General features: G+C 39.2%; 52 protein-coding genes and 1 riboswitch (1 of these 53 running past the window's edge). Of the genes, 30 read left to right on the top strand and 22 right to left on the bottom strand.

The annotated features are described in order from the left end of the window. On the bottom strand, positions 1-661 hold the 5' portion of the coding sequence (aceK, locus tag ESZ39_RS04000) for a bifunctional isocitrate dehydrogenase kinase/phosphatase (protein WP_146878502.1). It extends 1,070 nt beyond the left edge of the window; only the first 661 of its 1,731 coding nucleotides appear in the window; the start codon lies at positions 659-661; its stop codon lies beyond the left edge, outside the window. A 223-nt stretch (positions 662-884) separates the two neighbouring features. On the opposite strand from aceK, the gene queA reads away from it, so the two are divergent. The 5 genes from queA (at position 885) to secF (ending at position 6,570) form a co-directional block, all read left to right on the top strand. After that, complete coding sequence (gene queA, locus ESZ39_RS03995) at positions 885-1,937, top strand: tRNA preQ1(34) S-adenosylmethionine ribosyltransferase-isomerase QueA (RefSeq protein ID WP_146878501.1); 1,053 nt, start codon at positions 885-887, stop codon at positions 1,935-1,937. Positions 1,938-2,049: 112 nt separating this feature from the next. Further along, positions 2,050-3,192: a tRNA guanosine(34) transglycosylase Tgt gene (tgt, locus tag ESZ39_RS03990; protein ID WP_146878541.1), complete on the top strand. Its 1,143-nt coding sequence runs from the start codon at positions 2,050-2,052 to the stop codon at positions 3,190-3,192. Between the two features lie 56 nt (positions 3,193-3,248). Next, complete coding sequence (gene yajC, locus ESZ39_RS03985) at positions 3,249-3,584, top strand: preprotein translocase subunit YajC (RefSeq protein ID WP_146878500.1); 336 nt, start codon at positions 3,249-3,251, stop codon at positions 3,582-3,584. Positions 3,585-3,758: 174 nt separating this feature from the next. Continuing rightward, positions 3,759-5,606 (top strand): protein translocase subunit SecD, encoded by a 1,848-nt coding sequence (gene secD / locus ESZ39_RS03980; RefSeq protein ID WP_146878499.1) that lies wholly within the window; start codon positions 3,759-3,761, stop codon positions 5,604-5,606. A 16-nt stretch (positions 5,607-5,622) separates the two neighbouring features. Further along, positions 5,623-6,570, top strand: coding sequence for a protein translocase subunit SecF (gene secF / locus ESZ39_RS03975; RefSeq protein ID WP_146878498.1), 948 nt, complete (start codon positions 5,623-5,625; stop codon positions 6,568-6,570). Positions 6,571-7,402: 832 nt separating this feature from the next. Here secF and bfr (ESZ39_RS03970) read toward each other — a convergent pair. From bfr (ESZ39_RS03970) to ESZ39_RS03960, 3 genes are all read right to left on the bottom strand, one after another. Then, a complete protein-coding gene (bfr, locus tag ESZ39_RS03970) occupies positions 7,403-7,870 on the bottom strand; it encodes a bacterioferritin (RefSeq protein ID WP_146878497.1) in 468 nt (155 codons plus the stop codon). 37 nt (positions 7,871-7,907) lie between these two features. Beyond that, positions 7,908-8,372, bottom strand: coding sequence for a bacterioferritin (gene bfr, locus ESZ39_RS03965; protein WP_146878496.1), 465 nt, complete (start codon positions 8,370-8,372; stop codon positions 7,908-7,910). A 155-nt stretch (positions 8,373-8,527) separates the two neighbouring features. After that, positions 8,528-8,722, bottom strand: a complete 195-nt coding sequence (locus ESZ39_RS03960) for a bacterioferritin-associated ferredoxin (protein ID WP_146878495.1) — start codon at positions 8,720-8,722, stop codon at positions 8,528-8,530. 306 nt (positions 8,723-9,028) lie between these two features. Between ESZ39_RS03960 and ESZ39_RS03955 the strand changes: the two genes are divergently transcribed. The 3 genes from ESZ39_RS03955 to arsJ all read left to right on the top strand — a co-directional run bounded on the left by ESZ39_RS03955 (position 9,029) and on the right by arsJ (position 11,770). After that, positions 9,029-9,379, top strand: coding sequence for a metalloregulator ArsR/SmtB family transcription factor (locus ESZ39_RS03955; protein WP_146878494.1), 351 nt, complete (start codon positions 9,029-9,031; stop codon positions 9,377-9,379). A 77-nt stretch (positions 9,380-9,456) separates the two neighbouring features. Next, positions 9,457-10,494 carry an ArsJ-associated glyceraldehyde-3-phosphate dehydrogenase gene (locus ESZ39_RS03950; protein WP_146878493.1) on the top strand — a complete coding sequence of 346 codons (1,038 nt, stop codon included), beginning with the start codon at positions 9,457-9,459 and terminating at the stop codon, positions 10,492-10,494. A gap of 31 nt (positions 10,495-10,525) precedes the next feature. Continuing rightward, entirely contained in the window at positions 10,526-11,770 is a 1,245-nt protein-coding gene (gene arsJ, locus ESZ39_RS03945; protein ID WP_146878492.1) for an organoarsenical effux MFS transporter ArsJ, read from the top strand. A 26-nt stretch (positions 11,771-11,796) separates the two neighbouring features. Here arsJ and ESZ39_RS03940 read toward each other — a convergent pair whose 3' ends face one another. Together ESZ39_RS03940 and can are read right to left on the bottom strand one after the other, a co-directional pair. Beyond that, positions 11,797-12,444 (bottom strand): sulfotransferase, encoded by a 648-nt coding sequence (locus ESZ39_RS03940; protein WP_146878491.1) that lies wholly within the window; start codon positions 12,442-12,444, stop codon positions 11,797-11,799. Positions 12,445-12,543: 99 nt separating this feature from the next. Further along, positions 12,544-13,146 carry a carbonate dehydratase gene (gene can / locus ESZ39_RS03935; protein ID WP_146878490.1) on the bottom strand — a complete coding sequence of 201 codons (603 nt, stop codon included), beginning with the start codon at positions 13,144-13,146 and terminating at the stop codon, positions 12,544-12,546. Between the two features lie 192 nt (positions 13,147-13,338). Between can and ppiC the strand changes: the two genes are divergently transcribed. Then, positions 13,339-13,617, top strand: coding sequence for a peptidylprolyl isomerase PpiC (gene ppiC, locus ESZ39_RS03930; RefSeq protein WP_146878489.1), 279 nt, complete (start codon positions 13,339-13,341; stop codon positions 13,615-13,617). A 121-nt stretch (positions 13,618-13,738) separates the two neighbouring features. Here ppiC and ESZ39_RS03925 read toward each other — a convergent pair whose 3' ends face one another. From ESZ39_RS03925 to ESZ39_RS03895, 6 genes are all read right to left on the bottom strand, one after another. Continuing rightward, positions 13,739-13,906 carry a DUF2897 family protein gene (locus ESZ39_RS03925; RefSeq protein ID WP_146878488.1) on the bottom strand — a complete coding sequence of 56 codons (168 nt, stop codon included), beginning with the start codon at positions 13,904-13,906 and terminating at the stop codon, positions 13,739-13,741. Positions 13,907-14,115: 209 nt separating this feature from the next. After that, positions 14,116-15,009: a cobalamin-binding protein gene (locus ESZ39_RS03920; RefSeq protein WP_146878487.1), complete on the bottom strand. Its 894-nt coding sequence runs from the start codon at positions 15,007-15,009 to the stop codon at positions 14,116-14,118. A gap of 37 nt (positions 15,010-15,046) precedes the next feature. Next, positions 15,047-15,652 (bottom strand): cob(I)yrinic acid a,c-diamide adenosyltransferase, encoded by a 606-nt coding sequence (cobO, locus tag ESZ39_RS03915; protein WP_146878486.1) that lies wholly within the window; start codon positions 15,650-15,652, stop codon positions 15,047-15,049. Between the two features lie 5 nt (positions 15,653-15,657). Continuing rightward, positions 15,658-16,665 carry an iron ABC transporter permease gene (locus ESZ39_RS03910; protein WP_223270223.1) on the bottom strand — a complete coding sequence of 336 codons (1,008 nt, stop codon included), beginning with the start codon at positions 16,663-16,665 and terminating at the stop codon, positions 15,658-15,660. Then, complete coding sequence (locus tag ESZ39_RS03905; RefSeq protein ID WP_146878485.1) at positions 16,662-17,531, bottom strand: ABC transporter ATP-binding protein; 870 nt, start codon at positions 17,529-17,531, stop codon at positions 16,662-16,664. Before ESZ39_RS03905 ends, ESZ39_RS03910 begins: the two co-directional genes overlap by 4 nt. A gap of 201 nt (positions 17,532-17,732) precedes the next feature. Further along, a riboswitch (cobalamin riboswitch) is annotated at positions 17,733-17,876 on the bottom strand. 514 nt (positions 17,877-18,390) lie between these two features. Next, positions 18,391-20,457 (bottom strand): M13 family metallopeptidase, encoded by a 2,067-nt coding sequence (locus ESZ39_RS03895; RefSeq protein WP_146878483.1) that lies wholly within the window; start codon positions 20,455-20,457, stop codon positions 18,391-18,393. A 972-nt stretch (positions 20,458-21,429) separates the two neighbouring features. On the opposite strand from ESZ39_RS03895, the gene ESZ39_RS03890 reads away from it, so the two are divergent. Both ESZ39_RS03890 and ESZ39_RS03885 read left to right on the top strand, forming a co-directional pair. Next, on the top strand, positions 21,430-22,488 hold the full coding sequence (locus ESZ39_RS03890) for an efflux RND transporter periplasmic adaptor subunit (protein ID WP_146878482.1): 1,059 nt from the start codon (positions 21,430-21,432) through the stop codon (positions 22,486-22,488). Then, on the top strand, positions 22,488-25,595 hold the full coding sequence (locus ESZ39_RS03885; RefSeq protein ID WP_191321697.1) for an efflux RND transporter permease subunit: 3,108 nt from the start codon (positions 22,488-22,490) through the stop codon (positions 25,593-25,595). The genes ESZ39_RS03890 and ESZ39_RS03885 overlap by 1 nt, the downstream gene beginning before the upstream one ends. Positions 25,596-25,901: 306 nt before the next feature. Here the strand turns inward: ESZ39_RS03885 and ESZ39_RS03880 are convergent, their stop codons facing one another. Together ESZ39_RS03880 and ESZ39_RS03875 are read right to left on the bottom strand one after the other, a co-directional pair. After that, positions 25,902-26,765, bottom strand: coding sequence for a sulfite exporter TauE/SafE family protein (locus ESZ39_RS03880; RefSeq protein ID WP_146878481.1), 864 nt, complete (start codon positions 26,763-26,765; stop codon positions 25,902-25,904). Between the two features lie 4 nt (positions 26,766-26,769). Continuing rightward, positions 26,770-27,084 (bottom strand): hypothetical protein, encoded by a 315-nt coding sequence (locus tag ESZ39_RS03875; protein WP_146878480.1) that lies wholly within the window; start codon positions 27,082-27,084, stop codon positions 26,770-26,772. 487 nt (positions 27,085-27,571) lie between these two features. On the opposite strand from ESZ39_RS03875, the gene ESZ39_RS03870 reads away from it, so the two are divergent. From ESZ39_RS03870 to lolE, 3 genes are read left to right on the top strand one after another with little or no spacing between them, the layout of a single operon-like run. Further along, complete coding sequence (locus ESZ39_RS03870; RefSeq protein WP_146878479.1) at positions 27,572-28,792, top strand: lipoprotein-releasing ABC transporter permease subunit; 1,221 nt, start codon at positions 27,572-27,574, stop codon at positions 28,790-28,792. Beyond that, on the top strand, positions 28,785-29,615 hold the full coding sequence (gene lolD / locus ESZ39_RS03865; RefSeq protein WP_223270222.1) for a lipoprotein-releasing ABC transporter ATP-binding protein LolD: 831 nt from the start codon (positions 28,785-28,787) through the stop codon (positions 29,613-29,615). Before ESZ39_RS03870 ends, lolD begins: the two co-directional genes overlap by 8 nt. Then, entirely contained in the window at positions 29,616-30,881 is a 1,266-nt protein-coding gene (gene lolE, locus ESZ39_RS03860; protein WP_146878478.1) for a lipoprotein-releasing ABC transporter permease subunit LolE, read from the top strand. A gap of 71 nt (positions 30,882-30,952) precedes the next feature. On the opposite strand, the gene ESZ39_RS03855 is transcribed toward lolE, so the two are convergent. Then, positions 30,953-31,468 (bottom strand): DUF2062 domain-containing protein, encoded by a 516-nt coding sequence (locus tag ESZ39_RS03855; RefSeq protein ID WP_146878477.1) that lies wholly within the window; start codon positions 31,466-31,468, stop codon positions 30,953-30,955. 47 nt (positions 31,469-31,515) lie between these two features. On the opposite strand from ESZ39_RS03855, the gene ESZ39_RS03850 reads away from it, so the two are divergent. The 8 genes from ESZ39_RS03850 (at position 31,516) to ESZ39_RS03815 (ending at position 41,154) form a co-directional block, all read left to right on the top strand. After that, entirely contained in the window at positions 31,516-34,053 is a 2,538-nt protein-coding gene (locus ESZ39_RS03850; protein ID WP_146878476.1) for a DNA internalization-related competence protein ComEC/Rec2, read from the top strand. 168 nt (positions 34,054-34,221) lie between these two features. Continuing rightward, entirely contained in the window at positions 34,222-35,985 is a 1,764-nt protein-coding gene (gene msbA / locus ESZ39_RS03845; protein WP_146878475.1) for a lipid A export permease/ATP-binding protein MsbA, read from the top strand. A 38-nt stretch (positions 35,986-36,023) separates the two neighbouring features. Further along, the gene (gene lpxK / locus ESZ39_RS03840; RefSeq protein ID WP_146878474.1) at positions 36,024-37,109 is read left to right on the top strand and encodes a tetraacyldisaccharide 4'-kinase; all 1,086 of its coding nucleotides are present in this window, start codon (positions 36,024-36,026) and stop codon (positions 37,107-37,109) included. A 105-nt stretch (positions 37,110-37,214) separates the two neighbouring features. Then, positions 37,215-37,397 (top strand): Trm112 family protein, encoded by a 183-nt coding sequence (locus ESZ39_RS03835; protein WP_146878473.1) that lies wholly within the window; start codon positions 37,215-37,217, stop codon positions 37,395-37,397. A gap of 63 nt (positions 37,398-37,460) precedes the next feature. Beyond that, positions 37,461-38,225 (top strand): 3-deoxy-manno-octulosonate cytidylyltransferase, encoded by a 765-nt coding sequence (gene kdsB / locus ESZ39_RS03830; protein ID WP_146878472.1) that lies wholly within the window; start codon positions 37,461-37,463, stop codon positions 38,223-38,225. 201 nt (positions 38,226-38,426) lie between these two features. Continuing rightward, the gene (locus ESZ39_RS03825) at positions 38,427-39,191 is read left to right on the top strand and encodes an AzlC family ABC transporter permease (RefSeq protein WP_146878537.1); all 765 of its coding nucleotides are present in this window, start codon (positions 38,427-38,429) and stop codon (positions 39,189-39,191) included. Beyond that, positions 39,188-39,505 carry an AzlD domain-containing protein gene (locus ESZ39_RS03820; RefSeq protein ID WP_146878471.1) on the top strand — a complete coding sequence of 106 codons (318 nt, stop codon included), beginning with the start codon at positions 39,188-39,190 and terminating at the stop codon, positions 39,503-39,505. Before ESZ39_RS03825 ends, ESZ39_RS03820 begins: the two co-directional genes overlap by 4 nt. Positions 39,506-39,717: 212 nt before the next feature. Next, positions 39,718-41,154, top strand: coding sequence for an aminopeptidase 1 (locus tag ESZ39_RS03815; protein ID WP_146878470.1), 1,437 nt, complete (start codon positions 39,718-39,720; stop codon positions 41,152-41,154). Between the two features lie 96 nt (positions 41,155-41,250). Here the strand turns inward: ESZ39_RS03815 and ESZ39_RS03810 are convergent, their stop codons facing one another. Continuing rightward, positions 41,251-42,354: a 1-acyl-sn-glycerol-3-phosphate acyltransferase gene (locus ESZ39_RS03810; RefSeq protein ID WP_146878469.1), complete on the bottom strand. Its 1,104-nt coding sequence runs from the start codon at positions 42,352-42,354 to the stop codon at positions 41,251-41,253. A gap of 1,028 nt (positions 42,355-43,382) precedes the next feature. Here ESZ39_RS03810 and hpf point away from each other — a divergent pair. Both hpf and arfB read left to right on the top strand, forming a co-directional pair. Beyond that, positions 43,383-43,739 (top strand): ribosome hibernation-promoting factor, HPF/YfiA family, encoded by a 357-nt coding sequence (gene hpf / locus ESZ39_RS03805; RefSeq protein WP_146878468.1) that lies wholly within the window; start codon positions 43,383-43,385, stop codon positions 43,737-43,739. A 287-nt stretch (positions 43,740-44,026) separates the two neighbouring features. Next, entirely contained in the window at positions 44,027-44,443 is a 417-nt protein-coding gene (gene arfB / locus ESZ39_RS03800; RefSeq protein WP_146878467.1) for an alternative ribosome rescue aminoacyl-tRNA hydrolase ArfB, read from the top strand. Between the two features lie 311 nt (positions 44,444-44,754). On the opposite strand, the gene ESZ39_RS03795 is transcribed toward arfB, so the two are convergent. The 3 genes from ESZ39_RS03795 to ESZ39_RS03785 all read right to left on the bottom strand — a co-directional run bounded on the left by ESZ39_RS03795 (position 44,755) and on the right by ESZ39_RS03785 (position 47,163). Beyond that, positions 44,755-45,546: a peptidylprolyl isomerase gene (locus tag ESZ39_RS03795; protein ID WP_146878466.1), complete on the bottom strand. Its 792-nt coding sequence runs from the start codon at positions 45,544-45,546 to the stop codon at positions 44,755-44,757. 217 nt (positions 45,547-45,763) lie between these two features. Continuing rightward, positions 45,764-45,937, bottom strand: a complete 174-nt coding sequence (locus ESZ39_RS03790; protein ID WP_223270226.1) for a S26 family signal peptidase — start codon at positions 45,935-45,937, stop codon at positions 45,764-45,766. 611 nt (positions 45,938-46,548) lie between these two features. Beyond that, positions 46,549-47,163: a hypothetical protein gene (locus tag ESZ39_RS03785; protein WP_411266852.1), complete on the bottom strand. Its 615-nt coding sequence runs from the start codon at positions 47,161-47,163 to the stop codon at positions 46,549-46,551. Positions 47,164-47,630: 467 nt separating this feature from the next. On the opposite strand from ESZ39_RS03785, the gene ESZ39_RS03780 reads away from it, so the two are divergent. The 6 genes from ESZ39_RS03780 (at position 47,631) to ESZ39_RS03755 (ending at position 52,335) form a co-directional block, all read left to right on the top strand. Next, positions 47,631-48,149: an RNA methyltransferase gene (locus ESZ39_RS03780; protein ID WP_146878464.1), complete on the top strand. Its 519-nt coding sequence runs from the start codon at positions 47,631-47,633 to the stop codon at positions 48,147-48,149. 271 nt (positions 48,150-48,420) lie between these two features. Then, complete coding sequence (locus tag ESZ39_RS03775) at positions 48,421-48,630, top strand: cold-shock protein (protein WP_077287100.1); 210 nt, start codon at positions 48,421-48,423, stop codon at positions 48,628-48,630. Positions 48,631-48,726: 96 nt separating this feature from the next. After that, positions 48,727-49,881 carry a cell division protein ZapE gene (gene zapE / locus ESZ39_RS03770; protein ID WP_146878463.1) on the top strand — a complete coding sequence of 385 codons (1,155 nt, stop codon included), beginning with the start codon at positions 48,727-48,729 and terminating at the stop codon, positions 49,879-49,881. 223 nt (positions 49,882-50,104) lie between these two features. Further along, positions 50,105-50,917 (top strand): DUF2884 family protein, encoded by an 813-nt coding sequence (locus ESZ39_RS03765; RefSeq protein ID WP_146878462.1) that lies wholly within the window; start codon positions 50,105-50,107, stop codon positions 50,915-50,917. Positions 50,918-51,037: 120 nt separating this feature from the next. Further along, positions 51,038-51,802: a tRNA-uridine aminocarboxypropyltransferase gene (locus ESZ39_RS03760; protein WP_146878461.1), complete on the top strand. Its 765-nt coding sequence runs from the start codon at positions 51,038-51,040 to the stop codon at positions 51,800-51,802. A gap of 95 nt (positions 51,803-51,897) precedes the next feature. Then, a complete protein-coding gene (locus ESZ39_RS03755) occupies positions 51,898-52,335 on the top strand; it encodes a DUF3010 family protein (RefSeq protein ID WP_146878460.1) in 438 nt (145 codons plus the stop codon). 96 nt (positions 52,336-52,431) lie between these two features. On the opposite strand, the gene ESZ39_RS03750 is transcribed toward ESZ39_RS03755, so the two are convergent. The 3 genes from ESZ39_RS03750 to ESZ39_RS03740 all read right to left on the bottom strand — a co-directional run bounded on the left by ESZ39_RS03750 (position 52,432) and on the right by ESZ39_RS03740 (position 57,272). Next, on the bottom strand, positions 52,432-54,579 hold the full coding sequence (locus tag ESZ39_RS03750) for a M3 family metallopeptidase (RefSeq protein WP_146878459.1): 2,148 nt from the start codon (positions 54,577-54,579) through the stop codon (positions 52,432-52,434). A gap of 427 nt (positions 54,580-55,006) precedes the next feature. Continuing rightward, positions 55,007-55,483 carry a TlpA family protein disulfide reductase gene (locus ESZ39_RS03745; RefSeq protein WP_223270221.1) on the bottom strand — a complete coding sequence of 159 codons (477 nt, stop codon included), beginning with the start codon at positions 55,481-55,483 and terminating at the stop codon, positions 55,007-55,009. Positions 55,484-55,637: 154 nt separating this feature from the next. After that, the gene (locus ESZ39_RS03740; RefSeq protein ID WP_146878458.1) at positions 55,638-57,272 is read right to left on the bottom strand and encodes a GMC family oxidoreductase; all 1,635 of its coding nucleotides are present in this window, start codon (positions 57,270-57,272) and stop codon (positions 55,638-55,640) included. Between the last annotated feature and the right edge of the window lie 399 nt (positions 57,273-57,671).

The raw sequence follows: 57,671 nt of genomic DNA, 5'->3' as shown, positions 1-57,671 counted from the left end.
TTTCACCGCCAGGGGAAATTACCCGGCCAATAATGTAAGCACCTTTATTACGGTAGAAAACAGAATCTAAAATGTCAAATTGCAAATCGGATAACTGGTAATGGGTTTTATCTGCGTATTGACGAAATTTTGCTATCAGAATATTGATGTCTTTTTTCAAATGTGTAAACGGCACTGAAAAATTTTGGCTATTCATAATGTGATTGATGGTTTGAAACAATCCTTGTTTAGCAGGAAAGTAACTGGTGAATATTTTTGGTGTCGGCAAGGTGTCTAAGCGTGTGGCGGTTGATTGTACGAAAATATAGGCATTATGATAATATTCACGCTCAAACAGGTGACAAAATATTGAGTTATAAAAACTCTCAGCTAACTCTGGTTGCGGGTGTTTACTGAGCAGTTCTATATAACAACTTTTAACATATTGCCAAAGCTCATCATTTAATTCAGTAACCAGAAAGTCGTGTTTAATAGTAGTGAGTGTTTCTTCTATACGTTGATCATAAAAGTCAGTACGGGCTTTAGCGGCTAATTGTATGTCATGCCAGCGGTGTTGCTCAAAACGCTGTTTTGCTGTTTTTGTTATTTCACTATAAAGATAAATATGTCGCTCAAAACCATTAATAATAGTTTTTGCGATAGCGAAAGCAAGATTTTTCATGTGCTTACCTGACCAAGTTATTTGCTTTCAGCATACGCCAAAATATAGCTTTTAGGTGATTAATTTTAAACTATAGTCACTATTTATTACTGTGATATCAGCTAGGTGCTTAGGTGATATTTCTGTCGTCAAGCCAGTTTAGTTTTACAAGTTAATACTTGCTATTCGTGCCGTGCAGCACTAAAATTACGCGTTTTTTAACCTTTGAACTAGTTTATTTACCATGCGTGTTGCTGATTTTTCATTTGATTTACCCGAAGAGCTTATCGCTCGATACCCAAAAGCTAACCGTTCAGCCAGCCGTTTAATGACCTTAAATGGTAATAGTGGTGCGCTTAACGATGAAAGGTTTACTGACCTTGTTGCCCATGTTGAAGCGGGGGACTTGTTAGTTTTTAACAATACGCGGGTTATTCCTGCGCGTATGTTTGGCCAAAAGGCCAGTGGTGGCAAGTTAGAGGTTTTAGTTGAACGTTTACTTGATGAACACCGAGTGTTAGCACACATTCGTTGTAGTAAATCACCAAAACCGGGTAGCGAAATACTATTAGAAGGTAAAGTTAAAGCAACCATGGTGGCAAGACATGACGCCTTGTTTGAGCTTGAATTTCATGGTGAACAATCAGTATTATCAATATTAGATGACGTTGGCCATATGCCATTACCGCCTTATATTGACCGGCCTGATGAAGACAGCGATCGTGAACGCTATCAAACCGTTTATAATGAAAAGCCCGGTGCGGTAGCCGCGCCAACCGCTGGTTTGCATTTTGATGATGCACTAATGGCACAACTCAAAGCTAAAGGTGTAGATTTTGCTTTCGTGACTTTACATGTTGGTGCAGGTACCTTTCAACCAGTAAAGGTTGATGAAATTGCTGACCATATTATGCATGCTGAATATGTTGAAGTGCCAGCGAGCGTGGTCACTCAAATTGAGCAAACTAAAGCCAATGGCGGTAAAGTTATTGCGGTAGGTACCACGTCAGTTCGTTCACTAGAAAGTGCCGCTCGAGTTGCTAAAGAACAAAGTAAAACCTTTAGTGAGTTTTATGGCGATACCGATATTTTTATTACCCCAGGTTATGAATTTCAAATTGTTGATAGTTTAATTACTAATTTTCACTTATCGGAATCAACCTTACTGATGTTAGTCAGTGCCTTTGCCGGTTACGACAATATTATAGCGGCTTATCAACATGCGGTTGCACAGCAGTATCGTTTTTTCAGTTATGGTGATGCCATGCTGTTAACGAAAAAAGATCACAATACTTAAGAGTAAAAAATATAAATTGGCTAAGTTATAGCCACTTAAACGTAAAAGCAGCTAGCCTGTTTCGCTAGTGGGCGAAGGATGAAATATGACAGATAAAACAGAAAAAAACGCTATGCAGTACGAGTTACTCACCACCGATGGTAAAGCTCGGCGTGGTCGCTTAACCTTTGACCGCGGTACAGTAGAGACCCCAGCGTTTATGCCAGTCGGTACTTACGGCACAGTAAAAGGCATGAAAGCTGAAGAAGTAGCCGAAACAGGTGCCGAAATTCTTCTAGGTAATACCTTTCACTTAATGTTGCGCCCAGGCACCGAAATTATCGAACAACACGGTGGCTTACATGGCTTCATGAATTGGGATAAGCCTATTCTAACCGACTCAGGTGGCTTCCAAGTATTTAGCTTAGGTAAAATGCGTAAAATCACCGAAGAAGGGGTGAAATTTAGCTCGCCCGTTAACGGTGAGAAAATTATGCTAACACCTGAACGTTCAATGGAAGTTCAGCACAGTTTAGGCTCAGACATTGTGATGATTTTTGACGAATGTACACCTTATCCTGCCAGTCACGAAGAATCAAAAGTCTCAATGGAACTTTCATTGCGTTGGGCGCAACGTTCAAAAGATGCCCATAAAGGTAACCTCAATGCTTTGTTTGGTATTGTACAAGGCGGCATGTATGAAGATTTACGTGAAGTCTCTGTTAATGGCTTAACCAGTATTGGTTTTGATGGCTATGCCATTGGTGGTTTATCGGTTGGTGAGCCCAAAGAAGATATGATTCGAATATTAGATCATACCGCGCCCTTGATACCAGAAAATAAACCCCGATATCTTATGGGTGTTGGCAAACCTGAAGATTTAGTTGAAGGTGTGCGCCGCGGTATTGACATGTTCGATTGTGTGATGCCGACACGTAATGCCCGTAACGGACATTTATTTGTTACTAACGGTGTTATCAAAATTAGAAATGCTCGTCACAAAACGGATACTGGCCCGCTAGATCCACAATGTGATTGTTATACTTGTAAGAATTATTCGCGCGCTTATTTGCATCATTTAGATAAATGTAATGAAATTTTAGGATCGCAATTAAATACTATGCATAACTTACGTTTTTACCAACGTGTAATGCAAGGATTGCGTGACGCGATAGAGCAAGGCAAACTAGATGCGTTTGTTGCCGAGTTTTATGCGCTACGTGATTTACCTGTTCCGCCATTAGCTAGCTCATTAGCGGATAAAGAAACAGCATAAACAGCTGTAATTTCGCCATTTTATAAAATTAATCAGAAAAATAACAAGAGGTATTTATGAGTTTATTTATTAGTCAAGCCCACGCTGCTGCAGGTCCCGCTCAAGGGGCTGACGGTATGTCAATGTTAATTATGCTAGCGGTATTTGGTTTAGTGTTTTATTTTATGATTTATCGCCCGCAAGCTAAACGTGTGAAAGAGCATAAAAGTTTGATGTCTGAATTATCAAAAGGTGACGAAGTACTAACACAAGGCGGCATTGTTGGTAAAATTGTTAAAGTTTCAGATGAAAAAGATTTTATCGTCGTAAGCATCGCCGAAGGTACTGAAGTGACAGTACAAAAAAGTGCTATTAATACTGTATTACCTAAAGGTACGATGAAATCTCTATAACAAGATTTTGTTGGCCTTTTTCGCTGTAGCGGTTTTTAAGGTGTGCATTGATAGTGATCAACTGCGCGCCTTTATTTAGCTTGTGCATAGTGATAATAAAAAATTCTAATAAACTTTTGCGCGCTAATTTAGCTTAGTATTAGCGTGCGATTCAAAAGAAAATAGGGTGATATTGTGTTAAACAAATATCCATTATGGAAGACATTGATGGTGCTATTTATAGTAGCTGTTGGTGCTTTGTATGCGTCTCCTAACCTTTACGGTGAAGATCCCGCAGTACAAATTTCTGGCTTGCGCGGCATTGAAGTAAACGCAGCAACGTTAGACGTAGTTAAGTCACACTTAGATGAAAAGAAAATTTCTTACTTAAGTATAGTGATGGAAGATGGTCAAATATTGGCTCGATTCAGTAATACTGAACAGCAATTACGTGCTCGTGATTTACTTGATGATAATATTGGTGATGAATATTCAGTTGCCTTAAACTTAACGCCTGCAACACCTGAATGGTTAGCAGGGATTGGCGGTACGCCAATGAAGCTAGGTTTAGATTTAAGTGGCGGAGTGAGCTTCCTAATGGAAGTAAACATGAAAGAAGCCATTGTTAAGGCGCAAGATAGTTTAGTTGACGATTTTCGCAGCGGTTTACGTGGTGAAAAAATTCGTTATCGTTCAGTAAAAAAAGTTGATGATGCGGTTAAAATTCAATTTCGTAATGTTGAAGACCTAGTCAGTGCAGAAACTTACCTAGAAAAACAAAACCGTGATTTACTATTTTTTAGTGATGAAGATAGCTTAACTATATCCGCGAAGATGACTGAGCAAAGATTAAAAGAAACCCGTGAATACGCACTGCAACAAAATATCACCATTATTCGTAACCGTGTTAATGAGCTAGGTGTTGCTGAGCCGCTAGTACAACGCCAAGGTCAAAAGCACATTGTTATTGAATTACCGGGCGTACAAGATACTGCGAAAGCAAAAGAAATTTTAAACGCCACTGCCACTATTGAATTTCGCTTAGTTGATACTGACGGCGACTTAGGCGCGGCACTTAACGGTCGTGTACCGGGCAGTTCAGAGTTACTAAAAGAACGTAACGGCCAACCGGTTTTATTGAAAAAACGTGTCATGCTAACCGGTGACCATATTGTCGATGCCGGCTCAAGTTTTGATGAATACAGTCGCCCACAAGTTAATATTACCCTGGATTCTGCCGGTGGTAGCAAAATGTCAAACGGCACCAAAAACAGTATTGGTAAGCCAATGGCAACCGTATTTATTGAATACAAGCCAACAGATCGTGTTGATGCTGAAGGCAATACTATCTTTGAAAAAATTGAAGAAGTGATCAGTGTCGCAACCATTCAAGCACGTTTAGGTAAAACTTTTCGTATTACCGGCGCTGGTAGCCAAGCAGAGGCGCATAATTTAGCGCTATTGCTTAGAGCCGGTGCTTTGATTGCGCCTATTCAAATTGTTGAAGAACGTACTGTTGGCCCAACCTTAGGTGCTGAAAACGTCCAGCTGGGTTTTCAAGCCATTATGTTGGGCTTTGGCTTAGTTTTCGTCTTTATGCTGGTTTATTACCGTGCCTTTGGTGTGGTGGCAAACTTAGCCTTAGGAGCTAACTTAGTCCTAATTATTGGCATTATGTCGATGATCCCGGGTGCAACATTAACTTTACCTGGTATGGCTGGTATTGTATTAACAGTGGGCATGGCGGTTGATGCTAACGTACTTATATTTGAGCGTATTCGTGAAGAAATACGGGCAGGTAAGTCAATGCAACAGTCAATTCATCAAGGTTACGACGCTGCCTTTTCAACTATTATTGATGCCAACATTACTACCTTAATTGCTGCGTTGATTTTATTCGCCATAGGTACAGGCCCAATTAAAGGCTTCGCTGTAACGTTATCAATTGGTATTATTACCTCGATGTTTACCGCGGTAATTGGTACTCGTACTATCGTTAACGCTGTTTGGGGTGGTAAACGTCTCGACAAACTATCTATATAAGTAGGGCTTCAATAATATGCAAATTTTACAATTAAAAGAAACTGTTGCCTTTATGCGCTACCGCAAGGTAGCAGTGATATTTAGTATTATACTGATGGCAGCCTCGATTTTGTCATTGGCAACTAATAAACTTAATTTTGGTTTAGATTTCACCGGTGGTACCTTAATCGAGATTGGTTTCGATGAATCGGCTGATTTGACCAAAGTTCGCGCTATTATGGACTCAAACGGTTTTGATGATGCTGTAGTTCAGTTATATGGTTCAAGTCGTGATGTGGTCATTCGTTTGGCAACACGTGAAGATGTTAAAGCAGAAATGCTGGGTAACCAAGTACTTGATATTTTACAAGCAGGTACTGGGCAAACCATCGATATGCGTCGTATCGAGTTTGTTGGAGCCAGTGTTGGCGATGAATTAGCCGAGCAGGGTGGTTTAGCTATGCTAACCGCGCTTATCTGTATTTTAGTTTATGTTGCGTTTCGCTTTGAATGGCGTTTTGCTTTAGGCTCAGTTATCGCGTTATTTCATGACGTATTGTTAACTTTAGGCTTATTCTCTATTTTACAGTTACAGTTCGATTTAACGGTACTTGCAGCGATACTGGCGGTAATAGGTTACTCACTCAACGATACTATAGTAGTCTCGGATCGTATTCGAGAAAACTTTAGAAAAGTGCGTGTTGGTACGCCAGAAGACGTGATCAATATCTCTTTAACACAAACCTTATCACGGACCATTATTACTTCAATTACTACCCTGTTAGTACTTGCTGCTTTGTTCTTTAAAGGTGGTGAGCTCATTCATGGCTTTGCTACGGCATTGCTACTAGGGGTTTTTGTGGGTACTTACTCATCAGTTTACGTCGCCAGTTCGGTAGCGTTGGCATTGGGTATATCCAAAGAAGATTTAATCCCTGAAGTGATTGAAAAAGAAGGCGCGGATCAAGAAGAAATGCGACCTTAATTCTCTTCGTGGTTGTTATTACCCCTTATTATGGCTCGCATTATGCGGGCCATTTTTTGATCAGCACTTTATGACTAATTGCTTAAGTTATACCAGTTCCATTAAGTTTGTGATCTTGTTGTGCGCAGGAAAAATAACTCAAGGTAAGGCGCTCGATTGAGCAATAGCTGGCTATTGGGATTGAGAGCAACACAGCCTTGAGCTATTTTAACTAGTACAAGTGAGCAATAACTTAATGGGATTGGTATTATACCCGCTTCATTCACTAGCTGAGCTAGGCTATGTGAAGAGAAATCGCAAAAGCTAAGTTGTCCTTTTAATAACGCCTCGTTCTAACTTTTAAATAAATAAATCATGGGTTATTTTAATCATTAGAAGTGCTGACAATGTGCGTGAATTTGTCATTATTTCTCACTCTGTCAGCATACGGCTTGAGTGCATTAAAAAAGCCAGCAAGGAAGCTTGCTGGCTTTTGATATTCATACCAATCTCATTAATTATCTGCTTATCTCACCTGCTTAAAACAAGCTAATACGGCGTTATTTATTTAACAAATAGTACAACGAGTTATTAAAATAAATGCTTTATATTTGGCTGCTTTTAAACGTACAAAGTGGACCAGCTAATTAATTAAACCGGTATTATACCAAGTTGATTAATTACCTGCTCATTTTTAATGGTTAAAATGAATAACTACAGCGTTATAAAACTTATAAGTAGAATAACTACTGACTAAATTTTATGCCTTGTATTTATCCATTTTTCCTCATGAAAAAGGTGATCACTTAATTAATCAAATTGGTATTACATTATGTTTTAACTTAAGTGTTTTTTATAACTGCGATTGGATATAGTTTTGTAAACCAATAGTTTTAATCAGGCCTAGTTGTTGTTCTAGCCAGAAAGCATGGTCAACTTCAGTATCATCAAGTAACTTTTGAAGTATTTGGCGTGTTACATAATCTTTTTCCTGCTCACAAAGCGCAATAGCGTCTCTAAGCGCTTTTGCATCGGCATATTCCACATCTAAATCACTTTGCAACATTTCAGGTACGGTCTTACCAATATTTAAGCCTTGGCGCGTATTCATATCAGGTATACCTTCTAAGAATAAAATACGCTGAATGAGCATTGAGGCGTGTAACTTTTCATCATCAAATTCGTGATCAATGCGTTCGAATAATTTATTTAGGCCCCAATCTTCATACATCCGAGAATGAATGAAATATTGGTCCATTGCGGCGAGTTCGTAGGAGAGTAGGTCATTTAATGCTGCAATAACTTGAGTATTACCTTTCATATTATTTTCCTTCTAAATGGTTTAGCTTGAGCCGTTTTTACAGCTGTGCCTGAATGAATTTTTCAATACCCATAGCGTCAATTTGATATTGCTGAGTTTCTAGCCAATCTAAATGTTCTTCTTCGTCATTAAGTATAGTGTCTAACATTTCACGGCTGACGTAATCTTGTTGTTGTTCACAAATAGTAATGGCGTTACGCACTACCGCAATTTGTGCAGTTTGAAAGCCAAGATCACAGCGGATCATTTCTTCGGTATGTTCACCGATAGCAAGTGGGGCTAATTGTTGTAAGTTGGGTAGGCCTTCAAGAAATAATATCCGTTCGATAACCTTGTCAGCTTGCTTCATATCAAGAATTGATTTTTTATAGCTCTTGTTATTTAAGGCATTAATACCCCAGTTTTTATACATGCGAGCATGTAAAAAATATTGATTAATCGATGTTAGTTCACTGGTGAGTACTTTATTAAGTATTGCGAGTACGGTGGTGTTGCCTTTCATTAGCGTCTCAAATTTAAGTTAATCAAATATTGATGACAATTATAGAAAGAAAGTAAGTAAATGAAAAGGGTAGATTAAAAAAATCTTTAAAAACAATAATTTGCGAATGTTAATCGTTATCAGTTGTAGTCAAGATTTTAACGTGAGCGTGCTCTTTAGCCAACGTCTTTAAATAAGCTTTCATTGATAATAGTGTTATCAATTATGTTCTGAGCGACTTTAATACAGGTACCACATTGTGAACCTAACGGTAAGTGTTGTTTTAGTTCACGTATAGAGCCGACACCGAATTCAGTGACTAATTGTTTAATTTGATGATCTGTGATGCCTTTGCAAATACAAACAAACATGATAAAAATTCGCTAGTGATTGATAACACGATTGATAATAGTTCTTATTTAGTTTCGTTTCAACAATTAATTTACACTTTTTATTAGTACACTGATAAATATAATAATTTAACTTATTGAATAGTGTTTGGCATTTAATTACCTAGTAGCGTTAAGCTATTTAAGCCACTCCTATTTTAATACCATAGTTTAATAACAAAATTGTTATATAACTATTTTGTTATTAAGTGGTTTCGGCTATGATCACCTTCATTAACCATTAACCATTAACCATTAACCATTAACCATTAATCAGAAGAGCAACAAATGAACCCGACTGAGTTTTATAAAAATTTGGCTGATGATATTCGGCTAAAAAGTATATTGCTGATTGCCCAAGAGGGTGAGCTTTGTGTCTGTGAACTTATGACCGCACTTGCTGAGTCGAGTCAGCCAAAAATATCTCGACATTTAGCGCTGTTAAAAAGCTCTGGTTTGTTATTAACGCGTAAACAAAAACAGTGGGTATTCTATACCATTAACCCTGACATACCGGCATGGGCACAACAGGTTATAACATTAACCTTAAAAGAAAATATTGACTTTATTACCTCGAATTTACAAGCTTTAGATATTATGGGCGCCAGACCCGAACGCATTGCAAGCTGTTGTGAGTAAGTGAGACCAAGCTTAAATTAGCCAAATTACTTAACAGGTTAAGTAATTATAAAATAAATTTTAACAGGAAAATCTTCATGACAATTAAAATAGGTATTAACGGTTTTGGCCGTATTGGACGTTTATCGATGCGGGTGGCCTATGGCTGGGATGATGTTGAAATTATTAAAATTAACGATTCCGCAGGTAACGCAGAAACTTTAGCACATTTACTGAATTTTGATTCAATACACGGTATTTGGCAACACCAGGCTCAGCATGTAGCAGAAAACATGGTAATTAATGGTAAAGAAATTACCTGTAGCCAAAATAACACGATTACCGATACCGATTGGTCAGGTTGTGACGTGGTTATTGAAGCAACGGGTGTGATGAAATCTACAGCATTACTGCAAGCCTACTTAGCGCAAGGGGTGAAACGTGTGGTGGTTACTGCGCCAGTAAAAGAAGACGGCGTATTGAATATTGTGATGGGCGTTAATGACGACCAATACGACAGTAACAAGCACCCAATAGTAACGGCAGCGTCTTGCACTACTAACTGCCTTGCCCCAGTGGTTAAAGTTATTCACGAAAATATTGGCATTAGACATGGTTCAATGACCACCATTCATAATATAACCAACACCCAAACCATATTGGATGCACCGCATAAAGATTTACGTCGGGCTCGCGCTTGTGGCATGAGTTTAATTCCAACCACTACCGGCTCTGCAACGGCTATTACCCATATTTTTCCAGAACTTAAAGGTAAGCTCAATGGCCATGCCGTGCGTGTGCCACTGGCTAACGCGTCAATTACCGATTGTGTGTTTGAATTAGAACGCGCGACAACAGTGCAAGAAGTGAATGATTATTTACAAGCGGCGGCTTATGGTGAATTAAAAGATATTTTAGGCTTTGAACAGCGGCCACTGGTTTCAATTGATTATAAAACCGATCCACGCTCGTGCATTATCGATGCACCGTCAACAATGGTGGTTAATGGCACACAAGTGAAACTTTATGTTTGGTATGATAATGAATGGGGTTACGCAAATCGCACGGCGGAAATCGCTCGTATGGTAGGGCGCTCTGATCTAGACACTAAGACAAATCCGACACGGCCGAAGTAACCAAGCAAAAAGCTAAGGTAGACTTGCATAAATGAAAGCACTCAGTGGCCTATCAGTACAGGTAAAACAGTATTTAATCATCACCGGTAATTATTGGGCCTTTACCTTAACCGACGGCGCGTTGCGGATGTTGGTTGTGCTGTATTTTTATCAGCTCGGTTATAGCCCGCTAAATATTGCGTTACTGTTTTTGCTTTATGAAATTTTTGGTGTGATCACCAATTTAGTTGGCGGCTGGTTGGGCGCTCGTATTGGGCTAAATAAAACTATGAATATCGGTTTAGCTTTGCAAATAATCGCTTTGGCTATGCTACTGGTGCCGAGCAGTTTTCTCACCGTAGCCTATGTCATGGTGGCACAGGCTTTGTCTGGTATTGCTAAAGATCTTAATAAAATGAGTGCAAAAAGTGCCATTAAACTGTTAGTGCCAGCAGGACAGAGCGGTAAATTGTATCAATGGGTTGCACTACTAACCGGCTCTAAAAACACGTTGAAAGGCATTGGCTTTTTTCTCGGTGGCGTGTTGCTAACCTGGTTAGGCTTTACTGGGGCCATTGCACTGATGGCGGCCATGTTAACGATTGTGTGGTTGTTTAGTCTGTTTAAGTTGCAAGCAGATTTAGGTAAAGCTAAATACCAACCTAAATTTAAAGAAATATTGTCAAAAAGCCGAGCGATTAATTTGCTCTCGGCCGCGAGGTTGTTTTTATTTGCTGCTCGTGATGTCTGGTTCGTTGTCGCGTTACCTGTTTTTTTAGCGGCCGAATTTGCTTGGTCACATAGTGGGGTCAGTGGCTTTATTGCCGGTTGGATAGTGCTTTATGGTCTAATGCAAACCCTGGCGCCAAAGTTAACTAAAAAACCCGCCAATAAAGCACCCACAGGCAGAGATGCCGCGATATGGGGCGCGATACTAGTTGTGGTTCCTGGCGCTATGGCATTGGCTTTACAGGGCGACTTTTCAGCAAAATGGGTGGTTATTACTGGCTTAATGGTGTTCGCAATTTTATTTGCCATTAATTCGTCACTGCATAGCTTTTTGATTGTTGATATGGCGGGTAAAGATGGTGTGTCACTTGATGTTGGCTTTTATTATATGGCTAATGCCTGTGGCCGATTGTTAGGTACCGTGCTCTCAGGCTGGATTTTTCAGCTTTATGGTTTAGTTGCTTGCTTATATATATCAGCAATTTTTATTGCTTTAGCTGTGCTATTTGCCGGGTTAATTAAACCTGGCAGTGGTAATTTGACCGAGCAGTCAACCGCGATTAATTAGGCGAAATAATCGGTAGTTGACGGTGTTTATTTTAAATAGGGCAGTTTAGTGACTCTACCTTTATTGGTAGAGTCGACTTTTAAGGTGTTTTTTATGTCTTTCCAAGCGGTGATCTTACTGCCGACATTAAGTTTTTCAAAACCTACCCCAAGTGCTTCATGGTCATTAATATCTATAGTTAACTCTAAAAAGTTCAACAGCTGTTTATAGCTTTTGCTGTCACTAATGTCTATAGATAAAAAGTCATCTTCTCGGCCTTTAAAGTACTGATAAACTTGGCTTTGATGTTGTTGGTAGCATTGTGCTAAAAACTCAATGTCGTTGATATTATCTAGATTGTAGGGCGCAAATATTGCTTGATAACAACGTTTAATTATTGGGTTAAAGCCACCATCATCACGGATAAGGTTGGTATGCATACGCGCGAGTAATTTCTGGATTGAAGGCAGCCATTTATCCATAGCACGTGCTAAGTAGATAAACTTGGCACCAGGATAAGCTCTATCTAAATCTGGATAATCACAAAATATTGGTGTGTCGGCGAGCACTTGTGCTTCATAGAATGTGCGTTCGGTATAAGCGGTATGAGCTACTCGAAAATCTAACTCAAGCATAGCGGCGCAAATGCTGGTAGTGCCTGTTCTAGGTAAACCAATAATAAATATTTTGTTCATAATATTTGCGGTGTTAGTGGTGCAAAGTGCACTATTGTATAAGGTGAGTGTACCATTGCCCTGTAGCAAAGTTTGTTACAAGGCAAGTGTTAAGTACGATTATTTATTGCTATCAACCGAGACCTGTAAATCTTTTAAAATACCGTCATGCAAATTATAAACAAAGCCATGCACGGTAACATCTTGCTTTATATCCCAGGCTTTTTTTAAGATAGTTGTATTACAAACATTGGCCACCTGTTCTATCACATTTAATTCACAGAGCAGTTTTAACCGTTCAGTTTTATTTTCAACAGCATCTAAACGTGCTTTATGAAAGCGATAAACATCTTTAATGTGATGTAACCAATTATCAATTAAGCCATGGCTTTGATTGTCTACAGAAGCAATAACGCCGCCACAGCCATAATGACCACAGACAATAATGTGTTTTATTTTTAAAACATCAACCGCGAACTGAATGACAGAAAGGCAATTAAGGTCAGTGTGGATAACTTGATTAGCAATATTGCGGTGCACAAAAACTTCACCTGGTTGCATACCCAGTAATTCATTGGCCGGTACTCGAGAGTCTGAGCAGCCTATCCATAAATATTCAGGGTTTTGTTGTTCTGATAAATGCTTAAAAAAATTAGGATCTTCTTGCTTTATCTTGTCAGCCCATTGCTGATTATTGTCAAATAAATGCTGTATTGAACTCATGGGGGAAACAACTAAGGAAAATATAGCGTGATTTTAAGTTGTTATGCTAACAAGTAAAGAAAAAACTGGTCTTATATCTATGAGCGGTTATAAGTATGGCTCAATGAGGCTACTGGTTTAATTGAAAGTATTTACTTTGCTCTGGTTATAATTAGTTATAATGGTGTTATTAATCATGAATTGGAGAATAATGTGGCCGCTGCATGTGCCCGTCATATTTTAGTTAAAAGCGAAGAACTTGCGCAAGAATTAAAGGCTAAAATTGCCAAAGGGGCTGATTTTGGACAGTTAGCTAAGAAAAAATCAACTTGCCCGTCAGGGAAAAAAGGTGGAGATTTAGGCGAGTTTAAAGCTGGCCAAATGGTAAAAGCGTTTGATGATGTGGTTTTTAAAAAATCGATATTAACTGTACATGGCCCAATTAAAACAAAATTTGGCTATCACCTTATTCAAACCATTTATAGAAACTAATTATTTAGTAGAGTTAAGTCTTTGTAAGGCTAAGTACTTTCAAAACTAGTAGCCATAAAAATTAATATCTATTAAATTTAAGCGCTATTAAGGTTAAGCACCTGCGATATAAACTAAGTGGTTATTCTTGCTCTTGATCTTTTTTGAGTTGTTCTGCTTTTCGGCTGTCTACTTTGTTTTGTTGTTCGTCTGATAGCTCAAATTTACGGGCTGATTGCTTGATCAATAAGATACCGGCGATAACAGAGCCAACAGCAACAACAAGAATTAAAATGTTGGTAAAAGTCATATTTATATCCTTTTAAATAAATTTTATCGGTAAGAAACTTGTTTGTTATCTATCTTTTTATTTTAAAAAAAGACAGATAACAAAATAGAATAATAGCATGTAATTTATTAAGATGCTTGCAACACGTCCGCAAGAACAGCTGTTTTTAAGCGCGTTTAATAACGTCAGTTTACTCAGTATCGTCATTCAGTATCTTGAATAAGTAGATACTACTCACTTGTCATGCGTTGATAGTACTCACGGCTTTTGTCTGCTTGCTGACATAAATCGGTTAGGGCGCGTAAACTGCGCGTGGTCATGCGATGCACAATATCCGCATCAAGGATGATTATTTGTTGATGTTTAATTGCCGACAATATCGGCCACTTCTGCCAGTTATAACTATCGTTACCTGCTTGCTTTTTTGATAATGGTTGAATAATAACATCAACATTCTTTTGCAGTATTTGCTCAATATTTACTTGTGGATATTGGGCTTTTGCGGCGACAAATGGATTACTAATACTGCAAGCGTCTAAAAATTGTTGCGGCCAACTCCCTTTGGCAATGGTGGTCAATGGCCTAGACCACACCTCATAAAAACCGGTTAGTGGTTTTTTATGACCATACTGCTTTTTGATATTGGCTAAATCGGCTAGAAACTTAGCCGCAACACGTTCAGCTTGTGCGCTGTGACCTGACAGTTTACCGAACCAGCGCAACTCTTTAGCGACATCTTCAAAGCTATTGGGCTGCGAGTAAACCACACGAAAGCCTAGCTGCTTAATACGAGCTAAATCATCACTTGGGTTACCACTCTTCCAAGCGATAACTAAGTCTGGCTGTAATTCAATGACCCGCTCTAATTGAATACGTAAAGAGCTGCCAATTCTTGGTATTTTCTCTGCCGCTAGCGGATAATCAGCGTGATCAGTGGTAGCAATGATTTGGTCACCGGCGCCAATATCAAACAACATCTCAACAATGTGTGGTGATAATGCAATGATGCGTGGTTTAGGCGCATCAATAACCGCGGCATGATCAACGCTTTTACTTGTGGCTTGTGCATTCGCAATATAAGCAAAGCCCAGTAATATAATCCCTATGTAGTGGCTGACTTTCATGACTATTCCATTTTGTGTTTTATGACAGCAATATTGGCTACCAATCAATACCTTTTTGTGCTTTTATGCCATTATCAAAGGCATGCTTAAGTGGTTGAACTTCACTGACAGTATCGGCAAGTTCAATGATACTGCGATGACATGCACGGCCAGTGATAATGACATGTTGTTTAGCGGGGCGATTAACGATAGCTTCAATAACTTCGTCTAAATCTAAATACTTGTATGACAACATGTAGGTTAACTCATCAAGTAAAACTACGTCGACACTTTCATCTTTTAGTAAGCGTTTTGCTTCCGCCCATACTCTAACGGCAGCGGCAATATCTTTGGATTTGTCTTGAGTGTCCCAAGTAAAGCCGGTCGCCATCACATGAAACTCGACGCCATTGTTTTCTAATAAATTACGCTCACCACAGGCCCAATCACCTTTAATAAATTGCAATGCCGCCGCTTTGTAGCCATGTCCAACCGCGCGGGCTAGCGTGCCAAAGCCTGATGTTGATTTACCTTTGCCATTACCTGTGATGACAATAAGTAAACCGCGTTCTTCTTGAGCGGAATCAATGCGGGCATCAACTTTTTCCTTAATACGTTGCATACGTGCTTGATGTTTTTGAGTTTTATCTATATCTGTTGTCATGTGATTTATCCTGTTTTGCGTGTGCGATACATGATCGCTAAAAAGAAAATACTGCCAATGGCTGAAGTAATGATACCAATGGGAATTTCGACATTACTCAGCAAACTGCGCGCGGCAACATCAACCCAAACTAAAAAGCATCCGCCGACTAACGCTGAGCCAATAATTAACGGCATGGTGGTAACGCCAACCAGTTGCCTAACAATATGTGGGATCATCAGGCCAACAAAACCAATACCACCACAATAAGCCACAATGGCGGCGGTCACTGCTGCACATAAAGCTAATAGAATTAAACGCAGTTTGTTAACGTTAACGCCAAGGCTTGCGGCACTTTCATCGCCCAGTAATAGTGCATCTATTTGTCGATGTAAGGCAAAAATAGTCAATAAAGTAAGTAATACCATGGCACTGATCAAATAAAAATGGAACATTTCAACGCGGGTTAAACTGCCCATTAACCAAAAAATAACTCGGCTGGTAGCAAAAGGGTCACCCAGGTAAAGAATAAAGTGGCTAATAGAGCCAAGCATAAACGACACCGCAATGCCGGTTAATAATAAATGGTTCATATTACGCAGTAAGGTCGCGATACCAAAGACAATGACCACAGAAAATAATGCGCCAAGAAACGCCGCCAATGGCAAAGCTAGCGCTTGTTGACCATTAAGCACTAAAGTGGCGATGGTAGCGCCTAAACCTGCGCCAGAAATAATACCAAATAAATAGGGGTCGGCGAGTGGGTTACGAGTTACATTTTGCAGTATTGCCCCTGCACAAGCTAAACCCATGCCGGCGACTAAACCAACCAAAACACGTGGAATACGTATTTGCCAAATCACCATGTCGTGCATAGTGGTGGCGCATTGATTAACCACACATTGAAATATATCTAGGCTAGTAATAGTCGCCGGCCCAAAGGTTATCGACATCACAATCGAGAACAAGGTAAAAGCAATTAGGCCTGAAAATACCCAGAAACGTCTACCTTTGCTGCCGCCAACAACACTCACGAGTGTTGACCTTTATTATGCTTTGACACAGTTGAAGCAGTCGCTCGATTGGACTCTGTTGGTTTAATAGCCGATTGATGAGCCATGACAGTATCAGCCGCGGGATAGAAATAAACTCTAGGTACGCCACAATGTTGTGCGTCATCTCGATAACAGGGTAAACCAAAAACTTTTGTTAACAGCTCAGGCTTTAGCACTTGATCAACACTATTGTCGCTGACTAAGTTGCCTTTATCTAATAGCAGCAAACGATTACAGTAATGTGCGGCTAGATTGAGATCATGTATGGTCATAATAACGGTAATATTTAACGCTTTAACCAGTTGTAATATTTGATGTTGATAGAAAATATCTAAGTGATTAGTGGGTTCATCTAATACCAAGATTTTTGCTTTTTGTACTAGGGCTTTAGCAATTAATACCCGTTGTTGTTCGCCACCAGATAAGGTGTTAAAAAATTTTGCTTGGCTGCTGGCTAAACCCACTTTTTCTAACGCGAGCATAATATCTTTTTTATCTACGTCGTTATCACGAGCAAAGAGGCTTTTATAGGGCAGTAAGCCCATTCTTACGACATCATAAACGTTTAAATCGAATATCGGGGGGGCGTTTTGTACCACTAAAGCAAATGTTTGTGCTAATTCATGTGGTTTGTAGTGGCTGATTTTTTTATTTTTTAGCTTAATGCAGCCTTGCCAATTTTTGTATTGGTTTAGTAAGCACTTAAGCAGTGAGGTTTTACCGGCACCATTAGGCCCGATAATGCCAATAATATCGCCGCGGGCAACATCAAATGAAATATTATTGAGAATACTTTGTTTATCAACAGCCCAAGATACTGACTCAACACTGAGTAATGTTGCCATTAAAGCCAGCCTAGCTTAGTGCTTATCAGGTCTGGTATCTGTTGGATAGTAACTAAGGAGTATATTTTCATAGCGGCCTAGAGGTTAATTCAAAAGCTTATGTTGAATAATAAAACTAACTACAGCGCAAAAAATAGGATACGAAGGTCTTAAAGACAGTGAAACTTACGTGTATTCCCGCACGGTGTTAACATGATTAGCTTGGTACAATAGGTTGATACTAGGTGTCCTGGCTTATAACTTTTTATTAAAAGCTATTTACAGTTGCGGGTACAGTCACGGAATTTAACCGTGTTCCCTATCAATTAGCCAAGACAATAATAAAGCGTGTGGCTAAAATAAAGTGTATGGCTAAAGGTATCGGTTATTAAGCAAAATATTCTACGGCTTAGCCTGCTGCTTTACAATAAAAACCGTCATTTGACAGCTTATATCAGTTCCATTAAGTTTGTGATCTTGTTGTGCGCAGGAAAAATAACTCAAGGTAAGGCGCTCGATTGAGCAATAGCTGGCTATTGGGATTGAGAGCAACACAGCCTTGAGCTATTTTAACCAGTACAAGTGAGCAATAACTTAATGTAATTGGTATTATACCAGTTCCATTAAATTTGTGATCTTGTTGTGCGCAGGAAAAATGACTTAAGGTAAGGCGCTCGATTGAGCAATAGCTGGCTATTGGGATTGAGAGCAACACAGCCTTGAGCTATTTTAACTAGTACAAGTGAGCAATAACTTAATGGGATTGGTATTAGACGCGGCGTAAAAAAAGGAGCTAATGCTCCTTTTTTTATTTTGACACTTTTTTTACCGGTTAATGAGACATAAAGTAACTTTTCTTATGTCATCAATAAAGCCAATATTACCAGATTTTAACGCGCTTTTCAGGAGCGATATACATAGCGTCACCTGCTTTAACGTCAAAGGCGCTATAAAACTCAGGCATATTTGATAATGCACCTAGCGTACGGAACTCACCTGGCGAATGTGGGTCTGTCGCTACGCGATTTCTTAATGATTTTTCAACCATTTTTCCACGCCATATTTGTGCAAAGCCCATAAAGAAGCGTTGGTCGCCGGTTAAGCCGTCAATCACTGGGGCTTCTTTACCATTTAATGACGCTTTATAAGCTTTATAAGCGATAGTAATGCCAGATAAATCACCAATGTTTTCGCCTAAGGTTAGCTCGCCATTAACGTTTAAATCATCAAATACCGCATAGTCGCTATACTGTGCCACTAAGTTATCAGCACGCATTGTAAAGGCCGCTAAATCTTCATCAGTCCACCAGTTACGCATGTTACCGTCAGCATCGTATTTACTGCCTTGGTCATCAAAGCCGTGGCCCATTTCATGACCAATAACGGCGCCAATGCCACCGTAGTTTACCGCATCGTCTGCCGCTAAATCAAAAAATGGTGGTTGTAGAATAGCCGCTGGAAAGACAATTTCATTTTTAGTTGGGTTGTAATAAGCATTCACTGTTTGAGGTGTCATGCCCCATTCTTGTCGATCAATTGCGCCGCCAAGTTTAGCGACTTCTTTTTGGTGAGCAACCACACCAGAGCGCATTTTATTACCCACTAAATCGTTACTTTTAATGATTAATGCTGTGTAATCTTCCCATTTGTCTGGGTAACCAATTTTAGGGTCAAAGCTGGCGAGTTTTATATGTGCTGCTGTTTTAGTCGCCTCTGACATCCAGTCTAGTTCGTTAATGCTAGCGCCGTAAGCATCACGTAAATTTTCAACCAGCTCTGTCATACGGGTTTTAGCTTCAGGCTTAAAGTGACGGCCAACATAAACTTTACCGATAACTTCACCTAAATTGGCATTAACCACGCCAACGCCACGTTTCCACATTGGGCGCTGTTCCTCACGACCACTTAACTGTTTGGAATAAAAGTTGAAATTTTCATCATCTAACTTGGCGGTAAGTGAACTGGAAAAATTACTCAGAGTGTGAAAAGTTAAGTAAGTCTGCCAATCGGCTAACGATGTTGCGGCGAATATTGCACCAAAACCTTTAATAAATGAAGGTTGGTTAATAATGATATCTTTTTGTGCGGCGACGCCTTGTGCTGCAAGGTAGGCAGTCCAATTGAACGCATCTGTTACTGTGTTTAAATCGGCAACATTAAACTTGTTATAACGCTTAGTACTGTCTCGAGATTCAACTTTTGTCCAATGAAAACCGGCTAACTTTGTTTCAAGTGCCATAATGGTTTGAGCAGCGGCTTTACCGTCTTTTAAACCGGCTAAATTGAATATGTTTTCAATGTGAGTAACATAACCTGCACGTAATGCTGCAAAACGTTCGGCTTCATTAAAATAGTAATCTCTGTCCGGTAAACCTAAACCACTTTGCCATATATGTGTGGCATATCGTGTTGAGTCTTTTGCATCAACACTAATATAAAAAGCCAGTGGGCTACCAACACCAATCTTTTGATTTTCACCGAAGAAAGCGGCAAGTTCATTTTTATCTTTCAAGCCATTAATGTGGTCAAATATTGTTTGTACTGGTGCGGTGCCTGCGGTGTTACGAGTATCCAGATCCATAAATGAACGGAATAAGTCAGCAACTTTTTGCTCATCACTGCCCATTTTTAGATTTTTAGTTGCGGCTAATTCTTCGATAATCGCTTTTACGTTGTCATCAGCTTCATCACGTAAGTCATAAAATGAGCCAATCGCGGTTTTGTCACCAGGAATTTCGTGAGCGTTTAACCATGCGCCATTAACGTAGTGGTAGAAGTTGTCTTGTGGACGAACAGACAAGTCAATATTGGCTTTATCAATACCTGACGCCAAAGCCGTTTTTTGCATAACCTGTGCTTCAGTCGCGGTTTTTGTGCTGGTATTATCATTACAACCTGCAATGAATAGTAAAGAGCTGCAAACAGCAGTTGTTATTATTTTCTTCATTCAATACTCACCATTTAATTAGTAGACTAACTTTTATTTAAAGTAAGAGGATATTAAAGGCTATAGCGCTGATTTACTAGGATAATAAAGTATTTGCTACATATTATTAACTTTTTCTTGTCTGTTAAAGTTTACTGACCAGATAATATTTAGATGTTTTCTTGTTAACGTAGTAATACCAGTTCCATTAAGTTTGTGATCTTGTTGTGCGCAGGAAAAATGACTCAAGGTAAGGCGCTCGATTGAGCAATAGCTAGCTATTGGGAGTGAGAGCAACACAGCCTTGAGCTATTTTAACTAGTACAAGTGAGCAATAACTTAATGGGATTGGTATAATACTAACTTTACTAACTACCTACTCATTTTTAATGGTTAAAATAAAAAGCTACGGCGCCATAAAATTTATAAGGTGAATAACTACTGACTAAATTTTATGTCTTGTATTTCTTCATTTTTCTTGATTTTTCCTCATGAAAAAGTAGACCACCTAATTAATGAAATCGGTATAATAACCATTTCTTGTTATTGAGCTTTACTGTAGCGTTTTTTGATTAGTTCTTCATTATTAGGTTTAGTCAAAAAGCAGCTTATTTAGTTATATGTCAAAAGCATCAATTTAATACACGCTACGATAGCGAAAATAAAAAACCTACAATAGCTCGCTTACTATGAGTTAGTGTTATTATGCTAAGTACCTTATTTAGCTACAATGTAATTGAATTCAATGGCTATTTTTAGATAGCTAATTAAAAGATTGTGGCGGGTTACTAGGGCAATACAGCTTAGATTGATTTAGGTAAGCAATATACTCAAACCTTAGATGTGTTGGTAGACAAAGTTTAAATAGCCCTCGTGCCCTGATTTGTCATCATTTATTTACATTTTTTTTACGGTTTACTGTGAGCTTTACTGATCTGAGTACCCCGTAGGATCGTACTCTAACTTCTTGAAGATAATTGAGAAATATATTCTATGCAAAGTCGTTTATTTTATTTAGTCGCCTTACTTGTTATGAGCAGCCAAACTTTTGCCCAATCTTGGGGGGATAAAGGCGCTAATAAAAAAGCCGTAATAGTTGAAAAACTCATTTATCAAACTCAAAAAAGTAGTTTAGAAGCGGTTGGCACTGCAGAAGCGGTTAAATCTGTTACGCTTTTCCCGGCGGTTAGTGAAAGAGTGGTTACGGTTAACTTTAAGCCTGGTCAGCGTGTTAAAAAATCACAAGTGCTGATGATGTTATATAGCGAACGCCAGTCGGTTACACTGGAAAGAGCTAAAATTGAGTTTAAAGATGCAGCCAGAAAAAACCTGTTGTTAGTAGAAAGTATTAAAAAAGGTGCGGCATCACAAAGTGAATTAGACGATTCTATCACCACCCTCGCGTTGGCAAATATAGCGGTTAAAGAAGCAAAGATAGCCTTAGACGAGCGCATTATTCGAGCGCCCTTTGCTGGTGTGGTAGGCTTAACTGACATCCAAGCAGGTGACAGAGTTAATCTACAAAGCGTCATCACCACCATAGACGATCGCCAGGCATTATTTATCAATTTCACCGCACCAGAAATAGCGATAGATTTGTTGTCGCAACAACCCCAAGTGCAGCTAGTACCCTGGCAAAATCGTTTAGTGACTATTGAGGCAAGTATCGCCCAAGTGGACTCACGGATTAATGAGCAAGATAGAACGATTCGCGTTAGAGCGCTACTTGATAATAGCGAAGATAGCTACCGCCCCGGCATGAGCTTTCGCGTTAACTTGACGGTGCCTGGGCAAGATTATATTGCGGTGCCTGAAGCGGCTTTATTATGGAGTGCCACCGGTGCTTACGTTTGGCAAATGGTTGATGGAAAAGCCATACGAGTCGATGTGAAAATTCGAGAACGTTTACGAGGCACTATTTTAGTTGCAGGTGAATTTAACCTAACCGCACCTTTGGTTGTAGAAGGCGTTCAGCAATTACGCCAAGGCCAAGCATTAAAAGCACAGAACACTTCGAATGAATATGTTGCCAAAGAGGTTGAGGGCGAATAATGAAATTACCTTCTATGGCGCCATTAAATGATTTACCTTCCTTAGCTATTCGCCGACCCGTATTGGTTATGGTGCTTAATTTACTCATCATTTTGGCGGGTTTCGCTGCGATAAATGATTTGGAAATAAGAGAACTACCTGATGTTGACCGACCTATGGTTACCGTGTCTGCCAGTTATCCTGGCGGTTCGCCTGAAACAGTAGACAGTGAAGTAACCAGCAAAATAGAAGGTGCGGTTGCGCGAGTCAGTGGCGTTAAATCTATTCGAGCCTCGAGTGAAGAAGGTTCCTCTCGTATTCGGGTTGAGTTCAGGCCAGGCACAAACCTTGAAGATGCGGCCAATGAAACCAGAGAGTCGGTTAGTCGAGTGCAGCGAAATTTGCCTGATGAAGTGGAAAGACTGGCTATTATCAAAGCAGATAGTGACGCTCAAGCGGTAGTCAGTTTAGCGATTAGTAGCGACACGTTAGATATGGAAACACTCACTGAGCGGGTTGAAGTTGATTTAGCACCTTTGTTTTTAAGTATTCCTGGCGTCGCTGATGTCTCTTTAAACGGTGAAAGACAAAGGGTAATGCGGGTTTCAGTAGATGCATTGAGGTTAACAAGTTTTAACTTATCTATGTCTGATGTTGCCGCTGCATTGCGTTTAGCGCCTTTTGATGTGCCTGCCGGTAGTGTTAAATCAGCGGACCAAGAGCTTATTGTTCGAGCCAGTGCTAACGCCGTCAGCCCTGAAGATATTGAGCGTATTGTGGTGTCGGGTAATACTCGCATTGGCGACGTGGCTAGTGTCTATTTTGGACCGGCTGATTCAAAAAGTATTGTCAGATTAGATGGCATGCCGGTGGTGGGTTTAGGTATTGTGCGCCAAGCACGCTCTAACACCATAGACATATCTGACGAAGTATTGGCTATGGTGAAAAACCTTGATAAGCGCTTTACTGATCTTAATATTGTTGTCACCTCTGATGATGCTGAGTTTATTCGAGGTTCAGTAGATGAAGTGATTTTATCGCTAAGTTTAACGGTATTACTAGTGATAGGCACACTGTGGTTATTTTTAGGCTCCTTTCGTGCCACCTTAGTGCCGGCGCTGTCTATTCCGGTGTCGTTAATTGGCGCATTGGTGATCATGTGGCTACTGGGCTTTTCGATTAATATTCTGACGTTGTTAGCCTTAGTCTTAGGTACCGGATTAATCGTCGACGACGCCATTGTGGTATCAGAGAATATTCAACGCAGAAGAGCACAAGGATTAGGCTCTAGAGCTGCAGCCGTGCTAGGCACTAGAGAAGTGTTTTTTGCGGTTGTGGCAACGACTGCAGTATTGGCGGCGGTGTTTATTCCGATCGCTTTTTTACCGTCAACAGCGGGACGCTTATTCAGAGAGTTTGGCGGCGTGTTAGCGGGGGCTGTTATCATATCTTCATTTGTGGCTTTAAGTCTGGTACCCGCATTAACGGCAAAGCTACCGGTTAAAAATAAAAAAAATGTATTGTTTGATCGCACTTTAGGTGCCTTTGGTACTTGGGTTTTGACTAAATACAAAATCTTATTAAGCTTAGCGCTGCATTATGCATGGGTTACTTTATTGATTTCGATCATTGCCGCGGTGTCAGCTGCTGCGCTGTATAACGAAATTGAAAATAAATTATTGCCCTCTGAAGACCGCGGTTCAGTGCGTATTTTTGCTCGAGGTCCCGATGGGGCTGGCTTAAACTATATGGATAGGCAAGCACGGAAAATGGAAGAAATATTATTACCCTACGTGCAAGATGAAGATGTTAACTCCATTTATACCGTGGTGGGTCGTTGGGATCCTAATATTGTTTTTATAACCGTGCCATTAGAGCACTGGGATAATAGAAGTAAATCACAGCAAGAAATTATTAGCGAAATGAGCCCTAAATTGCAGGCTATTCCGGGCGCTCCAGGTCGAGCTTTTGGGTCAAATAGTTTAAATCTTAGAGGACAAGGCGGTGGCCTAGAATTAGCATTAACCGGTGATACTTATGAACGCATCTTCGAAGCAGCACAAGCCTTTAGCAAGATTGTTGAAAAAAAGTTACCCGAGCTAGGCCGCCCCAGAATTGGTTATCAGCCCACTCAGCCACAATTGAAAATTAATATTGATCGGCGCAGGGCTGAAGAGTTAGGGGTGCCTTTTAATGATATATCTAGCACTTTGCGTGCAGCGATTAATGGTGATGATATCACTGATTTAAATATTGGCGATCAGGCCGTGCCATTAATTCTACAATCTAGTGGGCGCTCGACTAGTAATCCTTCCGACTTAACTAATTTGTTTGTTAAATCTCGCGATGGCAACCTTGTGCCCTTATCTAGTCTTGCCTACATATCAGAAGAAGGTGTTGCTGCCGAATTAGATAGGCAGGCACAAAGGCGGGCAATCGAAATTGACCTCGAACTACCCGATGAAATATCTATGGCTGATGTGGTTGAACAATTGCGCGAGATTGGTAATGAAAACTTACCGCCGGGCATTGGTTTAGTGTTCTTGGGTGAAGCTTTGACGTTTGAAGAAACATCTAATCAAATTGCCATGACTTATCTTTTCGCCTTCCTCATTGTGTTGTTAGTATTAGCGGCTCAATTTGAAAGTATTAATAGTGCGGTAATCGTAATGATCACCGTACCCTTTGGTATGGCGTCAGCTATCTTCGCGCTTTATTTAACCGGTACGTCTATTAATATTTATTCGCAGATTGGCTTGGTGATGTTAATAGGATTAATTGCTAAAAACTCTATTTTATTAGTTGAGTTTGCTGATCAATTAAGAGATCAAGGCAAGACAGTTAAAGCCGCAATCATTATGGCTGCCGAAGTTCGTTTTAGACCTATTATGATGACCTTGATATCAACCATATTAGGTGGCTTACCGCTTATTTTATCAACAGGGGCTGGTGCAGAGTCACGTAATTCAATTGGTTGGGTGGTATTTGGTGGTCTGGGTATTGCGGTGGTATTCACCTTATTACTGACCCCGGTTTTATATCAGCTTATCGCACCTTTTACTAAACCTAGAGCCGATGAAAGTGACCAACTTGAAGCTGAATTGCTTGAGGCAGAGCACAAAGGTTAGGGTGCTGAATATGTGCTAATACCAAGTTGATTAATTACCTGCTCATTTTTAATGGTTAAAATGAATAACTACAGCGTTATAAAATTTATAAGGTGAATAACTACTGACTAAATTTTATGCCTTGTATTTATCCATTTTTCCTCATGAAAAAGGTGATCACTTAATTAATCAAATTGGTATAACTTGGCTTTTTACAGACAACTCGTGACGAGTTGTCTGTTGTTTCTTAGCGATTAATATTGGTTTAATGGACTCGGTCACTCTGTGTTAGGGAGGTTTAATGCTAATTTTAGTTTGGTGTAAAAGCTATAGTTCAAGACCAACGAAGCCAATAACCACTAGCCAAAAAGCGAAAAAAAGCTTGAGTTTAGTCGCAGACAAATGAGTGACTAATGTTTTAGCTAAAATACCACCGATTACTGCGCCAGGGCCAGCAAATAAAACAACTTGCCAATACACCTGAAAATTAACCACGGTATAATGCCAAATACCTGTCCAAACGGTGATTGCTGAAACAATAACCGCAGCAGAGACCGCCAAGCTAATATCAAAACGGCGAAGAATTAAATATACCGCCAGTAATTCACCTACCCCCACTGATAACCACGCGGTGATGGCGCCGCCACTTAGACCGATAGCTGACAAGGCTAACCAGTCAAACCATTGAATTTGGCTACGTTCGCGTTGCGGCTTGATACCATAAACCGTTAAAATAATGGTGCAGCCTAATATTAACGAAAACCAGCTAAAGCTATGATGTAGAGATGAGGGGGATGCGATGGCAAAACCTTGAACGGTTCCAATACCGACCATGGCGGCAATACTGGTGATCGCAATAATACGTTTAAAACCTTGCCATAAACGCAGATCTGTTTTTTCAGTTTGATAATGACTCCACCATGTTATCGCGCCCGCGGTCATGCCAAAACACTGAATAGCAAAGCTGGTGGCAACTGATTGAGTATCAGTAAAGCCTAATTCTTTGAACATGGGAATAAAAACGACACCACCACCGGCTCCTGTTGCGTTGGCAAAAATAGCCCCTATTATTCCTAACAAGCTGAATAGGGTATAATCAATTAGTTCAGATATCTTAGCCGGGGCGAGATAAAGCGCAAGTAACCAAGCGCCCAAAAATAAATATATAAATTTTGAATTCGATAAACGCATAGGGTTATTTACCTAGATGACATTGGCGGATTAAGTTGGCGTCATCTTTATCGACTTTACACAACATTTTTTGTGCTACCCGCCAAGGCTTTTGGTCATAAACACTGGTGGTTTTAAGTATACCTAGACTAAAAAAAAACCAAGCAGCGAATGCATTTCCCTTAGTAAATAGTACTAACAGGATACCAAAAAAAGACAGGAAAATAGCTTTAAAATAGACTGTAATTAAATGCTCGCAGGTCACAGATTCACTATAAAATTCAGCAGAATGAGCTTGGTTTAAGCCTGACTTAATAATATAAGAAAAAAGTTTAGTCATAATGTTTACGGAAAACTAAAAACGCTAGTGTAGCGATTCCCTATTGCTTATGGTAGATTATTTTCAATAAATTAGTTACTAAATTTCTTTCATCCAATACAATTGTTAGTACTTAATATTCATCACTAACAACTGTACCTTGATTGATTTTGACTTGATCAAGTTTCATGACTTTTTCATTAAGTAATAACTTAATGGGATTGGTATAATATGAGCTCTTTAGTTTTATCTTGGTTATTGCGACATGCTTGATGGCGGCTTGTTACAAAAAAATAAGAGCTCAACAGGAAAAAACATGTTTGTGATTAGTCCTATACAAGCTAAGTTTAATTAGCTTGTATAGGACTAATTTATCTAGGTTTACTTGCACTTCTTAATAAAATGTAGAAAAGTGAATAAAGTCTAAAGATATATCTTTATGAGCTGTGCTATGCTTTTACGCTCAATAATCTTGGTGCTATTAGCATTATCAATAAAGAAAGAGTTCATGTTTCAGCCAGTTAGTGTTTATATCGGCTTAAGGTATAGTCGCAGTAGTAATGGAAAAGGTTTTGTCTCCTTTATCACTTTTTTTTCTATTATCGGTATTGTGCTCGGTGTTGCCTCTTTAATTACCGTTGTTTCTGTTATGGATGGTTTAGAGCGAGAACAAAAACGTCGGGTACTAGGCTTAGTGCCACATGTATTAATGTCCCCCCAACAAACTCATATCAATAATTGGCGCGATTTACAGCGCGATATTCTCGCATTGCCTGACGTTAGCCAAGTAACGCCGTTTCAGCAAAGTGAAGCGTTAATTCAGTCTAAAACAGCGCTGCAAGGAGTCTTAGTGCATGGCATTATGCCTGAATTTGAACAACATAATATTATCAATAGCGCTATGGAATACGGCCAATTAGCCAGTTTAGATACTCAGCCGTTTAGCCTGGTTTTAGGCCAAACTTTAGCGCGAAAGTTAAAGGTTAACTTAGGTGAAATTGTGCGTTTAACCTTACCTAACAAAACCCTATTTACACCCATGGGACGCGTGCCTGTGCAGCGTGCATTTACTATTGTAGGTATTTTTAATGTTGGCTCTCAAGTTGACGAGGCAATGGTCTTTATCGCTATTAAAGACGGCGCGAAACTGCATCGAAAAAAAGGTGATGGTGTTAATCAATTAAGGCTATATCTAGATGATGCCTTTAACGCCCCGCGGGTAATTGCACAGTTAACGCTAAAATATCCGGATTTTAACTTTGTCAGCTGGCAAGAGAGTCAGGGCGCATTGTTCGCTGCGGTCAGTATGGAAAAAAATATGATGTGGCTGATGCTGAGTTTAATTGTTGCGGTTGCGGCTTTTAATATCGTATCAGCGTTAGTGATGGTGGTTATTGATAAGCAGGGTGAAATTAGCATCTTACAAACCTTAGGTTTAGATCGAAGTGGTATTGTGAAAATCTTTATCACTCAAGGTTTAACTAATGGTATTTTGGGCGTTATTATTGGCGTTACACTGGGGGTGATATTAACGCTGAATTTGAACGCTTTATTTAGCTTACTCGGGGTTAATTTATTAGGGGCAGGGCAAAAACTACCCATTGCGCTTGATGTGGCGAATATACTAGTGATTGTTGCTTCTGCACTAGCAATGAGCTTTGTAGCGACACTTTACCCAGCCTATCGTGCGGCGCAAACTCAGCCAGCAGAGGTACTCAGGAATGAATAGCCCAATGCCTAATAATATGAACAACAAAATGAAGAGCAAAATGGACAGTGATTTGGAACATAATACCAAGCAAAATGGCGATGAAAGTTTGGTAACACCGGCGCTTCCTCTAGGCTTAGAATGTCGCCAGTTAAGTAAATCTTATCAGCAAGGCCCGGTGACCACAGCCGTATTATCCAAGCTTGATTTGGCCATTGAAGCCGGAGAATTAGTGGCTATTGTTGGCCGTTCGGGCTGTGGAAAAAGTACCTTTTTGCACTTAGCTGGCGCGTTAGACACGCCAAGTGCAGGCGAGGTGTTTATTAATGGTGTCAATATTCATCAATTATCTGAAAAGCAACGGGCAAAATTTCGTAATCAACATATTGGTTTTATTTATCAGTTTCATCATTTGATGATGGAATTTACCGCAGAAGAAAATGTGGCCATGCCCTTGTTAATACGTGGTGATAAACCCAAAGTTGCCATGGCTCAGGCGAAAGCTATGCTTGAACAAGTAGGGTTAACTCATCGTAGTCATCATCGACCTTCTGAGCTGTCGGGTGGCGAGCGTCAACGTGTTGCCATTGCTCGCGCATTAGTGACCAAACCGTCACTTGTCTTAGCTGATGAGCCAACCGGTAATTTAGATTTTGATACCGCTGAACAAATTCTTCAATTGTTGCAGGAGTTAAACCGAACCGTAAATACCAGTTTTGTGATTGTTACCCACGATTTAATTTTGGCGGCAAAAATGGATCGTCAACTGCTTTTAGATCACGGACACTTAAAACCGCTTGCAGTTAATAGCGATAGTCGTATGAAAAAAAATGAGGACGCTTAGGTGCTAAAACCGTTAAGTGTCTTTATTGGCTTACGTTATGTGCGTAGCCGTCATAGCAAAGGTTTTTCGTCATTTATATCAGCGTCTTCAACTATTGGTATTGCCATTGGTGTGATGGTGCTAATTGTTGTGCTTTCAGCGATGAATGGTTTTGAACGGGCTTTGGCGACACATTTATTGTCCATTGTACCTCATGCTGAAGTGGTGGCGGTGAACTCACCTATTACGCAATGGCCAAAGAGCGTTGCTCGTATTCAGCAAAACCCCCATGTTATTGCCGCTGCTCCGTTTGTCAAAACCCAGGGTATGATGCAAAAGTCTGCAGCACTTAAAGGTGTTGAAATCCGCGGTGTTGACGTTATGTTAGAGCAGCAGGTTTCCGCTATTTCGCGTTATATGATCGCTGGCAACTGGCAAGATCTAACACTTGATAATGGCGTTATTATTGGTGCGGGCATTGCTCGTAAGCTTTCGGTGCAAGTGGGTGACAAAGTTCAGTTATTGCTCCCCCCAGCTAATTTGAACAAGCAAAAAGACAGTGAAACCCAGCAATTTCCTGTGCCTATGACGCAGCAGGCCATTATTGTTGGGGTGTTTAAGTTTGGTGGTACGATAGATGACACTCAGGTTTTTATTAACTTAGTGAAAGCGGGTGAATTACTGGGTTATCAAGCGGATGAAGTGCAGGGCATTCGCCTAAAGGTTGACGATGTTTTTGCCGCGCCACAAATTGTTCGTGATGTGGCTTTTGATTTTGATTTTTATGTTTACATGCTGGACTGGACGCGCAGCCATGGTCATTTATTTAATGATATTCAGTTGGTACGTTTAGTGATGTTTATTGTTTTAGTGCTGGTGATTGCTGTGGCCAGTTTTAACATAGTGTCGACCTTAATTATGGCGGTAAATGAGAAAAAATCAGATATTGCGATATTAAAAACCATGGGCGCTAAGCCGAGCACTATTATGGCCAGCTTTATGTTTCAAGGTTTAATGAATGGTATGGTTGGTTGCTTGCTAGGTTCCAGTTTAGGGATTTTAATTTCGTTGAATTTAACTGATATCATCCGCGGTGTAGAAGCTAGCTTATCGGTAGAGTTTTTATCTGCAGATGTATATTTTATTGATTTTTTACCAACGTTATTACGCCAGCAAGATGTCATTAACACCGTTGTAACCGCTCTGGTGATGAGCTTGTTAGCGACTATTTATCCGGCATGGCGGGCAACCAAAGTAGAGCCGGCACAAGTGTTAGGGCAAGCGTAACTCTTAGGTTAAAGATAAGTATCAAGGTAAAAATCAGACTTTTTGTCTGATTTTTTGCCCAAGATAAAGGGTTAATTTCTTCGGGCTTTACGTTTTTTCCACTCTTTTGCTACTGAAAAGCGCCAGATGATATTTATAGTTAAATAACCTAAAGCAGCAAAGATAACCGCAAGTACGCCACAGCCTATAATAAACGCGGGACCAATAGTTGAAACACTATCAATTAACCACTGCCAACTTGCTTCAAAAGTAAACTTTCTGGTGGGTACATCGACAACCCAAGTGCCAACGACATAACAAAAATAAAAAATTGCTGGCATAGTCAAAGGGTTAGTGATCCAAACAAGGGTAATAGACAAAGGTAAATTTGCATGTACTATAATTGCAAAGCCTGCTGCTAAAACCATTTGAAATGGCACGGGCATAAAGGCAAAAAACAACCCTACAGCAAATGCTTTACTTACCGAACGGCGGTTCAAATGCCACAGATTAGCGTTATGTAGTAAAGCACCAAATATTTTTAAATATTTGTTATTTTTAACTTTTTGATGATCAGGCATAAAGCGTTGAATTATTTTTTTCGGCATGATTTTACTTAACTTAATGTTACTTGGCTAAATGGAAACTAATCACTATGGAATGGTGGCTACTCACATTTTTTTTCAGCGCTATTTTGTCATTATTTATACCTATAGTGCCAGAGTTTTCTTTACTGCTCATTATATTATTGCTTTCATTAATATTTATCTTTATAGGTAAATTTCGCTTTATGGCTATTGCGGCATTCGCCGTTGCTTGGATATTGATTGCCGGCAGTCAATATCAACATACCTTAGATAAAAATAACATTAAGCTTGATCAGCTCCATAAAAAGGTTCATCTAATTAAAGGTGAAGTCAGCAATATTGTCCGTATAAAGTCTGATAGTAGTCGTTTTAACTTTGTAGTTAGCCATTGGCAAGGTCGAAAAATTAATGAAAAATTTAAGGTGCGCTTAACTTGGAGGACCCCAGACCAACCTCTACTGCAGGGACAAAAGTGGCAATTAGCGGTAAAACTTAAACCCGCGCATGGCTTGGCTAATACCGGTGGTTTTAATTACCAGGTCTGGCTGCGACAGCAACAAATAGTCGCCACTGGCTATGTTAAGACCAAAACCAAAACCAAAACTAAAACTAAAACTAAACCTGAGATAAAGACTAAAAAGCAAAATGTCTTATTGCATCAGCAAACTAGCTGGCGTCAATATTTATACCAAAAGTTAAGCCTTGTGTTAGCTGATAAGCCTCTTGGTGGGCTAATTTTAGCTTTGGGTTTTGGAGAGCGAGGTGAGTTAACACGCGAGCATTGGCGAGTGCTTTCTGCAACGGCAACCCAGCACCTTATTGCGATTTCTGGCTTGCATATCGGCATAGTGGCTTTTGCAAGCTTGATTTTTATCCGTACTGTTATTCGGTGGTTGCCATTGAGTTTACTGTTATCGACGCCTTGGAAACTGAAATTGATGCAAATTAATTTCAGTTATGTTCCGGTATTGTTTAGTGGTTTTATGGCATGGTATTACGCCTATCTGGCGGGTTTTTCCATTCCTACGTTACGTGCTTTAGTGATGTTGTTATTGTTTTGGTCACTTAAATTTATGCATATAAAGGTGACACTGCTACGTTGGTTGTTACTGGCTATCTTAGTTATTTTACTGGCTTGGCCGCTTAGTATACTCAGTGCGAGTTTCTGGTTATCAATATCAGCATTAGTCATTATTTTTTCGACATTTTCACGTTTTTCCATGCGCACAACAGAACCAGTCACAACCAGAGATACAAGGTCACTATTAACGCTTGAATTATTGCCTAAAACCAGCTTGAAGAAACAATGGCATGGCGTCAAGACACGGGTGTTACTTTGGCTTAAAACCCTGGTCGTTATGCAATTGGCACTGACGATAGCGATGTTACCCATAGCAGCATCGCTAAACTATCAACTGCCGTTGGCAGCATTTTTTGCCAACATTGTCGCTGTGCCTCTGATGAGCGTGACGGTTATTCCTTTAACGCTGCTTGCGGTTATTACCTTGCCTTTTAGTCCTTGGCTATCGCATTTTTTTGTTGATTTAGCGTTGCTAAGTTTATCATACGTTTGGCAATGGTTACTTTACTTAGCTAATGCAGAATGGGCAGTTTTTGCTATTTCATATCAGCAAATACAAGCCATGCTGCTATTTTTTGCTTTTATTGCACTGGCGTTATTTTTTCGACTCGGTAAGGCTAAATTTATTGCTACGTTGGCTTTATTTATGGCGGCGGTCACTATTGACTTTTTCAGTGCTGAACAGGAAAAAAGCTGGCGCTTGTCAGTGCTTGATATCGGCCATGGTCTCGCCATTGTGATTGAAAAAAATAACCATGTTTTTCTTTACGATACTGGCGCTAGTTATCCTAGTGGCTTTAATATGGCTGATGCGGCAATATTACCTTATTTAAAGCATCAAGGTTATCAAGTGATTGATGGGGTGATTATTAGCCATAACGATAATGATCATGCGGGGGGGGTACGTCACTTACGCGCCAAAATGGCTATTAAGCGTGTTATTGCTAATGATGTAGTGTTAAAACCTGACCGCCATTGTATCTCGGGACAGCGTTTTACTTGGCAAGGCTTGGTTTTTGAGGTGCTGTCACCAATGCAATTTCATGGTAATAAAAATGATGATTCTTGTGTTGTGACCATCAGTGATGGTTTTCATCGTGTGTTACTACCAGGCGATATTTCGGTAAAACAAGAGAAGCGGCTATTAAATGTTGCTGGTATGGTTAATAAACTCAGCAGTGACATTTTGATTGCGCCGCATCACGGCTCAAAATCATCTTCTAGTCGTGGTTTTTTAAGGGCTGTGATGCCACGTTATGTGGTATTTAGTACCGGTTATTTAAACCGCTGGCAGATGCCATCAGATGAAATACTAGGCCGATATAACAGTTTTGACATTAGCACTTTTAATACCGTTGATGAAGGAATGGTGACCTTTAAGTTTAGTCAAACCACTATTAATACAAATATTGAGCGCGGTGTTGAAGATAATAACAAAGGTATTATTGAAGACACTGCTATTGAAGGTACTATCGAAGTGATCAGTTACCGAGACGACATTCGGCCTTATTGGTATGTAAATTAATCACCTTGTTAAGCTATTTTGTGCTTACAGCTAGATTTATATCGCCTAGAAAAGTTTATCAGTTGGTTGATGGGCAAAATAACGCTAAAATACCGATAATTTACTAATAATACAAAATTAAACAATCCCGTAGGGATAAGATTTTTTGATAACGCATTGAGAGTATGAATGTCGACAAAACTATCAGAACCGACTACAGAAAATACCACACGACAAAATTTTAAGCGTTTATTAGCTTATGCTAAAGCCTATAAAGCAGCAGCCGTTGTGTCGATTTTAGGCATGTTAGGTTATGCCGCGATTGACAGTTTTGTATTTTCTCAACTGCAACCACTCATCGACAAAGGCCTTGATGGCCAAGACCCAGAATTTATGAAATGGGCGCCATTTGTTATTGTGCTGATGTTTATTCTACGTGGAATTTGCCACTTTGCCGGTAACTACACCTTAGCTTGGTTAGGTAATAATGTCGTGGCGAATATCCGCCAAGAATTGTTTGAACATGTGATGTCTATGCCCGTGGCTTATCATGATAAAGAATCTACCGGCAGCTTGATCTCAAAATTAACTTTTGATACCGAACAAGTGTTGAGTGCCGTGTCTAAAGCGTTATTGACCTTAGTGCAGCAAGGCGCATTTGTGTTGGGCTTACTGATTGTTATGTTTTATAACAGTTGGCAGTTAGCGTCTATATTTTTACTGATCACGCCTGTTATTGCTGGCATAGTCACGGTGATTTCAGGTCGTTTTCGTCAAATAAGTAAAGGTATTCAAAATGCTATGGGTGAGGTGACAACGGCGGCAGAGCAAACCTTTAATGGCCATAAAGTGGTATTAACTTTCGATGGTCAACAACGAGAGTTTGACCGTTTTGCCAAAATTAATAAACATAATCGCCAACAACGGATGAAAATGGTAGCGACACAAGCGGCCAGTGTGCCTATCATTCAAATTATTGCTTCGTTTGCCTTAGCGTTTGTTTTATATGTTGCCAACCTTGATTCGATGCGGGCAGACATTTCCGCCGGGGTTTTTATGACGGTATTAATGTGCATGGTCACTCTGCTTAGACCTTTAAAATTGCTGACAACGGTTAATAGTGAATTTCAAAAAGGTATGGCGGCCTGTGTCAGTATTTTCGCGGTACTTGATCAAGCAACTGAACACGACACTGGTACTATCGCGATAGTACGTGCAAAAGGTACTTTAGCGTTTGAACACGTTAATTTCCTTTATAATAAAGACAAAGAAAAACAAGCACTAACCGATTTAAGTTTCACCGCCAATGTGGGTGAAACGGTGGCTTTAGTGGGGCGCTCTGGTAGTGGTAAGTCAACCGCTAGCGCCTTATTATTAAGATTTTACAATGCTACAACGGGCAAGGTGCTAATCGATGGTAAAGACATTAAAGATTACAAACTGAAAGACTTACGCAAGCAATTTGCCTATGTTTCTCAACAAGTGGTGTTGTTCAACGATTCAATTGCTAATAATATTGCTTATGGCAAACCTAATGCAACACGCGAAGAAATTGAAGACGCGGCACGTAAAGCTCATGTGCTGGAGTTTGTAGAAGACTTACCTGAAGGACTAGATACTAATATAGGCGACAATGGTGCGATGTTATCGGGTGGCCAACGCCAACGTGTAGCCATTGCACGCGCATTGCTATGTGATGCCCCTTTCTTGATTTTAGATGAAGCCACTAGTGCTTTAGACACTGAATCTGAACGCCATATTCAAGACGCTTTAAGCGCCTTACAAAAAAACCGTACCTGTATCGTTATTGCTCATCGTTTATCCACCATAGAAAATGCCGATAAAATCATTGTGATGGAACAAGGGCAAATAAAAGAGCAAGGCGACCATCAAGCTTTATTAGCGAAAGACGGCGCTTATGCCCAGTTACATAAATTTCAATTCGGTGCCTAGGTTACTATGTATTTAATCCCTTATTTTGGCGATACATTATGCGCTTAATTGAAAAGGTTTGGTTTCAGGGACATCCAGCAAAATGGCTAATGGTGCCACTTTTGCTGCCACTGAGCTTTATTTTTGCGCTACTGAGTTTTTTTCGCCGTTTAGCTTATCAAGTGGGGTTATTCAAGCAGATTAAAATGTCGGTGCCGGTGGTGGTGGTGGGTAACATTGGCATTGGTGGTAATGGTAAAACACCCGTAACATTATATTTAGTAGAAAAACTTGCAGAGCAAGGGATAAAAGTGGGTGTGGTAAGTCGCGGCTATGGCTCAAAAGCGCCTTATTACCCTTATCAAGTGAGCGATGAAAGCAGCGCTGAGCAAGCAGGAGATGAACCATTATTAATCTTTCAACGCAGCGGCGTTCCTGTCGTTATTGGCGCCAATAGAATTCAAGCTTGCCAGTGCTTAATTGACCAAGGCTGCGAATTGATTATTGCTGATGATGGGTTACAGCATTATCGTTTGGCGCGAGATTACGAGTTTGTGGTAGTTGATGGTAAACGTTTATTTGGTAACGGTTTATTATTACCAGCAGGGCCATTACGCGAGACAAAACGCAGAATAAAACGTGCTAATTGTGTTATTGTTAACGGCATTAGTTTATGGCAAAAACAAGCTGGTAAGCTAGCTTTACCATTATTAACCATGGGGTTACAGGCAAGGTATGTGATTAATATTAAAACCGGTAAGCGTGTTGAACTCGATACTTTTTTAGCGCAAAACTTTGCTAGCGATAAAGCTATTAATGCTGTAGCAGGTATTGGCGACCCTAAACGCTTTTTCAACACCCTTGAGCAAGTGGGTTTTACTTTAGTCACGACTAAAAGCTTTATTGATCATCAAGCCTTTTCAGCGCATGATTTACAGCAGTTCTCTAACAATAGGCCGTTACTAATGACTGAGAAAGATGCCGTTAAATGTGCTGACTTTGCCCAAGAGAATTACTGGTATTTACCCGTTGATGCCGTATTTGAAAAAAACGATGATGGTGCAACTATAGCGATGGAAATAGCTAACATCGCTGCACTTGCTAGCAAGCAGCATGAGTTAACAATTACAGTTAACACGAGTTGACCAGTACTGACAGATTAACAACTAAAGCTGGCAGAGTTAACAAGCACTAACGAGATTTTAACGCTTGATGCAAATTCATCAAGCTTACCTTTAAGAGAGAAAATAATGGCGTTTGATAGACAATTAATGGAAATCCTTGCTTGCCCAGTATGCAAAGGAAAATTAGATTACAACAAAGAGCAACAAGAGTTGATTTGCAAATTCGACCGTTTGGCTTATGCGATAGAAAAAGACATTCCAGTGTTACTTGAAAGTGCAGCGCGTCGCATTACTGAAGATAATGCATAAGGTTACCGCTAAGATTAGTATTCGTTATAGCATGAGTGGAACAATCAGATTAATGAGGTTTTTATGTCGTTTGTGGTAGTGATCCCTGCACGGTTTGAGTCATCACGTTTACCTGGTAAAGTCCTCGCTGATATTGCCGGTAAACCTATGATCCAATGGGTTGTTGAAAGAGCCTTAGCCAGTGGCGCTGAGCAAGTTATTGTGGCAACCGACAATGACGAAGTGGCTCGTGTGGTAAAAAGTTTTGGTGGTGAAGTATGTAAAACGCGTGCTGATCATCAATCAGGCACTGAACGTCTTGCTGAGGTGATGCATAGGTATCAGTTTTGTGATCAGCAAGTTATTGTTAATGTTCAAGGGGATGAACCTTTTATTCCGGTTGAAAACATTGCGCAAGTTGCAGATAACCTATCTAGCCAGAGCCAAGCGCGTATGGCGACATTAGCGATGAACATTGACGATGTTGCTGAAGCATTAAACCCCAATGCGGTGAAAGTGTTATGTGATAAAAATGGCTATGCGTTATATTTTAGTCGCGCGACTATCCCTTACGATCGAGAGCGCTTTCTTAACAATGACAATATTGATGCCATTGGCGACTTTTATCTGCGCCACATTGGTATTTACGCTTATCGAGCCGGCTTTATTAAAGACTACGTGCAGTGGCCAACCAGCCAGTTAGAGCAAGTTGAGTCATTAGAGCAACTGCGCGTACTTTGGCAAGGTGAGAAAATTCATGTCGCAGTGGCAAAAATTCGCTTAGCGGTTGAAGGGGTTGATACGCCTGAAGATCTAGAGAAAGCCCGAATTTACGCAAAGTCTTTATAAAATAGCCTGAGTCTGCAACATATTTTATATAGAAAAAAGAGGCTTTAATCGCCTCTTCTTCTTTACTGTGCTGTTCTTAGTACAGTTATGTTTAGTAAAGACCGTTATGTTCATCGAGCGTTGAGCTGCTTAACAACTCACACGTTTGAAGGTATAAGGGCTCAGGTAGCACATAACCCCAGTTATTTAGGTAGATATTTGATGGCACTCACCAAGAAAAAAGCACGCTGGTTAATGGCAAAAAAAGGCTTTTTAGACATGTTACCGCTTAATTTAGCCGTTTTGCCGTGGGGTATTCTCTGCGGCTCTTTGGCGGTTCAACGTGACTTTTCTGCGCTTGAAGCTATTTTAATGCCACTTATCGTATTTGCCGGCTCTGCTCAGCTCGTTGCGATTGAATTAATTGCTAATAACGCATCACTGGCTACTATTTTATTTACCACCTTTATTATTAGCTCGCGGCATTTTTTATATGGTTTAGCATTACGCGATAAGTTAAAAGTTTTACCAACAAAGTGGCGTTATTCTTTAGGTTTTTTGCTAACGGATGAGCTATTTGCTTTATCGAGTCATAACAAGTCCTTTGTTGGGCAGTTAAGATTAGTCTATGGTGTTGTCGCTGGTGGCAGTTTTTATGTTTTTTGGTTGTTATGGAATGTAGCGGGGGTTATCGCCGGCAGTTATTTACCTGACTTAACCCATTTAGGCTTAGATTTTGCGATTGCGGTAACCTTTATTGCCTTAGTTATTCCAACCATTATTAACTTGCCTATTTTGGTGACGGTGATTGTTGCTGCGCTATTATCTGTGGTGTTTAAGCTCATGCAGTTTGAATTAGATTTGGTCGCCGCCGCTTTGATCGCGATGTATTGTGGTTACTTGACTGAGCGCTTTTTGTATAAAAAAAAGGATATGAATGATGAAGGAACTCATAAAATATCGCCATCAGTTAAGGACAGCATATGACATTACTGACAATTTTACTGATGGCGGTCATTACCTTTACCACGCGCTATTTATTTATCCACCCGCGCTTGCCGGTGCGCTTAGGGGCAAAAATGGCTAAGTTATTAAGCTTCAGTGCACCTGCGGTGTTAACCGCTATTTGGGTACCGATTATTTTTATTCAACAAGGCCAGTTGAGCATTTCGCTGCATAATCCCTATTTAATTGCCGCGACGCTGGCGATAGTTGCCGCGGCAAAAAGTAAAAGTATTTATTTGACCATGTTTGTTGGGCTTATTACTTTTGTTTTAAGCCGATATATTTTAACGCTGTAATATTTTATCTCTGCCAGATCTTATTGCTGCAAAATCCTAATGCTGCGATTTATCAAGGGTCTTTAACCTGCTTATATTCTGCAAGATAATTTGGCTTTTAGGGCATTTATAGCTAAAAAAGCACTGTTTATCGAATAAAGCTTGTCAGCTGATATTGGTAGCTTTTATGATGGAGTATGCCTTTTATCTGAGATTAGATTATAAATATTGCTATGAATTTAACAAAATCAATAACCACACTCGCCATTGTCAGTGCGCTGACGTTTTCACAAAGCAGTTTTGTTCAAGCGGCAGACGCTAAAGCTAAGCTAGAATCACCGTCTAGCTGGTTGAACTTAACAGCGAAAGAGCTAAAAGCAGTAGAGCGCTACGCGGCCGAATATAAAGATTATATTTATAAGGTACCCACGGAATTAACCTTTGTTACTGAAACGATTAAACGCGTTGAAAAACAAGGTTTCACAAAGCTAACTGAGCAAAGTGAATTAAAGCCAGGCGCGCGCTTTTATGATGTCAATCGCGACCGTACCATTGCTTTGATTGTGATCGGTAAAAAATCGTTAGAGCAAGGTACACGCATTGTTGGCGCACATATTGACTCCCCACGACTTGAACTTAAAGGGCGGCCACTATTTGAAAAAGAAAATTTTGCTATGTTTCAAACTTATATCCACGGTGGTATTAAAACCTATCAATGGGTAAATATCCCGCTGGCTTTAGTCGGTCGAGTTGATAAGAAAGATGGCACTACGGTTAATATCTCAGTTGGCTTTGATGACAATGATCCTATCTTTTTGGTGACAGATCTTGCCCCTCATGTTGACTCACCCAATCGTAAGCGCACTAGTCGAGACGTTATCGGTAAAGAAGAGCTCGATATTATTATTGCGGCTAAGCCTGAATTAGATAAAAAGATTAAAGATCAGGTCAGCAGCTATTTAAAGTCAACCTATGATATTTCAGTTGAAGATTTAGTTTCCGCTGAGCTGGCTTTAGTGCCAGCCACTAAACCGCGCGATGTAGGTTTTGACCGTAGTATGATCGCCGCGTATGGCCAAGATGATAAAGCTTCAGCAATAGCGGCTGTTACAGCATTAACCGAGCAAACAACACCCAAATATACCGCCATTGCTTATTTAGTTGATAACGAGGAAGTAGGCAACATCAATAATACTGGGGCAAGTTCTACTTATTTAGTCGACTTAATGAGTAGTTTACTCTTCAAGCAAAAGGGCGATAGTTATAATGATTATCAATTACGTCAAGTGTTACGCAACACCAAAGTTATTTCTGCAGACGTAAACCCAGGAGTGAACCCTACATGGTCAAATGTATGGGAATTAGGTAATGCACCTCGTTTGGGCAATGGCATTAATTTAAAGCTCTATGGCGGTGGCTTTAATGCTAATTCTGAGTATATGGCGTGGACACGAAACTATTTAGATAATGCAGATATTAAATGGCAAACCTCGACTTATAAAGGTAAAGCGTCAGGTGGTACTATTGGTAGTGACTTATCTAAGGATAATATGGAAGTGATTGATTTTGGTGTTCCCATCTTATCAATACATTCACCTTATGCGGTTGGCTCAAAAGTTGATTTGTATTCATTGTACAAGGCAATGTCAGCGTTTTACCAAGAAAAATAGCCTAGATCTAGTGCTTATTTAAAAGCTTAATTTTTATAACATTGAGTCAAAAAAAGCCAGCCGTATTGAATAGATACGGCTTTTTTATTTTGAGAGTTATAACGGTAACTGTTGTTTGGCAGAGACAGGGTTAGCATACATGGTTAATAACCAGTGTTGCTGTTCTACTGTTAGGTTTTCCATGCGCTTATTTAGCTTTTCAAGCACTGTGCTGTCAGTATGTTGTTGATTAAGTTTTGCGTGCGCAACTAAATTACTGTCGTATAGTTTATAGTTGCTGATGATTTCTTTATCAATTGCGGCGGCGATATCTTTGCTATTGGTAAAGTCGCCTTGTATTGGCTGACAAAACTGGAGATGCACTTGGCCTTTTTGCCCGATTAATCCTTGTGTGATACTTTTTAAGTCTTCATCTTCGTGTTTTTGATAGCTACCGGTAGCTTCTTTTTCAGCAAGCTCTATTGCCTTGTCGATATCACAAGGGTCAAACTCATAGGAAATTGATACCGGTACTATGTTAAGTTCTGTTAAGTAATCAGCCATAGGCATTTGCTTATCTTTATTGAGTAATAACATAGATATTAAAGCTGAATTGGTTTTGTCTACGCCATCTTTGGCACGACCTTCGCGTTGTGCGATCCAAATGTTTTGCTTTCGATTTGCTACCGTATCATGAATGTAGGTAGACAATTGCTTTGATGCATTGAGCATAGCGCGTTTATTTTCTTCATTACGTTTAACAATAAAACTCTTGTTAATACGCATTAAATCAGCGACCCAAGGCTGATGTAGTAAATTATCACCCACTGCAGCTTCCACAGTATTGATACCGCTTTTATATAGCGCTAAGTTTACTAAGGCAACGTCTAAAACAATATCACGATGATTACTGATAAACAGGGCTGGCTTGGTAGTGTCAAAGTTTTCTATGCCGCTATAGTTAAAGCCGGCGGTACTGTTTTTGATCAAATGATGTAAGTATTTAGCCACTTCAATCTGGATTTTTTCGATATTATGAAACTTTTTCACTCGAAATTTCAGTGACCATTTTACAATTTTGCAGGCAAGTTGTGGCAGGGCTTGATATAAGCGTGGCATTTTTAAACTAGCAATCGAAGCCTGTAAGCCTTGTTCATTAATTAATTTTTCGATTACTGCAACTACCTCATCATCACGATAAGGGCGTATATCATCAAACATTCAAAAATCTCTTATATGGCGAAAATAAATAATAAATCAATAGGGATTATAACCGAATCACCTTGAAAAATGCGTTTTTTGTTTAATAGTTTAGTTGCTGAGTTTTACTGATTTAATATCGGTAAATACTATTAATACCAAGTTGACTAATTACCTGCTCATTTTTAATGGTTAACATGAATAACTACAGCGTTATAAAATTTATAAGGTGAATAACGACTGACTAAATTTTATGCCTGGTATTTATCCATTTTTCCTCATGAAAAGGTGAGCACTTAATTAATCAAATGGGTATAAATTGTATGGTCTACAAAGCAAAAATTATTTTGATAATATTATGCACCCACGCCCTGAAAGTATGGCGAGCTTAAATTCGGTTTTAGTATGGTTAATCTAATGCTTTAGATTAGATGCAACAGCAATAAAATTTGTAGGCTATGTATGGTGTTAAAAGCAGCTAGATTAAATTAGGGCTCATCCGTGATGGTAATAGTGATACAAATATTTTGCGTTATTCAATCAGACAAGGTTATGGCGTGAATCAATAACGACAGTAATTCGCTATGCCGATAATTAATTTATACTTGAACACTGGCACCTTATATCTAATACAGAAAATAAAACAACTAAGCTTTTGTTATGGTGTTATTTTTTATAAAATAAAATAGAGGTTTACTTTTATTTATACCAAAGGTTATGTTGTTTTACCTTAACGCGATGTAATACCAATCCCATTAAGTTATTGCTCACTTGTACTAATTAAAATAGCTCAAGGCTGTGTTGCTCTCACTCCCAATAGCCAGCTATTACTCAATCGAGCGCCTTACCTTGAGTTATTTTTCCTGCGCACAACAAGATCACAAACTTAATGGAACTGGTATAAGGCTTGTAAGCTGTCATGGCAGACTATCTTTAACTGCAAAAATCATCTTTAATAAAAATAATTATAAAATTTACCGCAATTGACTTGCGTTTTTAACTTTTAGGCCCAACTATTATTAGTGAGTAGATAATAAAAAGGAACAGCTATGAAAATAAATCTTTCAGGTCATCATGTTGACGTTTCAGATTCAATTAAAGAACATATTAATGAAAAATTTTCAAAAATATCGACACACTTCCCAACCTTAATTTCACTCGATGTTATTTTATCGCACGAACATAACAAACATAATGTAGAACTTCGCACAACATATGAAGGAGGTCGTATCTCGGCATCAGCAAATGACGGCGTTATGTACCCAGCTATTGCGACAGCAGCTAAAAAGTTGGATGCAGCTTTAAAACACCGAAAAGGCTTATTAAAAGCTAATTTGCATAGTAAACCCGAAGCAACAGCACCTGAAATTGCCCACGAAAAAGTTCAAGAAATGAACCTCAATTAATAAGCTGTGAATTTAATCATCTTATCGTTAAGGAGGCAGTAGCCTCCTTTTTTAATGCTTGCGCTAGCTTATTTAAAGCGAATAAGCAGACATTTAGTTTGGCATCCCACAGAAATACACTTAAAATAGCGACTTTATAACCGGCTATTAGAGGCTGTATGCTAAAATTTTTTAACGATGTCGCCGTTGTAGACTGGGACATTGAGCTAATGTTATTTGTTCTCAAGACAATAATAGCGAAGGGTTAATAAGTAGTGCACCTCATAGCTAAGTTTCTAAGGTAAATCATGTTAGAAATATCAAGTGCAGTAATCATTGCCGATTGGGAGATTGAACTTACCGGCATAAGGGCGACTGGGAACGGAGGCCAAAGAGTCAATAAGGTCGAAACAGCGATACACTTGCGTTTCGATATTAAGCGTTCAACATTACCCGCCATATACAAAGCTAGACTACTGAAACTATCAGATAGTCGCATATCAAGTGATGGCATTATCATTATTAAAGCACAATCATTTAGAACACAACCCATGAACAAAGACGACGCTTTAAAGCGGCTGAAAGAATTGATTTTATCTGCAATGGTGGTGAAAAAAACTAGGCGGCCTACTAAACCAACAAAAGGCTCAAAGCTCAGACGATTGGACGCAAAGAAAAAAACGGGCTCTAATAAAGTCTTGCGAGGAAAAGTAAACCATCAATAACTTCTTGGTTTTCACCCGGTGAATTTTTTTACAGGGAGGAAACAAAAAGAAGAGACGTTTGAAGACAAGTCTTTAGCGGTCAGCGGTCAGTAAGTTTAAAGAAATTTAAGTGTGGTTATGCTGTGCTTTTCCTCCTGCAGTTCTCCTGTTTTTATCTTTGTGAATTATTTTTTTTACAGGGAGGAAACAATGAGAATAGAACGAGGGGGAACTTAAGGGCTAGGCTGGCTTTTTTAATAGTCAGTATGAGAATTAAAAACTAACTATGTGTGTAGTTAATTTTTAATGCGATTACCCTGTTGCTGCTGTGATTATTTAAAGCGTCTTCTTAAGGCGATTAAACCGATAAACAGTGAGCTAAACCACGCAATAGAGCCTCCTCCGCTACTTGAGTTTGTTGGTGCAGGCGCTGTGGCAGTCAATGATGTGTTTTTAACTGCGGCTAAGCTATCGGCGCTATTAATGCTTGCATCAATGATGATAACACTTTCGATGGTAACAAAATTTTCGATACCAGGAACAAAGTTATTTACGCAGTTATCCGCACTATAGTTTGGCATCGGTAATTCATTAAAGCCATTTGATACACCGGGGTTAATATCACATCTAGGTACAAGTGCTATGTCGTTAATGGTTATCATGCCATTTTCAATTATTTCGCCAAAAACTGTAAAACCGCCATTTTTTAGATCTAGCTTACCAGTACCATTATCACTTAAGTTGATAAACCATTGGCTAGTGGCACTATCGATACCGCCACTTTTTTTTGCCATAGCGATGGTACCTACTACGTTGGAAAATACCGGTTCATTTTTGATGGTTTGGCGCGTTTCAATCCATACTGGTGGTAACACCCCTTCAAATCTAGCGCCGCCGCCTTGCACAATGAAATTATCAACAGTGCGATGAATGATGGTGTTGTTATAGTCACCATCATTGATATATTTTAGGAAGTTACTCACCGTTTCCGGTGTTGTTTCATCGTGCAGGTTAACTTTGAAATTACCCTGTGAAGTGGTAAATTCCACTATAGTTGCAGAGGTTGAAGCACTAGCAATCATCAGTGATGCGATTGCTATTTTTGATAGGCTTGAAAAAGACATAGATTAACTACTTACTGCTTAACATGTTACAAAGTGTAGCGATAATAATAGGCTTTAAAGAAAACAACAAGATAAAGTAAGGTTTCGTCTATATTGACAGATATTGTTTAATGAATTTAAGTTGTTATATAGTCAGTGTAATATTTTTATTATTTCTCAGCATTTGTGATTAGCCTCGTCATCGCCGATATTAAGTTACTGGTACTAAGCTGAGGTATTAAATGGCCTTAAAGAAGCGTTCACTGCGTGGCATTAAATAAGGGTCATAATTTAATAACCCCCCCATGTTTGAACGGCCAATAATTTCGTTACGTGGCACTAAACCTATAACACGAGAGTCTGCGCTCTTATCACGATGATCAGCCATAACAAGGTAATAGCCTTCGGGGATAGTTATACCAATCCCATTAAGTTATTGCTCACTTGTACTAGTTAAAATAGCTCAAGGCTGTGTTGCTCTCACTCCCAATAGCCAGCTATTGCTCAATCGAGCGCCTTACCTTGAATTATTTTTCCTGCGCACAACAAGATCACAAACTTAATGGAACTGGTATTATACCAAGTTGATTAATTACCTGCTCATTTTTAATGGTTAAAATGAATAACTACAGCGTTATAAAATTTATAAGGTGAATAACTACTGACTAAATTTTATGCCTTGTATTTATCCATTTTTCCTCATGAAAAAGTAGATCACTTAATTAATCAAATTGGTATTAGTGGTTAAAAGCTTTCTAACGGATAAACAACAATAAAGCTTTATTTTCTTTTAATAGGAGGCAAATACTTTTTTTCATGATCTTTCCTTAGCATTAATAGCTGGCTAGTATGCGATTATTTAGTTTATTGCTAAGTATAAAAACTAAGTATAAAAACTAAGTATAAAAATAACGATTTAGCTTTTGACTAGACCGTTATTTTAGAGTTCCTTAATAAATGGAGGTATTAGCGTTATAAAATATAATTTTCTATATCAACTTACCGAGGCTTGGGTTTTCTAAGCTAATCGTCGCTATAGCCCCAAGGTGCATCAGGTGGCGTTATTGCTGCGCTTAGGTCAAAGTCAACACGAAACTCACGACCCTGGCGAATTAACCTGTAGCTGAATTTTTCAGGGTAGATAAACATTTGCCAAGTATTACCAACTGACTGTGGGATACCTGTTTTGACAAATAACTGCTTTGAATATTCATCAGCGGGAAACGACTGCACTTGTGACCAGCCAGCGTCTATTGTTTGGCCACCGTACATAGTGCTTTCGTCATAACTACCATCTTGGTGACGGTGATCATGCTTTAATGACAAACCCGAACCTGTTTTAGTTATAATCCAAGTGCGTGAAGCGTCGTCACCGACGTGAAAAGGAATTTCTAACTTTTTGTCTGAGCAATTTCTGACATGCATAATCAGATCTTTGTTGGCAAAGCCATCACCGCTAGCATTATCTATTGTTACCTGACCTTGAAAAGCTTTGCCACAATGCGCTTTAATACTGTTAAAAAAGTTATCATGTGTTTCGATAGAAACCAAGGGCGCTTCAGCCGCTGTGGCTGAATGGGCAAAGTAAAAAAGACTGCTAGAAAGTATTAGCTTTATAATATTATTTTTTGCTTTCATTAAATACACCTAAATTGACTGAGTTTTAAATATTAACCTGTGATGCTATCAGATAAACGGCTAATAAGTAGCTGTAAAAGTGCTGTGATACCAACCCCATTAAGTTATTGCTCACTTGTACTAGTTAAAATAGCTCAAGGTTGTGTTGCTCTCAATCCCAATAGCCAGCTATTGCTCAATCGAGCGCCTTACCTTGAGTTATACCAATCCCATTAAGTTATTGCTCACTTGTACTCGTTAAAATAGCTCAAGGCTGTGTTGCTCTCACTCCCAATAGCCAGCTATTGCTCAATCGAGCGCCTTACCTTGAGTTATTTTTCCTGCGCACAACAAGATCACAAACTTAATGGAACTGGTATGAGACAAAAATTTAGCCACTAATATCGTAAAAAGATTTGCTTGTAGTCTTATCACTTGCAGCGCAAAATTGTACTCAATAAGGCTGTGAAATTTTGAGTGCTGTATAAATGAAGTTAAAAACTGAAAATGTTGTTATTGGGTTAACAGATCCTAAAAGTCCGTCAAATGTTGGTGCGGTGATGCGTGCCGCAGGTTGTTATCAAGTTGATGAAGTGCGTTACACCGGTGTACGATATGCAAAAGCTGCAAAGTTTCACACAGATACCAAAGATGCATCACGCAAAATTCCTTTAAATGCGGTTGCATCATTAACCTGTAATTTACTGCCAGAACAACATATTGTTTGTGTTGATTTAGTTGAAGGTGCTATAGCATTACCTGAATTTGAGCACCCAGAAAATGCGCTTTATATCTTTGGCCCCGAAGATGGCACTATAGCGCAAGAGATCATCAATAGCGCCTATGCAGTAGTGTATGTACCAACGATTGGATGCATGAACTTAGCCGCCAGTGTTAATGTTTTACTTTATGACCGATTAGCAAAGTCAAAACACATGGTTGCGGGTGATGACTTAATTAAAAGCAGCCGAGATACAAATAACACCGTAAAAGTGCAAGAAAATTAATGCTATAGAGATAAATAGGTTAGTTTCTATATCGCTAGATATTGCTTAATCATCAAATAAAAGCGTTTTTTATGATTTTTTCTCTAAAACAAGTTGACTCTTATCAGGAAACAGTTAGAATACGCCCAGCTAGAAAGTAAGACCTATATTTATGTACAAAGTTTCGAAGTTATATTAGTAAGTAGCTCGTCCTGTTTAATAATTAATAGCAACACTTCCTGCAACACCGCCTTATTTTAAGGCATCAATTACGAATAAATAGGATAATACAATGTCTAATACAACTACTGGTACAGTAAAATGGTTTAACGAGTCTAAAGGCTTTGGTTTCATCGAGCAAGAATCTGGTCCAGATGTTTTCGCACATTTCTCTGCAATCTCTGGCGATGGTTTTAAAACTCTTGCTGAAGGCCAAAAAGTACAGTTTACTGTTACTCAAGGTCAGAAAGGTCCTCAAGCTGAGAACATCGTAGCACTTTAATTAATATTCTTTAGCTGGCAACGCTAGCTGAAATATTAACAGTGTTTAAAAAGGGGAGACATTAGTCTGCCCTTTTTTGTGCCTGTAAATAAATTTATGTCAGTAATAAAGCAATATAAACAACTTGTTGAGCATAAAACACTTAACCTTGATGTTGAACAATACAAAGCCGCCCTTGCTTTGGATAAACTTTCGCAAAAATTAATATCCGCCCAAGCTCAAACATCACTACTTGCCGTCATAAAAAAATTATTTATAAAGAATGAAGTCATTCAGGGGATCTATTTTCATGGCCGAGTTGGTCGTGGAAAAACTATGTTGATGGACTTATTTTATCAACAACTTAAGCTGACACGCAAAAGACGTATTCACTTTCATCATTTTATGGAAAGTGTGCACCAACTGTTGAATGATTTTAGTGGTAAAGACAATCCGCTGGCATTGATTGCAAAAACTTGGTCTGAAGAAGTCGATGTGCTTTGTTTTGACGAGTTCTTTGTTAATGATATTGCTGATGCCATGCTATTGGCAGGCTTACTACAGGCTATGCTATCGCAGGGTATTATCCTAGTTGCAACGTCAAATTGCCCCCCCGATCAGTTATACAAAAATGGTTTACAACGCGCTAGATTTCTACCTACTATTGATATTATTCACCAGTATTGCCAAGTTATCTCTATTGATGGACCAAAAGATCATCGAATGCTAGACGCCGATATAGCGACACTTAACTATCGAGACTTTTATATTGGCGCTGAAACTGAGAGTAACTTCTTAACTCACCACTTTGCAGCACTCGCTAAAAGCAATATTCGCTATAATGACAGTATTATTATTCATGGCAGGGCAGTTAAATTTTTAGCTTGTACTGCACATATCATTTGGTTTGATTTTATGACGCTTTGCTCAAGCCCAAGAAGCCAAAGAGATTATATTAAGTTAGCAGATAACTATGTCACTGTGCTGATCAGTAATGTACCACAATTTAATGGAGCATTAATTCCTGCTGTTTTCTCCGGTGTTGAAGACGGCTACCAACGAAGTGGTGTGCTAATGGGGCAACTCAGAGGTCTCGATGACGAAGCGCGACGTTTTATCGCACTAGTTGATGAGTTCTACGACAGAGGTGTGCGCTTAATTATTGCCGCTGAGGTCGATATTGCTGAGCTTTATCAGGGCACCCAACTTAGCTTTGAATTTGCTCGCTGTCGATCAAGGTTGTTTGAAATGCAGCGATTAAGCTATCTGTAGACTAATTTATAAGTTGGATTTAAGTTTGTTAAATTAACTAAGAAGTTATTTATTTCACTAAATTATAGCCTATTATCTTTTTATTAGAAGACAATTTCTTTCCTTATCTATTGATATTCAATAAGTTTTAATGTTGGCATTAGTTTTGTAAACAATAGCGTTAATAGGTGGTTTTATTATACGACTATCGCCCTAGAAACTTAAATTACAAAAGAAGATTAATATGAAAACATTGATTGCTACAGTACTTATTATGGCAAGCTCAACAAGTTATGGACACGATAATTCTTTTTCTAGTGAATCATGTCATGTTGACTTAAATGGCGGCATTAATATCAAGGCTAAAGAAATTACTTTTTCTAAAGATAAATTGCCACTATATAGCATCACCAGCAATGACACTTTACTGATAAATGGCGAAGAGATCGCCTTAACAGCTCACCAACAATCTTTATTACACAATTATTCAACCCATATACGCAATGTTGTACCAGAAGTGAAAAGTATCGCCTTAGGTGCTATTGATTTAGCCATTGATGGCGTTAATCTAGCATTTAACGAATTGTTAGGTGAAGGAAACAAGGCTAGCGCTGAGTTAACTACGCAGTTAACAAGCATTCGCGGTGAAGTTGACGCCGAATTTACTCGACATGAAAATTTCTATATTGACGAAGAGGGCTTTTCTGGAAAAGATTTTTTTGGTGAAAATTTTGAGCAAAAAATTGAATCAGCAGTAGAAAGTACCATTAAAAACGCTTTAGGCAGTTTAATGATCGCGGTTGGTCAAGAAATGCTGTTTTCAGGTGGAGATATGAACGCTTTTGAAAGTAAAATGGAGAATTTTGGCGAGCTAATAGAGCATGAAATGGAAACGCGTAGTGCAAGGCTAGAAAAACGTGGTGAAGCTTTATGTCGATCCATTATAGTAATAGATAAAATGGAAGAGCAATTGAAAGAAAGTATCGACGAAATTACCGATTATGATTTGATCACCGCTAGCAAAAAAAACAGCATAGCCAATTCTAAATTAATGTAGTCTTTAAAATTAGACAACTTGTAGATATAAAGTGTTGCTCAATTTGAGCTGCGCTTTTTTATTGCCAATATCGTACATGCACGTTAAAGTAGCGCCCTCAATAGTCTTGATATATCCTTTATGCACGCTGTACAGCAACTTCATCAATATCGTAAAAGCCTAAGTACCACCACTTATAAATCACGAGGCCAGCGAGTTATTCGTTGTGAATTATGTCGATTAGCCAAACCATTTTGTATTTGTGACTTGTCACCTAAGGTAAGTTCTCAGGCCGGATTTTTGTTGCTGATGTATGACACTGAGGTTTTAAAACCAAGTAATACCGGTAAGTTAATTGCTGATTTGATCCCCGACAGCTTTGCCTTTCTTTGGTCAAGAACACAAGTAAACCCAGATATTATTACCTTGTTAAACGATCCTATGTGGCAACCCATGATCGTTTTTCCTAAAGCATATGTTGGCGAAGATCGTGAAATTTTTGATAATAAAATTCCTGTTACATCCGGTAAAAGGCCCTTATTTATTATGCTGGATGGCTGTTGGCGAGAAGCTAAAAAAATGTTTCGCCGCAGTCCTTATTTACAACAGCTACCGGTAGTGTCATTTACACCAAAAACGCCTGAAAATTCAACAGAGTTGAGTTCTCGTTATCAAATTCGCTTAGCAGCCAATAATACTGAATTAGCGACCGCTGAAGTAGCCGCTCAGGTTTTGTCTTTAGTGGGGGAGCAAACCAATGCAGATTTACTTGATCTCTGGTTTGATGTTTTTAGTTATCAATACCAGCGCGGTGTTTGCCAAGTTAATAAAGCGAATCCCAATGCGGTTTCAGATTACACTGAGTTTGCTAAGCTTAAGGGCATCACTTTGGCAAAAGATATATGACTACTTTTAAAAGCTTAACTTTAAATGCATGAAAACACTGCAGCTAAAGCAAAACTATTTTATAATAACGCACATTATAGCAACGAGGTTAATTTATGAAGATATGTGGTGTTGAGTTAAAAGGTAACGATGCAATTATTTGTATCATGTCGCGGGAAAATGGGTTGTACGACATACCAAATACGCGCGTACAAAAAATTAGTCTTGTTGACGCCGGTGATGCTGAGCAAGTACAAGAGTTTCAGTTTGCTTTTGCCAAACTGATGGAAGACTACAAAGTTGAAAAAGTGGTGATTAAAGGCCGTGGTTTAAAAGGTAAGTTCGCTGGTGGACCGGTTGGTTTTAAATTAGAAGCAGCGATTCAACTTATTAAAGATTTACCGGTTGAAATACTGGCGAGTAGTTTTATCAAAAAGGCATTAACTCGTAGCCAAGTGGATATTGATTTTCGTGATACCGGTTTAAAACAGTATCAAGAAGGTGCTTTTGAAACTGTTTTTGGCTTCTTTGAAGGCAGCTTGTATTTGCAATAATATTAAGCTCAGCCATGCTTAGTTAAGTTGGTTAAGTTAGTTAAGTAAATAAAAAGGGTCGCTAAATAGCGACCCTTTTTTGTTCACTTAGTGAAGTTACTTACTGGTTAAACCACGACGTTCAAGTAAAGGTTCTACTGTTGGGTCCTTACCTCTGAAACGACGATACATAACAGTCGGATCGTCTGTACCACCACTTTCTAGTACGTGCTTGCGATATAATTCAGCCGTTTCTTGGTCGAATATGCCATTTTCTTTAAAGGCTAACCAAGTGTCAGCGTCATAGATATTTGACCAGATATAACCGTAATAACCCGCTGAATAACCACCGGCGAAGATATGTGAATAATAACCTGTTTTATATCTTGGCGCGATTTGTTCAATTAAACCTATTTCTTTTAACACATTTTTTTCAAAACTATTAGCATCTTGTATCTTAGCTGTTTCTAATGAATGCCAGCTCATATCAAGTAATGCGGCCGCTAAATATTCAGTAGTACCAAAACCCTGATTAAATTTGCCTGAAGCTTGAATTTTTTCAACAAGGGCTTGAGGAATTACTTCACCGGTTTGATAGTGTTTAGCAAAATTTGCTAATACTTCTGGCTCTGTCATCCAGTTTTCCATAACTTGTGACGGATATTCAACATAATCTCTTGGTAGTGCGGTACCGGTTTGAGAGCGGTAATAACCATCAGATAATAGACCTTGAATTGCATGACCAAATTCATGGAATAAAGTAGATGCTTGATCAAAGGTTAATAGCGTTGGCTTATCACCAATGGGGCGAGGATAATTTAATACATTGTATATAATGGGTGTAACTTCTTCGCCATTCATACTGTATTGCTTACGAAAACTGCTCATCCAAGCACCACCACGTTTGCTTTCTCGTACGTAGTGATCTGTCATGTAAACACCGACATAGCTACCGTCACGATCATGCACTTCAAAGGTACGCACTTCTGGGTGATATTTAGGTAAATCATCACGCTCTTTAAAGGTAACACCCCAAAGTTTTTCTGCGGTAAAGAAAACCCCTTGTAGCGTTGCTTCTAATGAAAAGTAAGGTTTAGTTTCTGCTGCGTCAATGTCAAAGCGTTGTTTACGAATTTTTTCAGCGTAATACCACCAATCCCATGCCGCCACTGTAAAATCATCACCTTGTGCGTCAATCATTTTCTGAATATCAGCAGTTTCTTCTTTTGCACGTTCTAATGCAGCAGGCCAAACTTTATTTAATAATTCAAAAACATTTTCAGGCGTTTTTGCAGTAGCGTTTTCAAGGACAAAATGGGCATGAGTTTTATAACCTAACAACTGCGCCTTTTGATAACGCAGGCTGGCAATTTCACTAGCAATGGCTTGGTTGTTATTGGCATTGTCGTTATTACCACGCAGGGTATATCCTTTATAGATAGTTTCACGTAGTTCACGGTTGTTTGAATAGGTTAAAAATGGATTTTTACTTGGGCGATGGGTGGTAAATACCCATTTGCCTTCGTGACCACGCGCTGTTGCGGTTTCGCTAGCAGCAGCAATAATATCAGCAGGTAAACCATCAAGATCGGCTTTATTATCAATCACCATTTCAAAGTTGTTAGTTTCTGCTAGTAAATTTTCACCAAACTTTAAACTTAAACCACTTAACTTTTCATTTAAGTCACGTAAGGTTAACTTGTCAACATCGTTAAGATTAGCACCGCCTCTAACAAAGCTCTTATAAGTTGTTTCTAGTAGGCGCTTTTGATCTGTGCGTAAATCAAATAACAGTTGATTATCATAAACTTCTTTCACACGGATAAATAAAGCATCGTTTAGCGCTATATCATCAGCCAAGGCTGAAAGTTTAGGCGACATTTCTTTGGCAATAGCGCGCATTTCTTTATCTGACATTGAGCTGATTAAACCGTAGAAGGTATTGCTTACTTTTGTTAAAAAATTGCCCGTCTTTTCCATCGCAACAATAGTATTTTTAAATGTTGGTAGTGATTTATCTTTTGTAATGGTCTCTATTTCAAGCTTTTTCTGTGTAATACCATGATTGAATGCCGGTAAGTAGTCACTCTTTTTAATTTTATCAAAGGGTGGAATACCGTGCGGTGTGGCGTACTCAGAAAAAAATGGATTATTTGCAGTATTTTCTGCTTGCTCTATTTTGACAACGTCAGTGGGCGTTGTGTTTGGCTGACAACCGGCTAATGCGATAGCAATGGCCAATGGTGCGAGATAAAGAGTTTTCATTAAATGACCTTTTAAGTTTATACCCAGAGGGCTGATAAGGTTTATTCAGTGCGATAGCTTGGTATAAGTCATATGAAATCACAATGAAGTTGTTATCGATTCTATGTTGCACTCGGCATAGGTACAAGAGCAGGAGTGATAAATTCGATGAGTAGCGCGTTATCGGCGGTCAAATATACTTTTAGGGCTTAATTTAAAAAGGCTGAATGCTCTACTAAATAATTAAGCAGCAGATAAAGTGATTTCAGAGCGTTTTTATTGTGGAGCGGATATATAAATAAAGCCGATTTTTCCTCAGCTAAAGGTAGGTGCTATAAGGTAAAAATAGTAAATAATCTCTGTTTTTACTTTTACTTTTACTTTTACTTTGCTTTGACTAACAAGCCGAAGCAAATTAAAAAACGAAAGTGTCAAAAAAAGTGTGTGATTAAGTTGAGTTAATGGCTGACTTAACTATCTCTTGAACCGCAAGTTCAAGCCGTGGATCTGAGGTGTCAGAGCTAGTATATTTAAATATCACTTGTTTGTGCTTATTAATGAAAAAAGTCGTTGGTGTGCCTCTTACGCCATAAAGTATTGCCACTTCATCGCCATTAACGGCAGTAGGAAAACTATAGCCTCGAGTGGTTAATTCATCTTGTGGCAGTGCGTCGTCATCCTCATTAAAGCTAATGGCAACGAGCTTAACACCTCGCTGTTGATATTTTTTTTCAAGCTCGACTAGTTTTGGCTGTAGCACTTTACAATAGGGACACCAGGTGGCCCAAAAGTGTAAAATAGTGGCTTGTCCGTCAAATTGCGCGGAAGAAATAGTGTCACCAGATTGTGTTTTAAGTTGCCAAGCAGGTGCTTGTGGTGTGGTAGTCGTTTCTTCAGCAGCGGCATTTATTGTAAAAAATAACAATACTAGCAAAGTGGCTGTGAGTAGTTTTTTGCTTAAAGTTAGTAAATAAATCAAAACAGATACTCATTTTAGTGATTAGTTGTTTAGATTGACCACATAAACCAGTATCTCGTTTCAAAAAAGTTTATTTATTTCTCTATTGCTGTTGGTTACCTTAGTTAACCTTAACCTTAACTTTATCTTGGTTTAATGCATGTTCAGCCAAAATCATATCTGCCGCTTTTGCTGCAATCATCATGGTTGGCGCGTTGGTGTTGCCACTAATTAGCGTTGGCATAATTGATGCGTCAATGACTCGCAGTTGCTTAATGCCTCGTACCTTTAACTGTTCGTCAACTACCGACAACTCATCTTGGCCCATTTTACAGGTACCGACAGGGTGGTAAATAGTATTACACTTCTCTTTTAGAAACTGGTGAATTTCTCGATCTGTAGTGCAATTTTCACCTGGGAATATATGTTTAATATGGCTTGAAGATAATGGCGGTGTCGACAATATTTTTCTAGCAATTTTCACGCCTTTCACCATGGTATCAATATCATCTTGATGATCTAACATATTCATTTGAATACGTGGATGCTGAGTGATTTCATTGCTGTTAAGTGTCACTGTGCCACGGCTTTTTGGCCTAAGCAGACATACATGCAGCGATATGCCGTAGTTAAAGAGCAGTTTAAGGTTTCTGCCATGATCGTCCATGGCGGCGGGCACAAAGTGCAGTTGTAAATCGGGTTCATCCAATGTTGGCTCTGATTTGATAAAACCACCGGCTTCGGCAATAACAGTGGTTAACAAGCCACTGCGTTTAGTGATAAATTTTAAGGTTTCTTTTGCGCCCCACCAAATTGATTTTGGACGAAGCGCCATGACTTGGCTTACATTATGTTGGGCGACGTTGAGGACATCTACATGATCCTGCAAATTTTTACCTACACCTTCAAGTGCTTGTACAAGCTTAATATTATGCTTTGCTAATTCTGCCTTAGGCCCGACACCAGAAAGCATCAAAATTTGCGGCGAGTTGATCGCACCGGCACTGAGAATAACTTCGTGGTTCGCAATGATCTGCTGAACTTCGCCGCGATGTTTATAGATAACACCTGTAGCAATACCATCATTAATGACTATTTTTTCAACTTGTGTTTGGGTAATAACGGTTAAATTTCTACGGTGTAAATTGGGCGTTAAAAAAGCTTTTGCGGCACTGTGTCTTAAGCCATTTTTCTGGGTGACTTGAAAGTAGCCAATGCCTTCTTGTGATACGCCATTAAAATCGTTATTTTTAGGATAACCTGCCGCGATGGCTGACTGCATGAAGTGTTCATTAATCGCGGGTTTAGAGACTGAGTCTGCAACATTAAGTGCACCGTTAATACCATGAAAATCATCAGCCCCACGTTCTTGATGTTCAAGGGCTTTAAAGTAGGGGAGAACGTCATTAAAACTCCAACCTAGGTTACCTAAACTGTGCCAATGATCATAATCATTTGGTTGTCCTCTAACATAGAGCATGGCATTAATTGAGCTACTGCCACCGAGGGTTTTACCTCGTGGGGTGAAAATTTCTCGATTATTCAGGGTTTTTTCTTGATGAGAGTTAAACTGCCAATTTAAGCTGCGACTTTGTAACAGGGCAACAATGCCAATAGGCAGATGGATCAACCAGTTCTTATCGGCTTTACCAGCCTCTAATAGGCAAACACTATGTTCACCACTAGCGGATAATTTATCAGCTAACACGCAGCCAGCTGAGCCACCACCAATAATTACAAAATCAAATGTCTTCACAAGCTTACCTTTTAAAAGTTACTTTATATCATTTTTAACACATCGGACCACTATGATGTAAAATAATTATTTATTCAAGTGTTAAACCTCATATCAATTTCATGTATTTATTGCCCACTTTGGCTAGCTAAAATAGCCTAAAGCCATGCTGCTAAAAGCGAGGTGAGTACTTAGGTTTTTCCTGGCACGATAAACATTGAGCTTGATTTTTTTCCTGTGCACGACCAAGTCATAAAATTAACGCTATAGTTATAAGATCAGTTTTGAATGTGTAATACCAATCCCATTAAGTTATTGCTCACTTGTACTAGTTAAAATAGCTCAAGGCTGTGTTGCTCTCACTCCCAATAGCCAGCTATTGCTCAATCGAGCGCCTTACCTTGAATTATTTTTCCTGCG

Source organism: Colwellia sp. C1TZA3 (assembly GCF_007954265.1).
Taxonomy (GTDB): Bacteria; Pseudomonadota; Gammaproteobacteria; order Enterobacterales; family Alteromonadaceae; genus Cognaticolwellia.
Note: the sequence above shows the minus strand (reverse complement) of the source record. Positions and strands in the feature narration are given on the sequence as shown.

Bases quoted from the DNA above. Each gene is read 5' to 3' on its own strand.
- queA (WP_146878501.1), top strand. From the start codon at position 885: ATGCGTGTTGCTGATTTTTCATTTGATTTACCCGAAGAGCTTATCGCT.
- tgt (WP_146878541.1), top strand. From the start codon at position 2,050: ATGCAGTACGAGTTACTCACCACCGATGGTAAAGCTCGGCGTGGTCGC.
- yajC (WP_146878500.1), top strand. From the start codon at position 3,249: ATGAGTTTATTTATTAGTCAAGCCCACGCTGCTGCAGGTCCCGCTCAA.
- secF (WP_146878498.1), top strand. From the start codon at position 5,623: ATGCAAATTTTACAATTAAAAGAAACTGTTGCCTTTATGCGCTACCGC.
- bfr (WP_146878497.1), bottom strand. From the start codon at position 7,870: ATGAAAGGTAATACTCAAGTTATTGCAGCATTAAATGACCTACTCTCC.
- bfr (WP_146878496.1), bottom strand. From the start codon at position 8,372: ATGAAAGGCAACACCACCGTACTCGCAATACTTAATAAAGTACTCACC.
- ESZ39_RS03960 (WP_146878495.1), bottom strand. From the start codon at position 8,722: ATGTTTGTTTGTATTTGCAAAGGCATCACAGATCATCAAATTAAACAA.
- ESZ39_RS03955 (WP_146878494.1), top strand. From the start codon at position 9,029: ATGAACCCGACTGAGTTTTATAAAAATTTGGCTGATGATATTCGGCTA.
- ESZ39_RS03950 (WP_146878493.1), top strand. From the start codon at position 9,457: ATGACAATTAAAATAGGTATTAACGGTTTTGGCCGTATTGGACGTTTA.
- arsJ (WP_146878492.1), top strand. From the start codon at position 10,526: ATGAAAGCACTCAGTGGCCTATCAGTACAGGTAAAACAGTATTTAATC.
- ESZ39_RS03940 (WP_146878491.1), bottom strand. From the start codon at position 12,444: ATGAACAAAATATTTATTATTGGTTTACCTAGAACAGGCACTACCAGC.
- can (WP_146878490.1), bottom strand. From the start codon at position 13,146: ATGAGTTCAATACAGCATTTATTTGACAATAATCAGCAATGGGCTGAC.
- ESZ39_RS03925 (WP_146878488.1), bottom strand. From the start codon at position 13,906: ATGACTTTTACCAACATTTTAATTCTTGTTGTTGCTGTTGGCTCTGTT.
- ESZ39_RS03920 (WP_146878487.1), bottom strand. From the start codon at position 15,009: ATGAAAGTCAGCCACTACATAGGGATTATATTACTGGGCTTTGCTTAT.
- cobO (WP_146878486.1), bottom strand. From the start codon at position 15,652: ATGACAACAGATATAGATAAAACTCAAAAACATCAAGCACGTATGCAA.
- ESZ39_RS03905 (WP_146878485.1), bottom strand. From the start codon at position 17,531: ATGGCAACATTACTCAGTGTTGAGTCAGTATCTTGGGCTGTTGATAAA.
- ESZ39_RS03895 (WP_146878483.1), bottom strand. From the start codon at position 20,457: ATGAAGAAAATAATAACAACTGCTGTTTGCAGCTCTTTACTATTCATT.
- ESZ39_RS03890 (WP_146878482.1), top strand. From the start codon at position 21,430: ATGCAAAGTCGTTTATTTTATTTAGTCGCCTTACTTGTTATGAGCAGC.
- ESZ39_RS03885 (WP_191321697.1), top strand. From the start codon at position 22,488: ATGAAATTACCTTCTATGGCGCCATTAAATGATTTACCTTCCTTAGCT.
- ESZ39_RS03880 (WP_146878481.1), bottom strand. From the start codon at position 26,765: ATGCGTTTATCGAATTCAAAATTTATATATTTATTTTTGGGCGCTTGG.
- ESZ39_RS03875 (WP_146878480.1), bottom strand. From the start codon at position 27,084: ATGACTAAACTTTTTTCTTATATTATTAAGTCAGGCTTAAACCAAGCT.
- ESZ39_RS03870 (WP_146878479.1), top strand. From the start codon at position 27,572: ATGTTTCAGCCAGTTAGTGTTTATATCGGCTTAAGGTATAGTCGCAGT.
- lolD (WP_223270222.1), top strand. From the start codon at position 28,785: ATGAATAGCCCAATGCCTAATAATATGAACAACAAAATGAAGAGCAAA.
- ESZ39_RS03855 (WP_146878477.1), bottom strand. From the start codon at position 31,468: ATGCCGAAAAAAATAATTCAACGCTTTATGCCTGATCATCAAAAAGTT.
- ESZ39_RS03850 (WP_146878476.1), top strand. From the start codon at position 31,516: ATGGAATGGTGGCTACTCACATTTTTTTTCAGCGCTATTTTGTCATTA.
- msbA (WP_146878475.1), top strand. From the start codon at position 34,222: ATGTCGACAAAACTATCAGAACCGACTACAGAAAATACCACACGACAA.
- lpxK (WP_146878474.1), top strand. From the start codon at position 36,024: ATGCGCTTAATTGAAAAGGTTTGGTTTCAGGGACATCCAGCAAAATGG.
- ESZ39_RS03835 (WP_146878473.1), top strand. From the start codon at position 37,215: ATGGCGTTTGATAGACAATTAATGGAAATCCTTGCTTGCCCAGTATGC.
- kdsB (WP_146878472.1), top strand. From the start codon at position 37,461: ATGTCGTTTGTGGTAGTGATCCCTGCACGGTTTGAGTCATCACGTTTA.
- ESZ39_RS03825 (WP_146878537.1), top strand. From the start codon at position 38,427: ATGGCACTCACCAAGAAAAAAGCACGCTGGTTAATGGCAAAAAAAGGC.
- ESZ39_RS03820 (WP_146878471.1), top strand. From the start codon at position 39,188: ATGACATTACTGACAATTTTACTGATGGCGGTCATTACCTTTACCACG.
- ESZ39_RS03815 (WP_146878470.1), top strand. From the start codon at position 39,718: ATGAATTTAACAAAATCAATAACCACACTCGCCATTGTCAGTGCGCTG.
- ESZ39_RS03810 (WP_146878469.1), bottom strand. From the start codon at position 42,354: ATGTTTGATGATATACGCCCTTATCGTGATGATGAGGTAGTTGCAGTA.
- hpf (WP_146878468.1), top strand. From the start codon at position 43,383: ATGAAAATAAATCTTTCAGGTCATCATGTTGACGTTTCAGATTCAATT.
- arfB (WP_146878467.1), top strand. From the start codon at position 44,027: ATGTTAGAAATATCAAGTGCAGTAATCATTGCCGATTGGGAGATTGAA.
- ESZ39_RS03795 (WP_146878466.1), bottom strand. From the start codon at position 45,546: ATGTCTTTTTCAAGCCTATCAAAAATAGCAATCGCATCACTGATGATT.
- ESZ39_RS03785 (WP_411266852.1), bottom strand. From the start codon at position 47,163: ATGAAAGCAAAAAATAATATTATAAAGCTAATACTTTCTAGCAGTCTT.
- ESZ39_RS03780 (WP_146878464.1), top strand. From the start codon at position 47,631: ATGAAGTTAAAAACTGAAAATGTTGTTATTGGGTTAACAGATCCTAAA.
- ESZ39_RS03775 (WP_077287100.1), top strand. From the start codon at position 48,421: ATGTCTAATACAACTACTGGTACAGTAAAATGGTTTAACGAGTCTAAA.
- zapE (WP_146878463.1), top strand. From the start codon at position 48,727: ATGTCAGTAATAAAGCAATATAAACAACTTGTTGAGCATAAAACACTT.
- ESZ39_RS03765 (WP_146878462.1), top strand. From the start codon at position 50,105: ATGAAAACATTGATTGCTACAGTACTTATTATGGCAAGCTCAACAAGT.
- ESZ39_RS03760 (WP_146878461.1), top strand. From the start codon at position 51,038: ATGCACGCTGTACAGCAACTTCATCAATATCGTAAAAGCCTAAGTACC.
- ESZ39_RS03755 (WP_146878460.1), top strand. From the start codon at position 51,898: ATGAAGATATGTGGTGTTGAGTTAAAAGGTAACGATGCAATTATTTGT.
- ESZ39_RS03750 (WP_146878459.1), bottom strand. From the start codon at position 54,579: ATGAAAACTCTTTATCTCGCACCATTGGCCATTGCTATCGCATTAGCC.